The sequence below is a fragment of the Anaerophaga thermohalophila str. Valhall genome (genome assembly GCF_000250735.1).
Lineage (GTDB): Bacteria > Bacteroidota > Bacteroidia > Bacteroidales > Marinilabiliaceae > Anaerophaga > Anaerophaga thermohalophila_A.
Window position 1 is genome coordinate 1 of the sequence record NZ_AHZV01000211.1, and the last position, 57,671, is coordinate 57,671.

Here is a 57,671-nt window from a genome sequence, read left to right on the forward strand (position 1 = left end):
CTTTCTGAACAGGCACATGATAAGTGAGAAATTTTCTTGACTTTATAGACGCAACAGTCCGTTAAACTTTTACAATACGTTGCAAACCAATTGCTTGTGTTTAAAAGGTTGTGTTTGTTAAAATGCAGTATATCAAGATTATGTGAATCATCTTATATCTAAAATTCTAACGACCTGTTATAGACGGGCAGTGAGTAATGAATGAGATGATTTACTTTAACAAACTATTGAACGCACTCAAACATCAAAAAATGGAGTTTATGAGACTATCCAAAAGCAAAGAAGCATTTCAAAAAGCAGTGAATTTAATGCCTGGAGGCGTTAATTCGCCGGTTCGTGCTTTTAAAGGTATAGGTGGTAATCCGGTTTTTATTGAGAGGGGAAAAGGTTCCAGAATCTGGGACATCGATGGGAACGAGTACATTGATTTTGTGGCTTCCTGGGGCCCGTTGATGTTAGGACATGCCCGGGATGAGGTTGTTGAGGCCATCCGGGAAACCGCTGCAAGAGGAACCAGTTTTGGTGCTCCCACACTTCTGGAAAACGAGATGGCACAGCTTATTACAGAGATGGTACCCTCGGTTGAGAAAGTAAGAATGGTTAATTCAGGTACCGAGGCCACCATGAGCGCTTTACGCCTGGCGCGTGGCTATACCAAACGTGATAAGGTGATTAAATTTGCCGGCTGTTTTCATGGTCATGCCGACAGTTTCCTGATCCAGGCCGGTTCAGGAGCTATGACACTTGGATTGCCAGACAGTCCTGGTGTTACAAAAGCAGCCGCACGCGATACATTGGTCGCTTCTTTTAACAATCTGGAGTCGGTAGAAAAATTATTTGAGGAATATGAAAACCGGATTGCTGCGGTAATCGTGGAGCCGGTGCCGGGAAATATGGGAGTAATTCCTCCCCGCACCGGTTTTCTGCAGGGATTAAAGGAGCTTACATCTCACCACGGTGCATTGCTGATATTCGATGAGGTTATTACGGGCTTCCGTCTTTCTCCCGGTGGTGCCCAGGACTATCTGGGAGTAACTCCCGATTTGACGACAATGGGCAAAATTATTGGAGGCGGCCTGCCCGTGGGGGCTTTTGGCGGACGAGCAGAAATAATGGATTATCTTGCACCCGAAGGACCCGTCTATCAAGCCGGAACTCTCTCGGGAAACCCGCTGGCAATGGCCGCGGGAATTGCTGCTCTGAAGATTCTCAAAAACAATCCCGAAATCTATAAAGATATTGAAGCAAAGGCAGCACATCTTGAGAGAGGATTGAAGCGCAATCTTGAAAAGACTGGTGTTTCGGGAGTTGTCAACCGTGTGGGCGGAATGCTTACGCTTTTCTTTACCGGAGAGCATGAAGTTTTCAATTACGAACTGGCTGCTACCTCCGATACAAAGCGTTATGCTGCATATTTCGCGAACCTGCTTCAGAATGGTATTTATCTTGCTCCATCGCAGTTTGAGTGTACTTTTGTTTCAGATGCTCACACGATGGACGAAATTGACCGCTTGCTTGAAGTATCCGGGAAAGCTTTGGCCGCCCTGTAGAAGTCCTCTCTAACAATCTATTGAAATATAAAAGACAATGCACAACAGCCTCCTGATTGATAAGCTAAAAGGCAAACCGACTCCCAGGCCTCCTGTTTGGTTTATGCGGCAGGCCGGACGAATTCTGCCCGGTTACCGAAAACTTAAAGAAAAATACTCCTTCCACGAACTGATGAGCAATCCGGATCTGGCATCACAGGTTACCCTGATGCCGGTATACGATTTGGGTGTGGATGCCGCTATTTTGTTTTCGGATATCCTGGTAGTTCCGGTGGCACTGGGAATGGAAATGTCGTTTACAGGCAGCGGACCGGTATTCCAAAAATCGCTTGCGGAAGCAGAAAAACCATCGCAGGAATTAAAACCGGATGCTTCCAGGCTGGAATACATTTACCGGAATATTGATACGATCATTAACCAAAAGCCGGAGAATATTCCTCTTATCGGGTTTTGCGGCGCTCCCCTCACCACACTTTGTTATATGGTGCAGGGGACAGGCCGAAATCCCGATTTTCCCGAGGTGGTGAAATATCTTTATACAAACAAGCGGGATGCCCGTAAATTGATAGACGCCATTGCCGGGATGTCGGCTCATTATGCCCGGAATCAGATTCAACACGGAGTTGATGTTTTTCAGCTGTTCGATACACATGCAGGGTTAATCCCCGCAGACCTTTACATGGAACTATTCCTGCCCGCCATTAAGAAAATTTCGGAAACGGTGCGTAATACCGGGACACCATTTATTTTCTTCCCTAAAGGGTTGGGTACCGGAATTCAATATATCACCCCCGAATTGACCGATTTTGTTAGTGTCGACTGGCAAATGCCCCTCCGGCACGCACGAGGTTTACTGCCCAGGCAGATTGGAATTCAGGGAAATATCGATCCCCGTCTTTTATATGCCCCGCAAAAAGATATTGCAGAAAGTCTGGAAAAACTTATTCCGTTTTACCGAGAGCATCCCAACCTGATTATTAATCTTGGGCATGGCTTTTTGCCCGATATTCCTTACGAAAATGCCCGTTTTGTAACAGACTGGGTTAAACAGGTCAACTGGTCAGGATGATGCTTTCAGTTCACGAATCAGGTCATCCATGTTTACCGTGGCAAATGACGAAGCGTAATCGCTCATGGCATACGGAATAATAAGTTCTCCATTGTGAATATAGGTACCACAGGTATATACCACGTTGGGTACATAACCGGCCCTTTCATTTTCAGAAGGTATAAGTAAAGGCTCTTTCAAACGCCCTGTGACTTTTGTCGGGTCGTTCAGGTCGAGCAGACAGGCGCCAAGCGAATATTTCCTGACCGGCCCGACGCCGTGTGTTATCAAAAGCCATCCGTGCTCGGTCTCCAGTGGAGAACCCCCGTTGCCAATCTGCATCAGTTCCCATGGGTGAAGCGGCTCCTGGAGTATTTGAGCATGACTCCATTTGCTCAGGTCATCGGAAAACATGATGTAATTGTTGACTCCGTCGATGCGTCCTATCATGGCAAATTTTCCGTTTATCCTTCTGGGGAACAATGCCAGGTTTTTGTCTTTGGCGAATTTGCCATGGATCGGAAATATCCGAAAACGGTAAAAATCTTTTGTAACGATTAGTTTGGGCAAAATGGTGTATCCGTCGTATGCCGTGTAAGTTGCATAATACGACACAGAGCCGTCATCTTCAACAAACCTCACAAACCGGGCATCCTCAATCCCGTTTTTTTCAAATTTTGACAAAGGAAAAATAACCCGTTCGGAAAGATCGGTATCCAGCGAAAACCGAATCTCAGTATAGGAGCCGGCCAACCATAATATTTCCTGGAGCGCTTTTTGTGCTTCCAGGCTCAAATCCGACTCCTCTTCAATGTTTTGGGCGGCCTCCCTGACCTGATCGTAATTGAATTCATCGGGTAACTGACTGATCACCTTTTGATAGAGATGTTCCTCTATGCCCATTTCTTTGAGCTTGCTGGTGAAAAGTTTTTTCTGGTAATTGTGGCTCTTTACCGATTCGGCTTCATCAATCTGGCTGCCCTCATCCTGAACATGTATCTCGTTATTCTGGTCGATGATTGCTCTGCGAAAAACCAGTGATGAAATATGACCTTCACCGGTTCCCCGCAGACTGATGATGACACGGGTTTGTCCTTCTTCCAGGCCACTTTGGTCAGGGTCTTCTACAATAGACGGGTTGAACAAAGCTGCCGATTCGACGGCATATTCCATGGTGAAATAGGCTCCGATGAGGAGCTTTCGGTTTTCCGACAGAACGGTTTTCCCGTTAAGTCCGTCAACAAGATGCTTTACCTTGTTGTAATGCTTTTTGAAAAGGGTTGTAATGCTTCTATGTCGGCGGGTAAATTCGCGAAGTATCTGGCTCAGATTGGCAAGAACTTCCTGTTCCGGCATTTTCAGAAGGTTCAGAATAACTTTTTTTGCACGTTCGTCACCGTTGAAAAAGAAGCGGGCAATAACCCGGTTATTATCCGGGTATATGATGGTATTCTTGCGTTCAACTGATAGTTTCATTCGTATAAAATTTATTTATTAAGGTCGAATGGAACTCGCATGCAAGAACTTATATATGTTCTTGTTGGGGCAAACTTTGCCATGCTCGTTTCATCTCTCTTGTCTCCGATAATTTGATTCCTGAATACAGGGCAAATTTATTAAAATATTTCAGGGCCCGTTTCTATCATGGGTTTGTTTTCGGGGAATAATGTAAATCGGGTTAATTTTTTTGTGAAGTTAGTTTGACAAACTGACGTATATGATATTTTTAATTAACGCGGATTAAAAATTTAATTAATGCGGATTAAAATGAAATTTAATCCGCATTAAATTTCATTTTAATCCGCATTAACTTTAGATACTTAATCGTAATTTTTAAAAGCTTTCAAAGGTTTTTGTGAAAATGACCAGCGTGTATGACAAACATTCCTGTTTGATTACATTCCAAAGGCATAATAGTATTTGCCCGGATAATCTTCGTATACACCTTCCAGGAACACTCCGCCTTTGATTTTTTCCAGTTGGTTAACGAAACTTTCGACACTGCGTACACTGTTACCATTCACTTTGGTGATGATAAAACCTTCACGGACATCGGTGCTGCGCTTCAGTTTACCTTCTTTGAGCCTGGTAATTTTAACACCGCCTTCAATGCCAATTCTTCTTGCAGTTTCTTTATCTGCCTCTTCAAGTTCAACGCCAAGAATGGTAAGGACATCTCTTTCTTCTTTACGCAAAGGTTTGGTTTCTCCTTCGCGGTTTCGCAAAACCACATCAAAATCGAGCTCTTCTCCAAAACGATTGATTTTCAGTTTGACTTTATCGCCCGGATGGTGCCTTGCAATAATTTCCAGTAATTCTCCGGTTGATTTTACGGGGGTATCATCAACTTGTGTGATAACATCACCTTCTTTTACACCGGCATCACCGGCAGCACTGTTTTCGGAAATACTGTCGACATATACGCCACTGGTAACGTCGAGGTCTTTTTCCCGTGCCAGATTACCGTCTACCTCCCTGATCATCAGTCCGAGATAACCTCTTTGTACCGATCCGTATTTGAGCAGGTCGTCCACAACTTTGGATACGATGTTGGCCGGAACAGCAAAACCATAACCTGCATAAGCACCTGTGGGACTTGCAATGGCTGTGTTGATACCAACCAGTCCTCCTCTCAGATTGACCAAAGCGCCTCCGCTGTTACCAGGGTTAATGGCAGCATCGGTCTGAATGAATGATTCTATGGCATTCTGACTGTGCAGGATGTTTATGTTTCGACCTTTGGCGCTTATAATGCCTGCAGTTACAGTGGAGTTAAGGTTGAAGGGATTGCCCACAGCCAGTACCCACTCTCCAACTTCGACCTCGTCGGAATTGGCCAGTGGTAACGGGTCCAAATCGCCTGCCCTGACCTGTAGCAAGGCAATGTCTGTAGAAGGATCGGCACCAATTACTTTGGCTTTAAGTACCCTGTTGTCATGGAGTGTGACTTCTATGTCATCTGCATTGTCAATAACGTGATTATTGGTTACAATGTATCCGTCTTCGCTAATGATAACACCTGAACCCGTGCCAACCCGGGTTTGTGGTCCTCTTGGCCGTTGGGGAGAAGGAGATGGTGATTCAAAAGGCAATCCGAAAAACCGTTCAAAAATATCATCATTAAAAAAATGACGGAAAGGATCGGGAATGCTTCGGTATTGGTAATTTTGAACGTTTCGAATCTGCGTAGACTTGATATGGACCACAGATGGCATTACTTCTTTTGCTACATCCGTGAAATTCAGGGGAACAATATCGCCGTTTTTGTCGGTGGTGAATACTGCACTTACTGCGGGCGTGCCTGATACGTGTTCTATTTTTATTGGCTGTTTTTCATTGAATCCAAGGAGAAAAAAGCTTCCTGTTACTATGGCACCGCCAATAATTCCGGAAATTATGTATGATGCAATCCGTTTCATCATAATGCCCTCCTTCTTTTATGGTGAATAAACTATGAGCCCGGTCTGAAAAGCATCTTTGTTGCCAAACTCTGTGTTGTTTTAAATTTTTGTATCCTCATTAACAATGAGTTAACTCCGGTGCAAAAATTTAAAACGCCTTGATTTTGACAAAAATGTGCTTTTTATACCGCACTCATTTATTAACTGGATAAAAGCGACAGCGCCGGGGCGCAACGTCAGGCGTTGCAACCCCGGCGCCTCGTTTGAAGTTGACCTGTTTTTACAGAACAACCCATTTTACCTCAATTATGAAGCTTTTGCCGGCTCAGGAAAGAAAGCCGGTTATGAAATTTTTATGGTTTTTGCGGGTTTGGGTTTTACTTCATCTTTCTTGGGCAAAGTGATATAAAGAATACCGTCGGTGTATTTGGCTGAGATGTCATCCACCTTCACCATGTCTTCCGGAACGTTAAATACGCGCTGGAATGACTGATAGTTAAACTCACGACGGGTCACTTTGCCGTCTTTTTCATCTTTGCTCTCTTCTTTCTTTTCTGAGGAGATGGTCAACCTTCCGTTTTGATAATCTACTTTGAAATCTTTACGCTCCATTCCCGGAGCAGCTACCTCAACAGTAAACTCGTTGTCAGTTTCACGAACATTCACAGCAGGTAAGGTTGAATTGGTACCTGCAAAGTTTGACAATCCCCAATCCATCAGGTCGCTGTTAAAGAAGTCTTTGAAAAAGCCTGGGATGGACGGGAATAAATCACCTCCGGTATATTTTTGTAATGCCATAACTTAACCCTCCATTTTTTTGGTTAGACATCTGTTTTTTCTCTCGCTTTATCGTTTTTCACTTTTGTGCGTTTCAAATGGTATGCCATTGAATAATGTCTGATTTGCTAAAAAATATTAAAAAATAAAATATTGAAAAACAATTACTTTATGATGGGTTAATTCAATAAATAAGGGTGAAAAATGTCGATTTTTCACCCTTAATTAGTGCTATAAACTCGCAAAAGTTTTTACAAAATATGTGTCTGTTCAGAAAGTGTCATTTGCAAGGCTTACGAAGCCGCCAAAAACAGAGTCTACCTTAGTAAATGAGTATTTTGACGACGAGCGTAACGCAGCAAATGGTACTTTATGGACAAACACTAATTATCATGACATCTTGTCTTTGTTAACAAAGCTATCATGACATTTTTTCAGTAAAGACATTAACAATCAATTAAAATTTTGACAGTTTACTACCGTGTGTACCTGCTCGAAAAACAGATGCTTTATCCGCAGCGTTGCTTGTTAAGGTTGCAATAGTTGAATGAACGCTCGGGCATAAAACGGCAGGTCTGCCGGTGTACGGCTTGAAACCAGATTTTTATCCACCACAACGGCATCGTCTACCCAATCGGTTCCGGCGTTGATCATGTCATCTTTAATAGCGCCAACACTTGTGGCTCTGCGGTTTTTCAAAATATCCGCAGAAATGGTGACCCATCCGGCATGGCAAATTATTCCGATGGGCTTACCGGCTTCGTCTGTCTGTTTTACAAAGGCCAACACATCGGGGTATCGACGAAGTTTGTCGGGGGCATAACCACCGGGGATAATCACTCCGTCAAAATTGTCTTTATCCAGATCATTATAGCCAATGTCGGCTATGGCCGGGATGCCGTGTTTGCTTTTGTATTGAGCACCTGGTTTTTCACCGGCCAGCAACACTTCCGCTCCGGCTTCACGCAAACGAATTACCGGATACCAAAGTTCCAGGTCTTCGTAAAGATCGTGTACCAATGCTGCGATTTTTTTGTTTTTCAGTTCCATAGTTTCAGTTTTTCTGTTTTTTATTAAACGGTTAAAGATGTATCATTGTTTGATGAGATAGTAGGGTTAAAATTACTGTTAACTTTACGGACAATTTCGTAAATGAATATTTTGGCGGCAGGCGAAACACAGCAAATGGCACTTTATGAACAAACATTAAGTAGGTTATGGAGAAAACAATCATAAACTGGAGTGGCGGCAAGGACTCGGCTTTATGCCTGAAATACATTATAGATTCCGAAGAATATGATCCAATTTGCTTGCTCACAACAATAAGTAAACCTTATCAACGCATTTCGATGCATGGGGTGCGTACAGAGTTACTGGAAGCCCAGGCAGAAAGCATCGGACTACCTCTTGTGAAAGTGGAAATGCCCGAAAATCCTTCAATGGGGGATTATGAAAACCTGATGGTGCATAATCTTTCAGTATTGAAAAAAGAGGGTGCTACGGTTTCGGCTTTTGGGGATATTTTTCTTGAAGATGTGCGGCAGTATCGGGAACAAAACCTGAAAAAGATTTCTCTTAAACCGGCCTTTCCGCTTTGGGGGAAATCAACCAGCCGGCTGGTAAGAGAGTTTATAGATATGGGGTTTCGTACTATTGTTACCTGCGTGGATGAAAAGTATCTGGATAAGAGTTTTGCCGGACGCGTTATTGATCATGACTTTTTAAAGGACCTTCCCGCCGGTGTTGATCCTTGTGGAGAGAATGGTGAATTTCATACTTTTGTGTTTGATGCGCCTGTCTTTAAAAACCCGGTTGAACTAAAAAAGGGAGAAGTTGTATACCGGCAATACCCTGCTGTTGGAGAGGATGTTGACAATAAAGAAAGATTGTCTGCCGGATTTTGGTTTTGCGATCTGGTACCTTGTTAAAACCGGAGTCTTTTATTTCCATTAGATGGGGCTGTCTAAAAACTCTGTTATACCCCACTCATTATACTTTTGTAACAATCTTTGCCATGCACGTTTCTTCCAGTCAAAAACATTCCATAAATTGTTATATTATTCCCAACGTAAAACAGGTTTCTGTTTAATCTAAATGTTGTTTCCTCTGAAAAAAAACTTATACATATCGTTGTTCGCTTTTTTTATTCTGATGTGCCCTGACAATTTCTTTGCTCAGGAAAATGCAGAAATCCGGAACATCAGGTTTAGAGGGAATCATGCTTTCAGTGATGGTGAATTGCTGGATAAGATGACTTTTCAGGAATCATCCTGGACCGGCAAGACTTTTTTAAAAAAAGAACCTTCTTTTTACACTTCAGAAGCCTGGGAGATGAATAAAGCCCAGTTGAGGACTTTCTATCAGTCGCACGGTTACCTGCATGTTGTGATAGACTCCCCTGCTATTGAGATGCATCCGCGTAAATATAAAGTTGATCTTACTATTAAGGTAAATGAGGGTCGGCCTGTAGTTATTGAAGATATATCTTTTGAAACCATAACAGAAGGAACAACCGATTCATTGTTTGAGCAGCCGGAATGGGAAAAAACAAAACAAAGTCTCGCGGCCAAACCGGGCAAAAGGTTTCGTGATGAACAGGTAAAAAGTGATCAGGAGGTGATTGCTTCATGGTTTGCTTCTCACGGGTTTGCCTACGTAGGTGTAACACCGGATATTTCGTTATCTGCCGATACCCTTAGCGCATCCATTAATTGGTTAATTCGAAAGGGACCGCTATGCCGTTTCGGAGAAATTTCTATTGAGGGAGCGGAACGAACCCCTCTTAAGTCTGTTCGCAGTCAGCTCTCCATTCAGAAGGGAGATATATACAGTTCTGAGAGGCTTTCACAATCTCAAAAACAGGTTTATGAACTGGGACTTTTTCGTATTGCCTCTGTTCAGACCCGGTTGACCAATCAGAAAAATGATACCATTCCTGTCAGGATCAAAATAGAAGAAGCTCCACGCTTGTCAACACGGCTGGGATTTGGTTATGGGAAAGAAGACAAATTCCGAACCTTTGCAGATGTCGGATATCTGAATTTTCCGGGGCGAACCATGCGAACGAACCTTTATGCAAAACATTCGGGGCTGGAGCCGTACCGGTTCGAAACGACTATCACACAACCGGCTGTGTTCGGGCCTAATTCGTCATTGGAGTTAAACCCTGCGGTACGCCGGAGGAAAGAAGAAAGTTTTGAGTCGTTTCTCTGGGGAGGAAATTTGTCGCTTCATCAAAATTTCTCAGATTTTCTCGCCAGTTCCGTTTCATTATATTTTGAGCGGGTCGATATAGAAATTGCATCCGATTTTGAGCGCTCTCTGGCCGAACTCAATCAATCCGTTTATTCCAAAAACGGGATTTCGGCCGGATTGATCTATAATACTTCCAGTCCGCGTTTCGATCCTGTCGACGGCTGGTCTGTAGCTTGTAATGCAAGTGCAAACAGTTCTCTTTTCAACTCGCCGTATCCGTTTTTTAAATATTTATTCGAGTTAAAGCGTTATCAGCCGGTTACGAGCGGAGTGGTGCTTGCAATCAGACTGAAAGGAGGAAGCATTATGCCGATGGGGAAAGCCGGTATTACCCCGGTAGAAGAACGATACTTTGCCGGGGGAAGCCAGTCGGTTCGCGGATGGGCTCGTCAGATGCTTGGGCCTCTCGATGTTGAAAATATCCCGGTGGGAGGAAATTCCCTTGTGGAAGGGAGTATTGAGCCCAGAATTAAAGTATTGGATCCGGTTAGCCTTGTTGTATTTTTGGATTACGGAAATGTGTGGCGAGATGAGAATACATTCGGGATGAATGATTTACGTTTTGCAGCCGGCACGGGACTTCGTGTTTCAACACCAATCGGGCCGGTGGGAATTGATTTTGCCCGTCCCGTTTTCGACGAGGTCTCAAAATGGCAATTTCATTTGAATATAGGTCATGCTTTTTAGAAAAGCTGAATTTATACTAAAAAAGACCAGGTGAATAAACTTGTCAAATACATATTGTTTGTCTTTGCAGGCCTGATTGCCTTGCTAATCCTGCTTTTGTTGTTTACCCGGACAGCGATGTTCCGTCACATTGTGAAAGAACAGGTAGTGAAGATGGCCAACCGTGAGTTGGGCGGGAAGGTGGAGATAGACAGGCTCGAAGGTAATTTTTTCAGTCATCTTTCTGTTCAGGGATTTTTTTGCCGGTTTGGATCAGACAGATACTCTTCTGGCTTTTGACGAATTGTCGCTTCGATATTCCCTGTGGCCATTATTGAAAGGTCAGGTTTATGTTGATTCAATAATATTGCGCCGCCCTTTGGTCAACATCAGCCGGGATAGGGATTCCACATGGAATTTTCAAAAGTTATTTCCCATGCCGGCGGCAGATGATGACACTGCATCTTCAGAGCCTTTGTCATTGTCTTTCCATCTGGGGACTTTTAGAATAGATAACGGGCATTTTGTCATCGGTACAACTGACAGCATTGTTCCTGCATCCATAAATAACTTCAACCTGGAGTTGGCCGGGCATTATTCGGCCCGTTCTATGAAGATAGACCTTAAACACCTCGGCTTTCTGACACCGGCCGGAATTCCCGATCTGGAGCATTTGCAGTTTGTTGCGTCGATGGAGGATTCGGTTCTTGCACTGTCCGATTTTGCCCTGATAACACCACAAAACAGACTGAAAGCACAGGGAAATTATTCTGATACGGGAAAACCTGATGCAGCGGGTGATTTAGAAACAAGTCCGTTGGAGTTCTCAGAATTTTCCTGGATTTTACCCGATATCAGGATTGGTGTCAGTCCCGAAATCGAACTGAAAACCCGGCTCTATGGTGATAATATTGATATTGACCTGAAGGTGAGGCATCAGGAGCAGCAGGTCGCTCTGAAAGGAGGAATTACAGACTTCTCAAACTTGCTGAACGATAGCCTGATGCACCATTCTGCGCTTAATGTTGTTCTTTCGTTTCAATCGTTTGATCCCGGAAAATGGTTAATGTTGTCTGATTTTCCGCTTGTTTTAAACGGAAATATTCAAGTATCGGGGAATGGACTTGAGAACAGTGGTGACCCGTTAAAAATAGATGCCGACCTGACACGAAGCCGATGGGACAATCAATCTTTTCGTGAACTGAAACTTTCAGGCACTTTCCTTGGAGGAGCAGCAAAGGTGCAATCACGAATTGCTACAAACACAGGTTTTTCGGAAATCACCGGAGAAACTCATTTCGAAAAAAACGATGCACCTTTCAGGCTAACTATCCGGACAGACCGGTTTCCAGCCGGCCGTTTTCTTCCGGAGTGGGGCGATAGTACTTTTCTGAATATGAAATTTAGTTCCAAAGGAATCGGCAGCAATTTAAACTCGCTGAAGGCAAACTTCGATTTGGAGTTGGAAAGGTCGGTAATTGCCGGTATCCCGGTTGATTCGTTCATTACCATGGGACAGCTTACCAATGGCTCTGTGAAGCTTGATATGTTGCATTTCAGGAACCGGTCTGCCGAAGTAAATGCCAGCGGAGATTATTCCCGGGAAGGTTTGATATATTCTGAATTTGAAGCATTTCTGACCAACCTGGATGCCTTTGGCCATTATCTTGAAGTGCCGGCAACATGGCAACAACTAAATTTGTCGGGGAAAGCAGAAGGAAAGACGGACTCTTTGTTAACAGATATATCAATAAACGGGCAGTCTTTGAAATTTGATACAATAGCGGGTCTTGATAAAGTTTTTCTCCGGCTGGAAGGATTGCTTAAGCCTGATGAATATTCAGGCCGCGTGCAGACGACTATTCATGGAATTTCTGCTTCGAATGTGGATATTGATTCAATTTACCTGGCTGCTGATGTGATTCCCGGTGAATGGCAGATGGAAACTTCCGCGTGGCTGCCCGATTCACTGGGGTTAAAGGTACGGGCGGTCGGGAATTTTCAGATGCCATTTCAGGTATCTGTTCCGGTAATGGATATTTTTACCCCATTTGAATCTTTTTCCCTAGCTGGAGATAGCGCTCATTTATTCTTTGATTCTACCCGAATAGCGCTGTCAGATTTTTCTTTGACTTCCCCAAACCGAATTGACCCCTTGCTCTCTGCCGCAGGGGAGTATATTCCGGGAGATTCCATTGATGTGAGGGTTTCAGTGGCGGACTTTGATCTTTCATTGATCAGGAAGCTGGGGCTTGTTGAGGAACTCATAGCAGGCAGGGTATTAGCCGGGGTGAATGTTAAAGGTGCACTTTCTGATCCTGTTTTGGATATGGTTCTGGTGTCGGATAGTGTTGAAGCCGGACAGGCCCGATTCAAAAGACTGAAGGTAGATGTTTCATTTATTAAAGATACACTGAGGGCATACCTGATGGTAAAAAGTCCGGCAGGTGATTCACTGACTGCTGAAGGGGTATCCCCTGTCCTGATTGATTTTTCAGACAGTATAATGGTTTCAGGTATCAAAAAAATCAGGGGGAGAATTTATTCCCGACAGTTAAGACCATCTTCATTCTTTGTATTTGACGATCCGGACAATCAGTTTTTCAAAGCCTTGGTCGACATGGATGTTACTTTTGACGGGCCATTGTTCCAACCTTTTTTAAAGGGTTTTGTGAATGTTTCGAACGGAGAAATATTGTTGCCATCCTATGGCATTGCTTATAGCGGTTTAAAACTCAGAACAAGCGTCGACAGCAACCGTGTAATGGTCGATTCCCTGTTCGCAAGACAGGATAAAGGCACCTTTCTGGTTTCGGGAAGTGTAACATTTGATTCCGGTTTGATTTCAGGAAATGTTTCGCGGGTGGACATGTCGATGAAAGCAAAGGATTTTTTTGTTTCGCGTCATCCCAATCATGAGATTCAAATTAATGCCGATACCTGGTTCAGAATGGAGGAAGACAGCCCCGCATACGGAGGTAGCCTTGCCGTATTGCGTTCGAGCTTTTACCTGCCGGCCTTGCTGGATATGGGTGGTACTTCGGATGTGAATCAGCCCATGTTGGTAAACGCCCTCGAAGATGAAAAGAGAGATAGTGCCTTTAATATAGGTACGGATTCAATAAAGCAGGAAAAACCGGAAAGCGTGGAAAATCAAATGATGAAAAACCTTACGGGTAGAATAAACGTGAAAATTCCGCGTAATAGCTGGATTAAATCGAAAGATATGAACCTGGAGCTATACGGTGATTTTGATCTTCTAAAAAACAATGAGTACTTCGAAATCTTCGGGGAATTGGGTATCTCGAGAGGATATTATACCTTGTACGGACGAAAATTGATTGTCCGTGAAGGACAACTGACATTTCAGGGAGGAGAAGATATCAATCCCGCGATAAGTCTTAAAGCAGAATATATCTTCAGGGGAAAAGACAAACAAAAAAATGAACTGGTCATGATTGCCGGTGGCACGGCCTTTGAACCACAATTGTCGTTTACTTTAAACGGGAACAGTATAACCGAGCGGGATGCCATGGCCTATCTCGTCTTTAACCGGTCGTTTGACGAGCTGAGTTTCAGTAATCAGGAAGGTGTATCGGGTAACCTTCCATCCGCCATGTTGTCAGGTTTGGTTTCTTCACAGTTGACAAAGACCATTGGAAATACTTTTGATCTGGATATGGTAGAGATTCAGGCAGGAGATGATTGGGAAAGTGCTACCTTTATGGTTGGTAAATATATTACCAACAATCTTTTTGTGACTTATCAGAGAGGATTTGGTGAGAACGAAGAAGAATCTCTGATCCCCCGAAAGATAACCCTGGAATACGAATTGACTCGAAATTTGTCATTCAGGCTCACTCAGGGAGATGTTAAAGATTCTGGAATTGATGTAATTTTGAAATTTGAAAAAGATTAAATATGGAAGTCCCGGCACAAAACAAACAACGACAGGTCTACAGCCTTTTGACTGATAAGCGGGTGAAAGAGTCGCTTGACCTCCTGTCCGAACTTGTAAAGGAGACCCACAACAGCGATTTGATTGACGGACTTTACCAGCTGGAGATGACGTATAAAAGTCTGTTGAGATACACTGTTGAGGGATTTACCGATCCTGAACGACAGCAGGTTTACAATCATTTGCTGGCTGATATTTACACCCTGGCCGATCGTGTTGTTGATGCACTTCGTTTGCGCAGTGGTCAGGGATGGCTGTTTGATGCCCGACGCTATCTGAATAATCTTCCGGAAGAAGAACTTGATACAATTGTTACAAACTATCTTAAAGAGTCTGACCAATATATGGTCTCTTATACGGTCGATCCTTCCATTGCTTTGCCCTATCAGCTGGAGAAATCGCTCGATCGTCTGTTTGAGATGATTGCAGCATTGCCTGAATTTGCCAAAGGAAGAGAAAAGGATATCAGAAATATATTTTTCGGGGATGATTTTTTCTGGCCATGGCAGAGTGTCATGGTTAGCGCTTTGACGATTAATCTGCTTAACACTTTCAGAGAGGATAATCTTGCTCTGCTTTTTGATCTTTGTGAGCATCCTAATTTGCAGGTAAAGCTTAGGGCATTTACCGGCCTCATTTTTATTTTGTATAAGTACGATGCCCGACTTTCGCTCTATCCCGGTATTGATATTCGCATAAAGAAACTGAATGATCAGTTTTCACCCGAAATGATTCAGACCATATTGATTCAGATTATCCGCACCAGGGAAACGGAAAAGCTTACCAAAAAGATGAATGAAGAGATCATACCGGAAGTTGCCCGTATTCAGCCCAACCTGCGTCGAAAGCTTGATTTGGACAACCTCCTGGGAGAAGGTTTTTCGGAAGATAAAAACCCCGACTGGGAAGATATTTTTTCCGACTCACCTGAGCTGATGGACAAGCTGGAAGAGCTGAGCCGTATGCAAATGGAGGGTGCCGACCTGTTTATGTCTACTTTTAAAATGTTGAAGCATTTTCCTTTTTTCAATGATATTTACCATTGGTTCCTGCCGTTTTTCTATCCCAATCCCATTGTTCAGGATGCTTTGAAGAATGAGACCGGACCACTCAACAACAGCGATATTCTTAGCTCTATGGCAGAGTCGGGTGTGCTGTGCAATTCCGATAAATACTCGCTGATAATGAGTATTCCCCAAATGCCCGGGATGCAAAAAGAGATGATGGGGAAAATGTTTGGTGCTGAAATTCAGGCCATGAAAGAGGTACAGAAAAGCGATGAACTCGTTGATCCGGAAAAGAAAAAATTATATATTTCAAATCAGTATGTTCAGGATCTTTATCGTTTTTTCAAGCTGCATCCGCAAAAACAGTCTTTTGACGACCCTTTTGAATGGAATATCAATTTTCAGGATAAATGGTTTCTTTCATTCCTTGCTCCCGGGCACAATTTGTTGTTGAAGCTTGCTGAGTATCTGTTTGGCAAAGACTATTTCAAAGAGGCCGGGAAGGTTTATTTAAAGGAGGTGCAGAAAGAAGTGCCCGAAAAGCAAATTCTGCAGAAACTGGCTTATTGTTATCAGCAGGAAAACGATTACGAAAAAGCGTTGCACTATTACCAGCAAGCCGATCTTTATGGCGAATCCGAAGTATGGAACCTGAAAAAAATTGCCCTGTGTTACCGTTATTTGAAAAATCCGTCAAAAGCCCTCGAATACTATAAACTTGCGGAACAAAAGAAACCGGATGACCTTCATACACAGGTGAGCATAGGTCACTGCCTGCTCGAGCTTAAACGTTACGACGAAGCCCTGAAGTACTATTTTAAGGTGGAATATCTGGCTCCGGATAATCATAAGGTGTGGCGGCCGATTGCCTGGTGCTCATTTGTTGAGGGGAAACTGGAACAGGCAAAGAAGTACGGCCTGAAACCCATGGATGAGAATCCCACTCAGCATGATTATATGAATATGGGACATATTGTCTGGTGCCTGGGCGAACGTCAGGAAGCCCTTGAATGGTATCTGAAATCAATTCGGCACAAGAATTCTTCACTCAAAGAGTTTACTGATGCCTTTAATGAAGACAAAGAAATTTTGTTGAAACATGGTGTGGATGTTTCAGATGTACCCATCATGCTTGATCAGTTACGCTACTATCTTGAAGAGAATTAGGAATGTCCGGAAAGAAGCCACAGGTAGAATTATACAGTTACGGCATATACAGTTCATGGGATCGTTCCTCTCGTGAGTTGCCTAAACTAAAGGAAATTACAACAAATATACCGGTCATCCCCGATGTGGAATTTGGGTATGTTTTGAAAATAAAAGGGGCAAAAGGGAAAATTCTGGAATATCAAATTTTTCATCCCCCGTTCGAAGATGAGGATGGAAATGTTGCTCCACCGTTTACCGGTGAGGTCTTGATTAATTCAAACGACTGGGAATTTTACCTCGGAGATACTGTTTGGGAGCCATATAATAATAAAGCCGGTGAGTGGATCATCATCACCAGGCTTCAGAATAAGGAAATTGCTCGTAAAAAATTTGTGCTTTTCTTACCCTGAAAAATTATGAAAAGGTAATATTAAACAGAAATGCACCGAAGATAATCAGCACAATTACAATAGCTACTTCAATGATAGAATAAATCAATATCTTCCTCTTCAACTTCGCTATTGTATCATTCTCGCTCTCTCTCATTTTTTTTCTTTTCAAAAAATTCATATCTGCAAAGGAAAAGTTTTTTGTAGAAATTTCGAATAGCCAAAACGATAGTTGTGAATTTTTAACTATTTTTAAAAAGCTGCCTATAAGGATTTAAATCAGTGTTTTGCATATTTAAATTGAAAATATATGATAAGAAAGTGATAGAATAATATCAGGCATGTATGTGAAAAATATTTCGGATTGAAATTGACATGGTCAGACATTAAACCGGAAATGCATGATATCTCCGTCCTGAACTTCATATTCTTTACCCTCGATATGCATTTTACCTGCTTCTTTACACGCCTGCTCAGAACCTAATGCCACGTAATCTTCATATTTAATGACTTCTGCCCGGATGAATCCTTTTTCGAAGTCGGTATGGATAACTCCCGCAGCTTGCGGAGCCAGAGCGCCGGCAGGAAATGTCCAGGCCCTGACTTCTTTTTCCCCGGCGGTAAAGAATGTTTTGAGATTGAGCAGTTTGTAGGCTGATTTAATGAGCTTGGCAACACCGGATTCCTTCAGACCGATATCGTCGAGAAACATCTGTCGTTCTTCAAAAGTTTCCAGTTCAGCTATTTCTGCTTCGGTTTGAGCGGCAATTACCAGTACCTGGGCATCTTCTTCCTTTACAGCTTCTTGTACGGCTTCAACATATTTATTACCGGAAATAACAGATGCTTCATCCACATTACATACATAAAGAATCGGCTTGTTGGTCAGGAGGAAAAGGTCTTTAGCTACTTTTTCTTCCTGCCCGGTCAGTGGCACGACTCGCGCCGATTTCCCGCTTTCAAGAGCAGCTTTGTATTTTTGCAAAACCTCGAGAAGTTTTTTAGCCTCAGGGTCTTTAGATGTTTTAGCCACTTTTTCTGTCTTTCCGATCCGGGTTTCAATGGTTTCCAAATCTTTGAGCTGAAGCTCCATGTCGATAACATCTTTGTCGCGTACCGGGTCAATGGTTCCGTCGACATGGGTTACATTGTCATCTTCGAAGCATCGCAAAACATGAATAATGGCATCGGTCTCCCTGATGTTGGCCAGAAATTTATTTCCCAGTCCTTCACCTTTGCTGGCACCTTTGACAAGTCCGGCGATGTCGACAATCTCTATCGTAGTCGGTGTAACTTTTTTAGGTTTCACCAGCTTTTCCAGTTGTATCAGTCTTTCGTCAGGAACTGTTATTACCCCGACATTGGGCTCGATAGTGCAGAAAGGAAAATTTGCCGATTGCGCTTTTGCATTTGATAAACAATTGAAAAGGGTTGATTTTCCCACATTGGGTAGCCCCACTATACCGCATTGTAATGCCATAGATTCTCTGTCATTTTTTGTCCATAAAGTACCATTTCCTGCGCCTTCCATCGGTCACAAAGACATGCCGGTGATATGACGCTAAAGCTTCAGGCAGCAGGCAATCCGTGAAAATTCATTCCTGCCATGCTCGTTTTCAGTTTGCAAAGGTAGCTGTTTTTTTTGCAAAGAAATGAGGATAGAGCTTTGATTTATTTATCTTCGCAGTAATAAATCAAGGAAACCTGATATGCAGCCTGACGATAAGGAAATATTGCATCTGGCACAGGAAGCCGGTAAGCCCGACCAGGCCTTGGCTTTGTTGATGAAAAAGTATAAAGAAAGGCTTTACTGGCATATCAGAAAGATGGTGATTGTGCACGAAGATGCCGACGATTTGTTGCAAAATACGTTTATGAAAGCCTGGAAGAGTATTGGTAAATTTCGTGGTGACGCCTCTCTTTATACGTGGTTGTACAGGATTGCTACCAATGAAACGCTTAATTACATCAATAAGAAAAAGGAGGGTTTGCTGAATGAAGATTCGGATATGGAAATAATGTTAGGTAACAAGATTGAGACCGACCCCCTCTTTTCCGGCGATGAAATTCAAAAGCGATTACAAAAGTGTTTGCTTGCCCTTCCTGAAAAACAACGGCTGGTATTTAATATGAAATATTTTGAGGATATGACTTATGAGCAGATTTCCGAAATTCTCGGGACTTCTGTTGGTGCCTTAAAAGCCTCTTATTTTCATGCCGTTAGAAAAATTGAAGCTTTTATTAAGAATGAGGTTTTTTAAATCGAAAGCAGGTTAAACCTTTTTTAGTTTAAATGTTCTAAATAAAGAAGTTAATGGCGTGCAGGGCATGCTTGTGAAATCGAAGAACAAATTTTTAAGCGTTTTATGCTTCAGAGAATTTGATCTTCAAGGGTTTAAGGGTCAAAACAGAAGAATAATGAAGGAAAATTTATTTGGCAGGAAAGAGCGTCCGTTCAAAGTTCCGGATAATTACTTTGAGGATTTTGAACAACGCTTATTTGCTAAGATTGAAGCTGAGGCAAAGAGGGAGCGAAATAAAGATTCGTTAGCTCCGGTAATTTCGGTTATCAAACCCTGGTTGGCCATGGCTGCAGCTTTTCTGGTGATTGCTCTCGTTTATTATCAGGCACCAAAACTCTTTAACGGTTCTGATGAAACAGCTATACTAAACAATACGGATGAAGAGTTTATTAATTCTTTGGCCCTCATTATAGATGAAAATGATATCAATGAACTGATCATTGCAGAAGATTCCTCACTTGTGCTTCCACCTGATACTTTGTTTTGGGGAGAATTTACAGAAGAGGAACTGGCGGCTGTTACTTATTTTGAATAATTCTTTTATCAATAGTCAGTGAAAAAAATGTCTAAACGCAGACGCAATGACGCAAAGTTTTTATTATGAGAGAGTTGTGGTTTATATTAATGACTGTGTAAACAATGAATTATCTTAAATTCTATATCTAAAAAATCTAACGATCAAAAGTTTTATGTTTTGGTTTAAAAATCGATGCTATGAATAAAAAGAATATCATATTAGTGATGGTTTTTACCATTTCTCAGGTATTTTTCTTTTCAGGGAATGCCCAGGAAGAAGAATCCCGTCTTGAGCGACTTAAATCGCAAAAGGTTGCCTTTTTGACCGAGCGGATTGGCCTCTCAACAGAAGATGCCCAAAAATTTTGGCCGGTATATAATGAGATGGCAGAAAAAATGGATAAACTTTGGAAAGAGAAAAAAGAAAATATCAAAAGGCTTTATCATTCCGACGAACCTTTGAGTGAAGCCGAGAAAGAAGCTGCCATTGATCAACATATCAGTTATGAGTTGAAAAAGGCAAATCTTGAAAAGGAATATCACGAGAAATTTAAAAAGATACTGACCATTGATCAGGTGATTAAATTATATGGCGCTGAGCATGAATTCAAGAAAAAAATGCTTCATCTGATTAAGGGGGGCAAAAGTTCATCCTGCTCCGATTGTGATAATGATAATGAACCAGATAGAATGCCCTCTAAAACCTGAGGGCATTTTCTTTTCGGGTTTGCAAAAAACGAATGGTCTTTTCTATCTCCATGTACATAATTTTGTCTTCGTGAATGAAGGCTACTTCTTTTCTGTAATCCAGCAGAAGTTTTTCAAGAATTTCGGATGATTTTGCGGGACGCCTGAATTCAATTGCTTGTGCGGCATTAAAAAGTTCAATGGCCAAAACTCTCTCTACGTTTTGTACTATTTTCAGCGCTTTTGTAGCAGCATTGCCGCCCATGCTCACGTGATCCTCCTGCTCGTTGGATGATGGGATGCTGTCAACCGAAGCCGGTGTAGCCAACTGTTTGTTTAAACTCACAATTGAAGCGGCAGCATATTGCGGAATCATGAAACCTGAGTTTAGCCCGGGATTCGCAACCAAAAAGACCGGTAATCCCCGCTCACCCGATATCAGCCGGTAAATTCTTCTTTCGGAAATGCTTGCCAGTTCACTCACAGCGATTCCCAAAAAGTCGAGGGCAAGCGCAAGTGGTTCACCATGAAAATTACCCCCTGACAGTATGACTTCTTCATCAGGGAAAACAATAGGATTATCTGTTACCGAGTTGATCTCAGTGTGCACTACTTTGGCCACATAATCGATGGCGTCCTTAACCGCACCATGAACCTGCGGTATGCATCTGAAGGAATAGGGGTCCTGAACCTCTTTGTGCCGGGATGAAATTATTTCACTTCCATCCAGTAATTCCCTGATGTTTCTGGCTGTCTCCATTTGGCCGGCATGAGGTCTGACTGATTGAAGAATTTCCATGAAAGGGTCTATTCTTCCGTTAAACGCATCAATGCTAAGCGCTGCGATGAGGTCGGCCTGCTTTGATATTCTGAACGCTCTGATGAGTGTATATACTGCATACGCGCTCATAAACTGGGTGCCGTTAAGCAATGCCAGGCCCTCTTTGGCTTCGAGTTTTATCGGCTCCCATCCAAACTTGCGAAGCATTTCAGATGCATCGTTTTTTTCATCGTCTATCCAAACCTCTCCATGTCCCAGTAAAGGGAGGAAAAGGTGAGCCAGAGGAGCAAGATCGCCTGAGGCACCAAGTGAACCCTGTTCCAAAACTACCGGTACGATCCCATTGTTGAAAAAGTCGATCAACCGCTCAACGGTTTTTAGTTGAACGCCCGATTTCCCAAGACTCAACGCATGTATTTTTAAAAGAAGCATGAGCCGGACTACATCGCGGGGTACTTCAGGGCCGGCACCACAGGCATGACTCAGAAGAAGGTTTTCCTGCAGTTTGTTTAGATCGGTGCGTGATATTGACCGGTTATGAAGGGCTCCGAAGCCTGTGTTTATGCCATAGACGGGACCTTCTTCTTCAGCCAGTTTTTTGTCGAGCCATTTTTTACACTTTATTATAAGGTTAGATGATTCTTCGGATAAGGCAATCCGCTTCCCTTCGGTAAGTATGCTTTGTATGGTTTTAAAAGTGAGAGGGGCAGGCGAAATATGATGTATTTTTTCCATGAGATGACAAGTTTTGATTTTAGGAAACGAGCATGGCAAAGGTCAGACCACACTCATGTATGGTTTTGTAGCGTCAAAACCTGTCAACTCACGGGAACCTGATATCGCCTCCCGGTAAAACATTTGTGGTAACCCGGTTTTTAAGTATTCTGCCCATGTGAAAAGGCCCTTTTGTTATGAACCTTTTCAAGGTTAGCATTTTTAACGTATAAATGAAATGACTTCCATCATTTACTGCACTTATTGTTAAGGTTTATTTGAGAATTTGCTCGTAGACTTTTATGTAATCATTCACCATCTTTTCCTGGCTGAAATGTGTTTCGGCCCATTCTCTGCATTTTTTTCTGTCGAGCCGGTCCAGTTGCGGTATTTTTTCTACAGCCTCTTCTACATTTTTTACCAGAAAACCGGTGATACCGTCGTTGATTAATTCCGGCATTGATCCCCGATTAAAAGCAATAACGGGAGTACCGCAAAACATTGCTTCGGCAACGCTCAAACCAAAAGGTTCGTCAAAATTAACGGGATGCAGCAGGGCTTTAGCGTTGCGCAGCAAATTGTCCCGCTTTTCAGGACCGGAGCTGCCCACGAATATTATGTTGTCATCGTTTATGTAGGGAGCCACATTTCCATCAAAGTAGTCGCGATCCTGAATGATTCCCGAGATAATGAGCTTCATTTTAGCTTTTTTTGCAATCTCTATGGCTTCACGGGTCCCTTTGTCATGATGGATTCGCCCGAAATAGAGCAAATAATCGTCCGGATGCTCATTTAAAGTGAAGAGGTTTTTGTTGATTCCGTTGTACACGGTGGCAATATACTTTAGCTCAGGACTCCTGTCGGAGTTACTTATGGATACATAATAATTGATGCTGTTGTATCGTTTGTAAACGGGAATGATTTTTGGCGATGAAAAACCATGTATCGTGGTAACAACCGGCGTATTTATCAGTCCTGTGTAGGTTAGCGGCAGAAAGTCGAAATGATTGTGAATAATGTCGAATTCCCGTGCCTTCTCCATGGCATAACTGATATGAAGACATTCCGAAACCTTGGGGTCGGAGTCTTTATCTTCTTCATATCCCTGTTCGATTATCCCGTCCAGTTTCCCCTTTGTTTCGGAGTCGAGAGTGGCAAAAAGTGTGACATCGATACCTCTTGCCACCAGTCCCTCGGCAATATTGGAGGCTACCTGTTCCCAGGGACCGTAGTGTCTGGGAGGCGTTCTCCATGCTACAGGTGAAAGAATTGCTACTTTCATGGTGATACCTATTTTGTTGTTTTTTTACACAGATGTCTCAGATTTTCATAGATTTCCAGGCTTTCATCAGTATAAAATTAGTCTAAGTTATTGGTCTGATGGAACTCGCATGATTGGGTTTATACATGTTCTCTTGTGACAAACCTTGTCATGCTCGTTTCATTTAAATTGCAGACCGGCTGTTGTTGAGGCATAGATTCACCAAATCTTCGGTTTTTGCAGTTCCAACACACATAACACTGTCGGAAGCTCCCCAGTAAATCTTTAACGTACCGTCGTTTTCAGGGACGGCACCACAGGTGAACACCACATTATGAACATAACCGGTAAGTTCATAGGGTTCTTCTGGTTGCAATATCCAGTCGTCGCCCACACCGATGATCTTTGACGGATCATTCAAATCATGCAATGCAACCCCCAGACGATAAACGCTTCCGTCCATTGTCGGGTAGACCCCATGATAGATATTAAGCCATCCCTTGTCTGTCTTTATGGGTGGAGCCCCGGGGCCAATTTTCATCTCGTCCCAATGATATTGCACCGGACGCATAATAAGTTTCGAATCGCCCCAATAACGGAGGTCTGGTGAATAACTGATCCAGACAGACCACGGACTTATTTCGCTGTGCGGCCTGTCGAGCCTGGCATACAAACCGTTGAATTTGTCCGGAAAAATGACCACATTCCGGTAATCGGCTTCGGTAATGAGTGAAAAGCGTTCCACACTTTCCCAGTCACGCGTTTTTGCCAGGCCAACACGCACACCGTGACGTGAATATGCAGAGTAGGTGATGAGGTACTCTCCGTCGATAAAAGTTATGCGGGGGTCTTCAACCCCATACTCCTCATATTCAGCAAAAATTCCCTTTTTAGCCGGTTCCATAAACGGTTGTTCTTCAGCCTTCCAGTGGTAGCCGTCAATACTTCTGGCCAGACCAAGGATGCTTCGGCCGTTCATTTTATGCGAACGGAAAAGCATAATGTACTCACCCCTGTATGTTGTGATTCCGGCATTATGTACTGTGCTCACCGGATAAGGGATGTCTTCTTTGGTTAGTATGGGGTTATACTGATAACGTGTAACCAGCATGGCATAAAATTTTTTTAGAGATTTTCGAAAATATGTTCTTTTTCCTGGGCGGCCAGTACAGTGAGATGCGAAATCCAGTATGCCAGTGTGCTTTCAGCGCCCTGGTTGCGATTGACACCTTGTGACTCAAGTCCGTCACAACACCCAAGGGTTTCATGATCGAAAAGAGGTAAACGAAGGGAGTTTTCTCCCAGGAACCAAAGATAACTGGTAAACATTTTTTCAATATAACTTTTTTCCTTGGTTATCTGGAAAATCTGATAATAGAGCAACACCATTGCCATAACATCTATGGATTGCTGGTCGAATTCAGGGACTCTTCCCCCGCGTTGATACCATCCCTGGTTTCCTACCGGTGTCAGGTGTCCCGACCTGAAAACAATGCTTTCCAGGAAACGGGTTGTATTCATAGCTATGTCAAAATACTCCTCAATTCCGGTCACTTCAAAGGCAGCAAATAGAGCCAACGGTAATATGGCATTGTCGTAAGTCATCTGGTCTTCGAACCACTGCCAGTCATCTGAAGATATGGTGTGGTATGCAAGGGTTAGTTTTTCTACCAGTTTTTTCAGGGTTTTTACCATCCCTTCGTCGTTCTGGGAGTCTTTTAGATAATAACTTATGCCGATTATAGTATTAGCCGCCCCCCTTATGGATTCTACATTTTCGAAATGGGAGACAGAATTGAAAAATATTTCGCGACCAATTTGCTTAAAAGCATCATTGGGGGCAAATCGTATCAGGTACCCGAGGGCCCAGATGGTTCGTCCGAAAGAATCGTCGGAACCGTATTCATCCAGAAACTGACGGCTAAAGCTCAGGAAATTTCTGAAATTGCCGTTTTCCCGCTGCATGTAGTGTATGAAGCTCAGGTATATCGGCATCAGGTATAATGCGTCTTTATCTTTATTTTGCCGCCAGGCCATCAGTGCCATGATGAGTGCACGGGCATTGTCATCCATGCAATACCCTTCTTTCAGATTAGGAATCCCGTATTTTGCATGTTGAACAATCCCGGTGTCATCGGTAAGCCTTTTTATATGCGACAAATTGTAGGAAGGCATCAGCGAAACATCGATGGCCAGTTTTTCGGGTTCAGGTTCTTTATCCCAATTGTCAAATACGTACTCTGCCAGGTAGAGGTATTGTTTGCCGATTTTTGGCCAGCGTATCTTTTTCCCGTACTCGAACGCTTTCTCGCGCAAAGCCACCATTTTGTCATCATCGTCGAGCAGTTCTAAAAGTACACTTGATAACTCATCCGGATTTTTGAAGCCAAAAAGTCGTCCCCTGCCATTGTCTAATAGCTCCTGTGCGTGCCAGTAGGGTGTTGAAACTACTGCACAGCCTGCTCCTACGGCGTATGAAAGAGTTCCGCTGGTAATCTGCGCCTCACTCAGGTAGGGTGTGATGTAAATATCACTGGCAGTAAGGTATTCGAAAAGTTTAGCCTCGGTAACAAATTCATTGTTGAAGAAGACATTTTTTTCGAGACCAAGACTTTTAACCAATCTTTTTAAATAGTTTCTGTATTCGTCTCCCGAATGTTTAAAAACCGATGGATGTGTTGCCCCTAAAACAATATATAATAAGTTAGGATGGTTCTTTACGACCGGAGGCAATGCATTCAAAACAGTCTCAATACCTTTGTTCCGGCTTAACAGACCAAAGGTGAGCAATACTTTCCGGTTTTCCAGTCCGTGTTTTTCTTTGGCGGCTTTCCGTGATATTTTTTCGAATTCGGGAACTCCGTGCTCTATAAGTGTTATTTTTTCCTTTGGAATGTGGTAAATATCTTCAAGGAACTCTACTGCCCTGCGACTCATCACTACGATGCGGGCTGCTTTTTTGCCAATTTCCTGAACGATCGAACGCTGAGTATAGGAGGGATCCCTTAGTACCGTATGAAAAGTTACAATAAGTGGTACTTCGAGCCGATGAAGCAGCGGTAGAATATAGACGCCGTCATCACCGCCGAAAATTCCAAATTCATGTTCCAGGATGCAAACACCCGCATCGCTGTAATTAATTACTTTGGCTGCATTGATATAGTCCCTCTGATGGTTTTGCCGGATGACATGCTTTACTTCTTCCGGATATTCGTACTGACTGCCATCTTCGTTAATGGCCACCACCATTGCGGTGTCACTTATTTTTTTGTTTTCGGTATTTGCATGAATGGCTTTCACCAGGTTGTTGGTAAATGTTCCTATACCACATTGCCGCGGTGGATAAGTTCCGATAAATGCAATTTTCATGATATCATATTTTAGTTTTTACTATATGCACACCATTTTTGTTCATGTTCAAAAAACTTATGCTTCAGAATCAGTTCATAATAGTCCGTCCAGGTTTTATATATACCTTGCTGTCAGCTACAGCACTTAACCTATATCATCTTTTATCTAACTTAAATCATAAACTGTTCAAAATATTGTATTTATATACTTTGTTTGTTGGTTTTTTGAGTTTGTCAGTACCTGCAATATCCCAATAGTGGCAAAATAGTGTCTGTCCATAAAGTGTCATTTACTGTGTTACGCTCGTCCGAAAATTATCCATTTACGATGATTAAACTCCGTATTTTCGGATTTCGCAGGCCTTGTCAATGACACTTTCTGAACAGATACATGATAAGTAGGAATCTTTTCCTACTTTATAGACAGGCACTTCTATCTAAAAATTTCAAAAACTAATTGAGGAAAGAAAAATAATAAAGGAAATGCTGATAATTTATTAACAAATTACAGGCCATTCCCGGATTTCATCCAATGCAAAATGGCTTAAATACGGTATTGTGACATAAACGAAAAAGGCAAACTGACAAAATGTCTTATGCAAAAGAAGAAAGACCTAATCGGTTTTCAAGTGAAAGGATCATAACAAGTTGTACCACAATGAGAATATGAATAAATCTTACATGCGGGTTCTATCAGACCAATGACTTAAGTAAATTTTATAAACACTGAAATTACCTGCTTCTGTGAACCCGGAAAAAAGAAAGATATTTGGACAAAAAAAACCTCAACTTATAATTGAGGTTTCTGATTCAATGACTTTGGCATTTTTTGTGACCCAGCAGGGATTCGAACCCTGGACCCCATCCTTAAAAGGGACGTGCTCTACCAGCTGAGCTACTGAGTCATCCGTTTCTCTCAAACGCGGTGCAAAAATAGGGGGTTCTTTTTGAACTCGCAAGGATTATTTCGGAAAATTGTCGTTAAAAAATGTTTTATTGCTTTTAAACGCCCGGCTTTTAAATGATTAATGTACGATTTTTTTTGAGACTGAAATTTATGTTTGTAACTTTAAACTGATAGCATGATTTATGAATAAAGCAGGTTAGATTAAACAAAACTGATATCCATGCCTGGATGCACAATATCGATTCAAAGGCAACGAAACTCATTTGTTTGTTTCTTCAGTAACAATCTGAAGGAGGCAATGGTTTTAATTTTATTGGCAGCATTCACTTCATTATCATCAGCCCAAAACCGAAATGCTATGGAAGTAAAAGACAGAGTACCGGCAGTAGCAGGAATGTTTTACGAAGGAGATTCCGCTTCTCTGAAGGAGCACCTGAGTAAATTGTTCGATCAGGCCAAATTGCCCGTTTGTGATGGAGAAGTAGCAGCACTGATCGTGCCTCACGCAGGATACATTTATTCGGGCGGTGTAGCAGCTTCAGGATTTAACCAGATACCTGAAAATGCTGAGTATGAAAATTGTTTTTTTAATCGGTTCAAGTCATCGAATGGCTTTTAACGGCGCATCTGTATATACAAAAGGTGATTATTTAACGCCGCTGGGGAGAGTAGAGGTGAACAGAGAACTGGCTGAGAAACTCGTTGAAAGTTCTTCTGTTATTTCTGATTATACAGCGCCGCATATAGAAGAACATTCGCTGGAAGTCGAATTACCCTTTTTGCAATACCATCTCAAAAAACCGTTTAGGCTGATTCCTATTATTATGGGACCCCAGGATGCATCGGGCGCAAGAAAGACCGCTGAGGTACTTAAACCATATTTTAAACCGGATAATTTATTTGTAATCAGCACCGATTTTTCACATTATCCGGAATATGAAGATGCCAAAGAGGTTGATAAAAAAACGGCAGAAGCCATTCTTAAAAATGAACCGCGTTTGTTGCTGAAAACACTTGAGGAAAACAGAAAACTTGGAATTGAGGGATTGGCTACAAGTCTTTGCGGATGGACTTCGGTTTTGACACTATTGTACCTTACCGAAGATAACAACAACCTGGATTTTTGCCATATCGAATATAAAAATTCCGGTGATGCCCGTTATGGTGATGCGTCACGCGTTGTGGGCTATAATGCTATTGCAGTTTTCAGAAAGAAGGAAACAAAAAATGCGGATAACGGTTTTTCTTTAAATGAAGATGAAAAAGAGTGGTTGCTGAAGAGGGCACGTCAGACTTTAAATTTAGTGGTCAGGGGAGAAAGTCCCGGCGAACCTGAGGGTGAAATTTCGGGGACGTTGAAAATAGGTGCCGGTGCTTTTGTTTCTCTTTATAAAGATGGTAAGTTGAGGGGCTGCATTGGTAATTTTGGTTCCTCTGCTCCTTTATGGAAGGTGGTAGACCGGATGACGGCCTCAGCTGCTCTCAACGATTCCAGGTTTCTTCCGGTTACACCTGATGAGGTGGGTGAGATAACCATTGAAATTTCAGTACTTACACCTATGAAAAAAATTGATGATATAAGTGAGATTATCCCGGGAAAGCATGGAATTGTTGTGGAAAAAGATGGCCGCAGCGGCACATTTCTTCCCCAGGTGGCCCGGAAAACCGGATGGGGACTTGAAGAACTCCTGGGTCATTGTGCACGCGATAAGGCCGGCCTTGGATGGGAGGGCTGGAAAGATGCCGATATTTATGTTTATGAAGCGCTTGTTTTCAGAGAAAAGTAGGAATGAGTAATTCAGCCAGTAGTTTTTAGTCAGTAGTGAGCTGTTTTTGTCAAGATCGGGATGCAATGAATTTCTGAAATGAAGTTAACCGGGATACAATGAGTGTTTTAATTTTTTTTGCACTGCGATTGGCAAAAAAGACTTTCGGGAGTGTCCCCGGATAAATAATTTTCAGTACAATGTTGGACATTAATAAAAAGTTTTTCTCAAAGCCGCCTTCTTTCATGTTAAAAGGGCGGCTTGCTATTTTTGTCAGTGGCTTTACCATGCTTCTGGTGCAGGTTATTCTGCTTCGCGAACTGACGTCGTTATATGCTGTAAATGAGTTGATAGTTGGTGTCTTTCTGTCGTTTTGGATGTTGTTTACCGGTGCGGGTGCGTTTGTAGCCCGGTATTTCAGGGGATTTAGCTGGCAGTACTCAGGTTTGTTTCCTCTGCTTGCAGGTACATCGGCTTATGTGGCACTTTTGTTGCTCTATATTGCAAAAAACTGGCTTGTACCTGGCGGTATAGCTCCGGGCCTTTCTCAATGGCTGATTACCACAACCATTGTAACCTTTGTGTTTTGTTTTCCCTCGGGGATGATGTTTACCTGGTTTTCTGCGGCATTAAGCAATGTATCGCACGAGCGTCAGACAGAAGGTATCTACATCTCCGAACAATTGGGGAGTCTGATTTCCGGTGTTCTTTTTTACCTGGCAGCAGGTTTGTGGTTGAATGCTTTCTCAGCACTTTCTTTTCTGTTGTTTGTAAATTTTTTGGTGGCGGTTTTTCTTTTTTCTCCAGTCAGAACAACCTTTTCAAAAGTGCTCATCTTTGCAGGGATTGTGGTTTTGGTGATATTATACGCTCTTCCCCAGTATCGTTTTGCCCGTGAAAAAGTGCATGATAGCTCCGTTAGTAAGACTTATTTTTCACCTTATGGAACAATTGATGTTCTTGAAAAGGATGGTAAAAGAGATTTCTTTGGTAATGGAAGGTTCTTTTCTGATAAATTGTTGCCAGGTGAGCGCGAAGAGCTTTTGCACCCGGCTTTATTGTTGCATCCTCGTCCCAGGCGACTTTTGCTCATTAATGTAGGCCCCGGTCTTTTGTCCGAAGCTTTAAAGTATGATTCTTTACAGATTGAATTTCTTTCACCCGACAAAGCAAGGATTGACCTGGAAAAGCAAATATTATCTGATGATAATGAAGACTCCGAAAGGATTCATTTCATACACGATGACCCGTTAAATTATCTGAACAGTAAAAATCAGACAAGAGGTTATGATGTTATTCTGATTGGAGGAGGTGTTCCTGAAGATTTGGCTTCTACCAGATTCTATACCATCGATTTTTTCGATATGGTGAAAAGAAATATGAGCAAGGGCGGGTTGATGGCAACAGGAGGCCTCTCTTATGAACCTTACTGGTCGGATTCCATGAAGGGTATCCTGAGAATAATGAATAGTACAGTCAGCGAAGTTTTTCCGTTTATCAGGATTTGGGCAGGTGAGAAAGTCTTTTTTATTGCGTCGGATAAAGAGCTGACCACCGGATGGTGGTCGTATCACAGAGAAGCTGTTGCACAAAACAGTTTTTTGAATGAGGACTATTTCCCGGAATCAATATTAAAAGGGCAAGTTGAAGATGTAAAGTCTGTCATTGCTGAGGATGCCCCGGTAAATACACGTATAAAGCCGGTTTTGTTTCGGATGGCTATTATGGAAATGGGGAATTTCTGGGATGTCAGGATTGAGTGGTTTGCAGTAGTTCTGGGAATTTTGTTGATAATCGGACTAATAATTTTCAGGAGAAGTGCCAGGGGGGTTTTTTTGGCCGGCATTGTTCTTGGAGGAATGCAAGTTGTTATTTTGCTACTTTGGCAGTTGGTTATGGGCGATTTGTACCGGGCCACAGGTGTCCTGTTTTCTTTGTTTATGGCAGGGCTTGCGCTGGGCGCTGTGTTGGGCAACAGGAATGTACTCTTTTTTCGTGCCCGTTATTTTCCGGTTATGTTGATAATGATGGCCGTTTTAAGCATAGCAGCAGTTCCGGTAATTGACAGTATGGCCAACCGGATGGTTTTTCCTGTTGTGGTTTTAATCATTTTGTTTGGAATGGCTATGTTGGGAGGAGGTATTTTTGTTGCAGGCCTCTCTCTGCATGAAGGAAGTGTTCAGAGCGGGGCGGCCATTACTTATGTTGCCGATGTTACCGGTGGTGCGTTGGGGTCTTTTATAACTGCTATATTTTTTGTACCTTATACCGGTCTCGTAAATACAGGATACCTTTTTGGAATGGCATTACTGATTGGAGGGTTATTGCTGATCAGAAATTATTAGTGTCTGTTACGTGGTATGGAGGAGCTATGCGAACAAAGAAAATTTCGAAACGTGAATTTTTAAAAATGGGAGGGATGGCATTAGCCGCCTGGCCATTTACTTTATCCGGAACCGAAAGAGGAATCGTTGGTGGCAAAGATTCATTTGAGGGTGTCCCGGCTCGATTTGCAATTAATACACCACGGGGCATTCGTTGTCAGCTGTGTCCCAATAAGTGCACCATAAAAGAAGGGGAGCGTGGCGACTGCCGTACCCGCATCAACCGAAGCGGAGAACTCATAACACTGGCTTACGGGAATCCGTGTGCAGTTCACATCGACCCCATTGAAAAGAAACCCCTGAATCATTTCATTCCCGGAACTACCAGTTTCAGTATTGCAACAGGGGGATGTAATCTGGCGTGTCTTAATTGTCAAAACTGGCAAATTTCGCAAAAGGCACCCGATGAGGTTGAGACGGTAGATATGATGCCCGGAAGCGTTGTTTCGGCCGCCAAAGCACAGGGATGTTCGTCCATTGCTTATACTTATACCGAACCGATAGTTTTTTATGAATATACCGACGATACAGCGAAGATAGCACATGAGAAAGGGCTTCGTAATGTGATTGTTTCGGCGGGGTATATAGAGGAAAGACCTTTGCGCGAATGGTGTCAGAATATCGATGCAGCTAATATCGATTTAAAGAGTTTTAGCGATGAAATATATCAGCGACTTAATGCAGGCACACTTCAGCCTGTTCTGAATACCCTGAAGGTATTGAAAGAGGAAGGTGTATGGGTTGAAATTACGAATCTGATAGTACCGCAGTGGACCGATGATCCTGAAATGATAAAAAAGATGTGCGGGTGGCTTGTGGATAAAGGGTTTGAAGATAATCCGCTTCATTTTAGCCGGTTCACTCCTATGTATAAACTGAATCGCTTACCGTCCACCCCGCTGGAAATATTGGAAAAAGCGCATAAAATTGCAAGAGAGGCAGGTATGAAGTATGTTTATATAGGCAATGTTCCAGGACACGAAGCCCAGGATACCTATTGCCCTGCATGCAGAAAGAAAATTATTGACCGGTCGGGATTCAGAATCAGAGAAAATCACATTGTCGATGGTCGTTGTGAGTTTTGCGGAGAGCCCATTGCCGGAGTTTGGAAATAAGAACCTTTATGGTTATTAAAATATGTATTTGAATGCGTCGGCCGGTTTTCCTATTTTTGCGGTGAAGTTTGATGCGTATGGAAGAATATTTGAAACCAAACCGCCGGGCAGAGTACGGGCTCGATTTGGATAAAGTTTTTGTGGGAAAGGAAATTGTAAGCCGCTATAATATTACTGTCGACGAATCGGTATTGAGTATGTGGAGCGGATTTATGCCCACATCGTCCTATCCTGAGAGTAGCCGCGAATATGCCGGGAGACTTGGGTTTCCACAAATTTTTCTTCCGTATGGTTTTTTGCTCAACCTGACTTTGAGCCTGGGGGTTGAAAATTTCGCCCATTCCAGTGTGCTGAAACTGGAATTACGGGATGCACTCTATTTGAATGCTGCTTTTCCCGGCGATACATTTTCATGTATTATCAGAATTAAAGATATCCGGACTGCCCGCAGACCCGGACACACAGTAATAGAATCCTCTCATCTTCTGTTTAATCAAAAAGGTGAGCCGGTTTTTTCACTGGTGCGGGTGTCGCTCTTCCCGGAGATACATCCAAGAAAGACCATTCTTCCAGAGCATGACGATTCTCATCAGAACAACCTTTTCAAGGAAAAAATACTTGCAAGAGCACGAAGTATTAACATGGAGAATGTTGTTTTGAACTTCTCTTCCGGGGATTTGATACTTCACCCCTATGTGCGTCCAATCGGGAAAAGTGAAAACCTTTTCTGGTCAACCTATCTTAAGAACACTCATCCTACACACTATAATTATCAACGCTACCAGCCCGGCGAAATAATCGTATCCGGGGGGATCGTCGTGGCTATGGTTACGGGGATTGCTGCCCGTGAATTTCGGCAGATACTGATGCAACAAATACATAATGCTTTCCATGTACACCCCGTTTATGCCGAAGACAGGGTTGGGGCTTTTAGTTATGTTTACGAAGTGAGGCAATTGATGCCGGGATTTGAAGAAGTGTTTATCCGGACTTTTGGCATACGTAATCTGGATACTGAACCGGAACTTTCGGATGTGGCTTTCCCAAAATCTTTGTTCGATGCAAAGGTGGAAAGACCTTCCGAAGTAAGAGAGATTATAAATGAAAAATGTCCGTCACTGCGTGATAAAGTAGGGTGTATGATCAACTGGAGTGTTCTTCGTAAAGTGGACGGCTGAAAGAAAAGAAACTCACCCACGGTAATCAGGGCTCGGTGCATTCATCAAATTCTTTCTTTGCGATTTTAGCGTCCTTAAATTTTGCTTTCCTGGCGTGGAATAAAAAACAGACAAAACTCAAAACGCCTCAAAATAATATTTATCCATTCTGACTGATTTGATGAAAATCACACTAATACTTCCTTTCATATACATTTTTAATTCATTAGTGTAAAAAAATAATCCATTCGTCAAAAATATTTTTGATTTTTTTGAAACTTTAAAATGGGCATAACGTTAAACGGAACAAAGACGTTCGTCAAATAATTTAGTTATTTCGTCAAATAAATTATTCCGTTCGTCAAAACCAAGTACCGATAAACAGAATTAAGAACACCCTTATACAAGGGAAAAACAATGCCCTATGAAAAAGTTTTACACCACCCTTTTAGCAATTGTGTTTTCCGCATTAATGATAAATATTAACGGGCAACACCAGGAGAATGAATCTACCGGAGTCTCTACTGCCGGGAGTTCATTGAAGTCTACCACAGTCTATGATTTAATTCGTCTGAAAATTGAGAATCCTTATGTTTATGATGCTACTGTAATTTATTATCATGAAAGTTTTTCAGATGGTCGTGGGCCCGAAGATTCTGAAAAAATGTTCAACTCGTCTGAGAATATACCTGAGATATTTACACGAATCGGAAATACGGCAATGGCCATCAATGGCTTTTCCGAACTTGACGGGCAAAGCTATGTCTCCGTACCTGTCAGTGTCAGGAACAGGGTTTGGGACGACTGCGAAATTTCTGCCGATCTATCCGATTTCAGGGAAGACTATGATGTTGTACTTGAAGATAAAATGAAGGGCAGATATACGAATCTGAGAACTTCAACATATACATATACTCCTTTGGTATTAGGAATTGAGGACGAGCGGTTTGTTTTACATTTGTCAAAAAGCTCACGCGTTCCTACCGCTATGTTTGATGGATTAGAAGACACTGAAGAGAAGATACATTTTTATAGCGATTATGAAACGTTGAAAGTGAGTATTGAAAATGAAGTGTTAGCCGGTCCTGGCCGGCAAGGCAGAATTGACGTTTATTCCCTTAACGGCCGGAAACTGACCAGTCGTATTGCCAATGAGGGAGTAAACCAAATTGAATTAGCAGGCGGCCAAATATACATCGTAAGTGTTGCCGTAGGTAACCAGATAACTACGAAGAAGGTGGCTGTTCGCTAATTGCTTCATAGGGTTACTTGGGTTGTCCCCTTTTTCGGTAGTACCGGGAAAGGGGACTTTTTTATCGTTTGGTGGCAAAAAATTGTTTTACCAATTGCGTGCATTCCGATTCCAAAACTCCGCCAATTATTTCTGTTCTTGGATGAAGTGGCAATGGGTTCAGTCTTCTGTAACCCCTTTTTTCGTCCGCGGCACCATATACAATTTTCCCGATTTGTGCCCAGTTAAGAGCGCCGGCACACATTGTACAAGGTTCAAGTGTTACATACAAAGTGCAATTGTTGAGGTATTTACTCCCGAGTTGTTCGGATGCTGCGGTAATGGCAAGCATTTCTGCGTGCGCCGTAACATCATTTAGAGTTTCTGTCATGTTGTGTGCTTTGGTAATGATGGCCCCTTCGCTAACGATCACTGCCCCCACAGGTACTTCGTCTTTGTCAAAGGCTTCCCGGGCTTGTTGAAGAGCTTGTTTCATGAAATATTGGTCGGTAAAATCAATTTTTCCCATAATTTGATACCTTTTTTAAAAGCTTTACAGCAGTTTCTGTTTTTCTTTATATTTTCGCAAAGATATTGTAAAATCAGTTTTTCATGCAGAACCGGGAGTGAATTTGGCTCCCTCAAACCGTATAATGATGTACAGAACACATACTTGTGGAGAATTAAGATTATCTGATGCAGGCAAAACCGTGACCTTGAGCGGATGGGTTCAGCGATTGAGGAATCTTGGGGGAATGACTTTTATCGATCTTCGCGACCGTTATGGCATTACCCAATTGGTGGTTAATAATGAAGATAATAATGCTTTAAGCCGCCAGGTGAAGGAACTGGGTCGGGAGTATGTGGTGCAGGTAACAGGTAAAGTAGCTGAGCGAAGTAGCAAGAATACCAAAATTCCCACCGGCGAAATTGAAATCCTCCTCGATTCCTGCAAGGTTCTCAATTCTGCCGATCTTCCTCCGTTTACCATTGAAGATGAAACCGACGGTGGTGAGGAACTCCGGATGAAATACAGATACCTTGACCTTCGGCGTAATCCCGCCCGTAAAGCTCTTGAGTTAAGACATAAAATGGCTCTGGAGGTAAGAAAATACCTGAGTGATCAGAACTTTATTGAGATCGAAACACCGATACTTATGAAGTCAACCCCCGAGGGGGCACGCGACTTTGTTGTTCCTTCGCGGCTAAACCCCGGGCAGTTTTATGCTTTACCCCAGTCACCTCAGGTCTTTAAACAGCTTTTAATGGTTGCCGGGTACGATCGTTATTTTCAGATTGTCAAATGTTTCCGGGATGAAGATTTCCGGGCCGACCGTCAGCCGGAATTTACACAGATCGACTGTGAAATGTCGTTTGTCGATCAGGAAGATGTTTTAAAAACGTTTGAAGGACTTACGAAGCATCTTTTTAAATCTGTAAGGAATATTGACATAACTGGTGATTTTCCGAGGATGTCCTATGCCGATGCCATGAAATATTATGGCACCGATAAACCGGACATTCGTTTTGAAATGCGCTTTGTTGATATTACCGAAGTTGCCTCAGGTAAAGGGTTTAGGGTTTTTGATGATGCTGAATACACAGGAGCCATTTGTGCAGGGAACTGTGCCAAATACAGCAGAAAAGAACTTGACCAGTTGACCGACTTTGTTAAGCGTCCACAGATTGGTGCCAAAGGACTTGTTTATGTGAAATATAATGAGGACGGTACTTTTAAGACCTCTGTTGACAAGTTTTTTGGGGAAGATGATTTCAAACAATGGTGCGAAATGTGTAACGCCAAGCCGGGCGATTTACTGCTGATCCTTGCCGGCAATAAAAATAAAACACTGACAGCACTTGGTGAGTTAAGACTGGAAATGGGCAATCGTCTCGGTTTACGCGATAAGAATAAGTTTGCACCGCTCTGGGTAGTGGATTTCCCTCTACTTGAATGGGATGAGGAAACACAACGTTATTATGCCATGCACCATCCCTTTACTTCGCCCAAAGAGGAGGATATTGAATTGCTGGATTCTGATCCCGGTGCGGTGAGAGCGAATGCTTATGACCTTGTTATTAACGGAGTTGAAATAGGGGGAGGGTCGATACGTATTCACAACGATGTATTACAGCAGAAAATGTTTAAGGTACTAGGCTTTACAGAAGAAGAGGCTGAAAGCCAGTTTGGTTTCCTGATGAATGCTTTTAAATATGGTGCACCTCCACATGGAGGGGTGGCTTTTGGTTTCGACCGTTGGGTTTCTTTGTTTGCCGGAATGGACTCCATCAGGGAGGTAATTGCCTTTCCAAAAAACAATGCAGGCAGGGATATAATGAATGATGCACCCTCGCCTATTAGCAAGGAACAGCTGGATGAGCTGATGATCGAGTTAAAAGGGGAAGCAAAAAAGAGAGTTTTGTAAATCTCTTCAATGGGATTTATTCCAGAACAGATTTCCCCAACAAATCCCGCTTATTAGCAACCGGGTTGGCATACATCTCGAACAGTGTTTTTCTGAGGAAGTCTCTGTCTCCTTCCCCTCCTTCAATACGGTCGAGATGTTCTTCAATATAATCGAGGAATACCTGTTTTTCTTCGGATGAGTATTTATTGCTGTATTCGTTGTTTTCGTTGAGCATATCCCAGGCTACCCAGTTGCCGGGCCAGAGTTTGTAATTTTCATGTACATGTTTATCTATCAGCCGGGCCAGATATTCAAATTTTTCATTCTTGTTTTGTACATCTTTAATCTGGTCGAATTCATTTCCAATGGGCTGCCCGAAAGAAAAATGAACACGCCCTTTCCTGCCACTAAGGCCGGCACCCATGTGTTTCAGGTCGTCCTCGGAGGTTTTGACATAATCGGGATTGTCGCGTTTGTGTTGAAACTCGAGCGCCTTGAGATAGTCGCAGGGGTCGTATTCATAAGAAATAGAGACCGGCACAATTTTGAGTTCTTTGAAGTTTTCGGCCACCGATTCATTTTTTCCGCTGATATTCAGCATTTTTAGCAAGCTTAGCTGGGTTCTGTCGTTTCCGTCTTTCGAGCGGCCTTCGCGTTGAGCGATCCAAATACTGTTTCCAACCTTTGTAAGTGTATGTCTTATATATTCAGAAAGCAGGGTTGAATTTTCGAGCATTTGGCGAACCGGAAGATTTCGCTTTACGATGAAAGTACGGTTGAGTTTTACCAGATCGGTTATCCAGGGATAAATCAAGAGATTATCTCCGATAGCAATTTCGGTAGTGTCAAAGCCATTCTCGAAAAGAATGACATTCAGTATGGCGGGATCAAGAACGATATCCCGATGATTGGAGATATAAAGATAGGCTTCATCCGGATTAAGATGATCCAGACCTTCGGAGGTTACTCCCCTGGTTGTGTTTTTGATGATTTCTTTGACATAGGGAGATATTACCTCCTGTTGAAATTGCCTGATGCTCTTGATTTGCATCATTTTGTCAAGGAATTTCTGAGCAGGCAATTCCGGATAAAGAAAACCGATGAGTTCAATGAATGAGGTCTCCTTTTTTAGTCGTTCAAATACCTGTTGAATTTCATGGTCCTGGTAGGGCCGTATCGATTCAAAATCCAGTTCTTTGGTCATTTTTGACTTTTTGGTTTATAGACAAAATTACTTAAACATGCCGGTTTTCGAAATTATAAGGTCTTTATATTTTTGATTATGGCGCTCTTCAGCTTTCTTCGTTGCAAAGAATATCCCAGTATTCCATGGCTTTGCGGGTGTGCGGAATTACAATTGTTCCGCCGACAATATTGGCGACGGAAAATATTTCCATCATTTCCGGTGTTGAAATTCCCTGTTCATAGCATTTTTCCAAATGATATTTTATGCAATCGTCGCATCTCAGCACCATTGATGCAACCAACCCGAGCATCTCTTTTGTCTTTTCCGGCAGCGCACCTTCTTTGTAGGTGTTGGTGTCCAGATTGAATAACCGTTTCAACACAAGGTTATCGTGAGAAAGAATTCGTTCATTCATTCGGGAACGAAAGTCCCTGAATTTTTTTATCTGTTCGTTCATGGAGTTTATTTGTTTCCGGTTGGGATGCCTTTCAGAGTGGCTTGTGTAACTTCTGTAATTTTCACATTCACGATGTCGCCTGTTTTATAACCGCTTCTAGGGAAAACCACTACTTTATTCTGCGAAGTTCTGCCAACGAACTCGTCCTTCGACTTTTTGGAAATACTTTCTGTCAGTACTTCAAATGTTTTGCCGATATCTTTTTGGTTGCTCCGGAGCGATAGTTGGTTCTGTAATTCAATAATTTCACTGAGCCGGCGACTTTTAACTTCTTCCGGTACATTGTCGGGCAACTTTTTTTGGGCATAGGTTCCCGGACGTTCGGAGTATTTAAACATATAAGCCATGTCGAAGCCCGCCCATGTCATAAGCTCCAGGGTTTGCCGGTGATCCTCTTCGGTTTCGGAATGGAAGCCGCAAAATACATCGGTTGTTATTCCACAGCCGGGGAGAATGTTTTTTATGGCTTCAACCCTTGATTTATACCATTCGGCAGTATATTTTCTGTTCATCAGATTCAATATCCTGCTCGATCCCGATTGCAGCGGTAAATGTATGTGTTTGCATAGATTCTGATGACGGGCCATTACCTTCAGGGTGTCATCACTCATATCCTTTGGATGCGATGTGGTGAAGCGAATTCTGGTTTCAGGGAATTCCTTGGCCAGAAAATCCAGTAATTCCGGGAAATTCATAGTTGAGTTCTTCTCCTTGTAAAGGAAAGAATTTACGTTTTGTCCCAGAAGTGTGATTTCTTTATATCCTTTTTCTAAAAGGCCTTCAATTTCTTTTTTTATGCTGAGGGGGTCGCGGCTTCTTTCTCTTCCTCTTGTATAGGGAACCACGCAGTAGGTGCAAAAATTATTGCATCCGCGCATAATGCTAACAAAAGCTGAAATTTTGTCGGGACCCAGTCTTTTGGGAATGATGTCGCGGTATGTTTCAGTTCTGGAAAGTTCAACATTTATGGCTTTTTGTCCCTTCTCGGCCATGCTTACAAGGTTGGGCAAGTCAAGATAAGCATCGGGGCCTGCCACCAGATCGGCTCCTTCTTCAAAAAGACTGTCTTTGACACGCTCTGCCATGCAGCCAATAATGCCCAATATGAGCCCGGGTTTTTTCTTTTTGAGTGCTTTTAATTCCTTAATACGCCCCAGTACTCTTTGCTCAGCGTTTTCACGAATAGAGCATGTATTGATAAATATGGCATCTGCCTGTGCGTATTCGGTTGTTGTTTCATAGCCGTCCATTTGCATCACGGAAGCCACTACTTCACTATCGGCAAAATTCATCTGGCAGCCGTAAGTTTCTATGTATAATTTTTTTTCGTCCTTACCATACGACAGAACGGCCTCCATTGTATCAACGTTATGCTGTTTGCTGTTTTCCATTGCAAAATTTATGAGGGTGCAAATTTAATGTTTATGCATGGTTTCCCCAAGTAATTGTAAAGTAGATGAATTACGCTTTTAAGTCGTAAGATGAATAATATCAGTTGCTTGTGTGGATTTTCCGTTTTTCGTACCTTTGCATTCCGTTTTAGCCGGTTTTGTGAAATACAGCCTGAAATAAAAGGTTTACAGGTGCTTTTTCAATAATATTTTGCCGGATTAAAGAAAAAAATCTGAAAATATAGCGATCTATTGATCTAAAGCTCGGGCGATCTGTAGTGAAATGTGGAACGAACTATTAATCAATAAAAAACAAATTACTATATGGCTGGACACAGTAAATGGGCAAATATAAAACATCGCAAAGGGGCCCAGGATGCAAAAAGAGCAAAAATGTTTACCCGGATAACCAAGGAAATTCAGGTTGCAGTAAAAGAAGGTGGCCCCGATCCCGAAACCAATCCAAGGCTCCGGTTGGCGGTGCAAAATGCACGATCGGTCAATATGCCTAAAGACAACATTAACAGGGCTATTGCTAAGGCTGCTGAAGTTGGAGGCGAAAGTTTTCAGGAAATCACTTTCGAAGGTTACGGCCCGGGAGGCGTTGCTGTTTTTTTGGAGTGCATGACCGATAATAATAACAGGACGGTGGGTGCTGTTCGTTCCATCTTTAACAAGAGGGGGGGGAGTCTTGGAACAAATGGATCACTGAGTTTCCTTTTTGATCGCAAGGGGGTTTTTCAGATTGTAAAAAGGGACGATATGGACCTTGAGGAACTGGAACTTGAACTTATCGATGCAGGGGCTCAGGAGATAGAGATGGACGACGAGCTGATTGTAGTTACAACTGAAATGGAGGATTTTGGAGCCGTTCAGAAGAAACTGGACGAACTGGGCGTTCAGGTTGAAAATGCAAGCCTTCAGAGAATTCCTAACAGCTATAAAGAATTGGATCTGGAGACGGCAAAAAAGTTCCTTCGCATGATAGATGAATTTGAAGATAATGAAGATGTTCAGAATGTTTATCACAATCTTGAAATGACCGATGAACTTGCAAAAACACTTGAGTCAGAGTGAGAATTTTCGGGTCTTATGCAACTACTTTATAGTATATTACGTATATTAGGTCGTTGTAATTAGTCCGTCCGTAAAGTACAATTTGCTGCGGTACGCTTGCCGCTAAAAACGCAGCTTACTCATCCTACATGAGTGATTTTCGGACGAGCGTAACACAGCAAAAGGTACTTTACGGACAGACACTAATTAAATTTTATACGAATGAAAAGAATACTTGTACCCATTGATTTTTCAGAGAACTCTGTGTTTGCTCTCCAGGTGGCTGTTGAACTTTCCAATCAGCTTCATTCAGCATTGAGGATTATTCATGTTCAGACCGGTCAGAAATACGCACCCGAATTTTTAGGAGATAATCCCGAGTCCCGGTTAATGGGTCAGGCAGGACAGTGGCTTGAGCATCTGATTGAGAGATTTTCAGGGGATTACAGGGTTTACAATGGTGAGTTCGACTATAAAATACGTGAAGGAAATGTTGTCCGGGAAATTAACAATCAGGCCAGATACGATGATGCTTCATTAATTGTAGTGGGAACTCATGGTGTTTCAGGGGTTGAAGACAAATGGCTTGGAAGTAATGCCTATCGTTTGGTTTCGCATGCACCCTGCCCTGTTCTTACCATCAGGAAAGAGATGAAATGGGAATCACCACATAAAATCTTATTGCCGCTTGACGATAATAAACTGACGCGTAAGATTGTGCCGATTGTTACGGGATTTGCCAAACTTCTGAAAGCTGGTATAGAGATTATTGCTCTTCAGAAAAAATCAAAGTGGCTGATTCCCGGCCGAAGCGATATATATGCAAAACAGGCTGAAAGATACATAAAAAGCAACACCGATTTGGATGTCAACATTGTGCCGTTTCGTTGGGGAGGGCAGGCCAAAAACATCCTCGAACTAGCGCACAATAAATCTGCTACAGTGATAGCCATTCATCTTAATAAGTCCATTCATCCTTTTGAGAGTTTCTTCAGGCCTTTTGCAAATGAGCTTCTCAATATTTCAGATATCCCGGTACTGGTTGTTCCTGTAAAGGAATAAAAATTGTACCTTTGCGATCAAAAGAAAATCAGCATGAAGCGTTATTCATTAGCAGCTGTCTTTTTGATTGTGATTGTTTTTGAAGGGATAGCCCAGTTGCCCGGCGGAAATTTGTCTTCCGAAACGGATATTTTTGACCGGTTAGAAAAGACCGAGGATGGTAAAGGCATTATCACCATTGAACAGTCGGAACGAATGGAAGGTCTGGTTGCGACCCATATCGCGATGAACAGGAGGACTGCCGGAGTGGAAGGTTTCAGGGTTCAGTTATTCAGCGGAGTTGGAAGCAAAGCACGCCAGGAGGCTCTTGATGTAAAAGCCAAAGTTTTATCGGAATTTCCCGATGAGCGCATTTTTATAGAATACAGCGCTCCCTTTTGGCGTGTTCGAGTGGGGAGTTTCAGGCACAAACATGAAGCTTTACCTTTGCTTGAAAAACTCAGGAAATTATTTCCTGCCTGTTATGTGGTAAAGACCAATGATATTCCTTTAAGAGCTTTTAAATAAACGCAGGCCCGTTTGTGCTCCAACGGGCTTTTTTGTTGATTGGTCTTTTCGATAAATTGCAATAAATTTGCATCTTCTTTTCTGAAATAAATATGAGCGACCAGGTAAAACACGAGTGTGGCATTGTGCTGATCCGGCTTTTGAAACCGCTGAATTATTACCAGAAGAAATATGGTTCATGGAGATACGGTTTGAATAAGTTGTATCTTCTTATGGAGAAACAGCACAATCGTGGTCAGGACGGGGCAGGGGTTGTAAGTTTGAAATTTAACCAGCCACCCGGGAAGAAGTATCTTTCCCGTCAGCGCTCCAACGAGGGCAATCCTATTCAGGAAGTCTTTTCTGCCATCCACAGTAATTTCGATGCGGTATATGAACATCATCCGGAATTATTAAATGATCCGGTTTGGGCAAAGGAGAATCTTCCTTTTGCAGGGGAACTGTATCTGGGGCATCTTCGATATGGTACTTTCGGTAACAACAGTATTGATTATGTCCATCCCGTAATGCGCGAAAACAACTGGCGTTCAAGGAACCTTGTGCTGGCCGGAAATTTTAATCTTACCAATGTTGATGAGATATTTAAGACGCTCATTGAACTTGGTCAGCATCCCAAAGATTATACCGATACGGAGTCGATGCTCGAAAATATGGGGCACTTTCTTGATGAGGAAAACCAGTTGCTGTTCAGGCAGTTCAAAAACGAGGGTTTTTCGAATAAAGAAATATCCGCCCTGATAGAACGCGACCTCGATATAAGAAAGGTGCTGGAAAGGTCGAGCCGGCGCTGGGATGGGGGATATGTTATAGCCGGCTTGCTCGGACACGGCGATGCTTTTGTAACCCGCGATCCATGGGGTATCCGGCCGGCATCCTATTATGCCGATGATGAGCTGGTTGTTGTTGCTTCAGAGAGACCTGTTATCCAAACGGCTTTAAACATTCGTTCGGTTGAGGTCAAAGAATTACAACCCGGTCATGCGTTGATTATCAAAAAAGACGGCCGCATCAGTGAAGAAATGGTGGCTGTCCCACAAACAAGAAAATCGTGCTCCTTCGAGAGGATATATTTTTCGCGCGGAAGCGATCGTGATATTTATAAGGAACGGAAAGAACTGGGACGATTGCTATCTCCGATTATTCTTGATAAAATAGAATGGGACCTTGAAAATACGGTCTTTTCATATATCCCGAATACTGCCGAAACGGCATTTTACGGGATGATGGAAGGCATACGCGAACATCTGGACAAGGTAAAAGCCAATCGGATTCTTGCTTTGAAACAGGAAGACCTGACCAAAGATAAGGTGACGGAAATTCTTGCTCTTGAACCCCGTATTGAGAAAGTGGCCATTAAAGATGTAAAAATGCGCACATTCATTGCAGACGACAACAGTCGCGATGACCTGGTGGCGCACGTTTATGATGTTACATACGGAATTGTTAAAAACAGGGTGGATACTCTGGTCATCATTGACGATTCTATTGTGAGAGGCACTACATTAAAACGGAGCATTCTCAAAATTTTAGACAGGCTGCATCCGAAAAAAATTATTATTATTTCCTCTGCTCCGCAAATCCGTTATCCCGATTGTTATGGAATCGATATGGCAAGGTTAAAGGATTTTTGCGCTTTTTCAGCTGCTATTGAGCTTTTAAAAGATTCGGGCCGTGGTCATGTCATCGATGAGGTTTACAGGCAGTGTAAGGAACAGCAATATCTGCCAAAGGAAGAAATTGTGAATTACGTTAAGGAAATTTACAGACCTTTTACCGATGAACAGATATCTTCAAAAATAGCAGAAATGCTAAAGCCGGAAGATATTGATGCAGAAGTGGAGATTGTTTATCAGACAGTTGAAAATCTTCATAAAGCCTGCCCCAATGATCAGGGCGATTGGTATTTTACTGGAAATTATCCTACTCCCGGGGGTAATAAAGTGGTGAATACTTCCTTCATCAATTTCATTGAAGGGATTAACGGAAGGGCCTATTGATTAGTGTCTGTCCATAAAGTGCCATTTACTGTGTTACGCTCGTCCGAAAATTACTCATTTACGATGAGTAAACTCTGTATTTTCGGACTTCGCAAGCCTTGTAAATGACACTTTCTGAACAGACACATGACCAGAAACGACTTTTGCGTAATTTATAGACGGCCACTAATTCTCTTCAAGTATGGTAAAAGCCGTGTTAAGCCATGTAAAAACATCGGTAGGATGATGGTGGCGGTAGGTATTGCTTCTTTTGTGTCCCAGCCTGACAACTATGGCATTATGCTTTGGAATAACAAAAATATATTGCCCTAATATACCTCTTGCATAAGGTATTTTCATGTTGTTGTATTCAACAATCCACCATGACAGGCCATAATAATCTACCATTTTTGCATCTTTGTCAGTCAGGTAGCTTACAGGCTGAATCATTTCTTTGATATAGTTTGCCGAAACAATCTTTGTATCCCGAAATTCGCCTTCATTTAAAACAAGATTTCCAATACGGGCAAAATCGCGGGCATTACTGTTAAAGCAGCAATAGGCTTTCTCAATTCCCTCTTTTTTGTCGAGCGACCATAATGCAGGAACTTCAGCTCCAAGCGGTTGCCACAATTTTTTTGATGCATACTCTGAAATGCTCATCCCTGTTACTCTATGCAGAAGACGCTCAATAATTTGTGTGTCTCCACTTCTGTATTTGAAGACTATCCCCGGGTGATTGATAATCTCTACCTTACGGATGGTTTTGTTTAGATTTCGCCCGTAATAAGCCTGTGTGGTTATGGAGAAGGGGGAAGAATAACTTTCATCCCAGCTCGATCCGGAGCTCATTGTCAGTAAGTGTCTGATGGTTAGCTCGTGGCTATGCGGCCCGGTGAGCCAGGGAAGATGGGGTTTTACTTTTTCATCAAGACTTTTAATGTAACCATCGTCAATGGCGCATCCAACCATAAGTGAAACGATACTTTTGGCCATTGAAAACGAGTTTGAAATTGTAGTTTCGGTATGATCATTCCAGTATTTTTCAAAAAGTAACGAGTCGTTTTGAATAACAAGGAAAGAAACTGTATTGTATTTTTCCAGAGAATCGGTCAATGTTGGCGGTACATCAATGTTGTTATATCTTTCGGAAACAGCCCAGTTTGCAGGCATTCCTGTTTTTACCTCCCGGTTGTCGAATATCTTGTAGTCATCAATATCAGGGGTGAAATAAATCAGGCCTTTTTGCAGGTAGTCAGGAAGGAGTGTATAGGTGGCTGTGATTGCCACGATGAAGATAATTATACTTCTGAATGTTCTGTTTTTTCTGTTTCCTGTTTTTCTCATTGCTTCAATGTTTGTGTTACAGGATCCCCCGGATTCCATTCGCTCACGATAATATTTTCAGGAAAAGCAACAGGCTTATAGATGGATTTTGAAGCCAGTGCCCTCATGCTTTCCTGGATACCTTCTGTAATGCTGGGATGCGGATAGAATATTCTTAACACCTCGCTTACGCTGTTTCCCTGGTTTATGAGATGAGCAATGGCTACGATAAAAGCTGAAGCCTGTGGCCCGGCGGCTCTCATACCAAGTATACGTTGTTTATCGTCGTTGCTGACCAGAATTTTTACAAATCCGTTGGTGTTTCGCATTGCTATAGCCCTGTTAACGAGGTGGTTGGAGTAGTATACCGCTTTGTATCCGATGCCTTTTTTCTGAAGTGTTTTTTCGTTGGCTCCGACAGCAGCTACCTCAGGTTTGAAGAACATCAGCGTTGACATGTTGGAATAGTCGGGTTTGTAACAAATATTTCCCATGATGTCTTCCACCGCCAGCCTTCCTTCAAATTCGGCCACACTGTATAGCTGAGCGTGGCCTGTAATGTCACCAACGGCATAAATGTTTGATAGTTCTCTTGAATTAATCACTTTACCTGTTTCGGTTGTGGAAATAATTCCCCGTTTATCAGGCCTGATGCCCAGGTTTTCAAGCCCAAGATCATCGGTATTCGGAATTCTGCCGATAGCTATAAAGGCCACATCAACCTCGATTACCTTGCTGTGTCCGGCATCGTAGTCCAATACCACTTCCAGGTGCCGCGGATATTCCCTGATACATCTCATTTGAGCGGTGTGGTGAATAATGACACCATTATCTTCAAGGCTTTGGGCAACAAATCGGCTCAGATCATCGTCTTCGTATGGGAGCACTCTGTTGGCTCTGTCGAGCAAATGTACCTGTGTTTGCTTGAAGTTGGAAAATATGGTCGCGAATTCGCAGCCAATAATGCCTGAACCGATAATAAGCAGGCGTCCGGGGAATTCGGAAAGTGATAAGATATCATTGGAGGTGATGATACGTTTCCCGTCGGTTTTGAGTCCGGGGTATTCTCTAGGCCTTGAGCCTGTAGCAATGATGAAATGGGTTCCTTTTATTATCAGGCGATTGCTTTTTTCTTCAACCTCGATTGTGGTTGCGTTAATGAAACGGGCATGACCTGTTATTAAACTGAGATTTCCCTTTTCGGATTTGTTGGTAAAGGTCTCTATCTGACTCCGCATTTGATATTGCTTTTCCCTTGCAGCTTCAAGTACCGTGTTTCGAACCTGTCCGAAGTCAACCGAAAGAGCGCTGGCCCGGTAACCACGATCAATGCGGGCAGCAACAGCATAATCCATCGATAATTCATACATTGTCTTCGATGTCAGAACACCATTTATGATACCTGTGCCACCCAGGTGTTTCTTTTCGATAAGGGCAACATTTAGTCCGAAGTCTAATGCTCTGTTGGCAGCAGCAAACCCTCCCGGGCCACTGCCAATTACCACCAGATCGAAATGATATGGTTTCTGCCCGGCCATCATTTATTCATGTGGTTCGTTTGGTTTGTAACTGTGTACGTGTCTGCTTATTTTTGCCTGGTAAAGCTCTTTGATGGTAATAATGATACCCGTTTCTTCAACATCCCCGAAACGCTCGTTCACAGCAGTCCCGAATGTTCGCATGGAAGGGGAAAGATTCATGTATGCATTGATGAGAGGGGGAATGTTTTCTCCAAGTTCTCTGACAGTTTTACTTAATATTCTGTAGTCATCGGCAAAAGAATCACCGGAAAAAATCTCCTTCACTTCACTCTCGGTAAGTGAGCTTTTTACCGGATTATATGGATAAACGAGGTTGTCGGGGTCGTTAAAATACTTGTCCATAAATGCCCTGATGAGGCTTCTGACTTTAGGATTGGAGTGTGTGTACATGGTTACTTTACCGAAGAAAAACTCCATTTGGGGATGATTGATGATCAGTGAGCCCAACCCGTCCCATAAATTGTCAAGCGCATACAGACTCTTCGAGCCCATTTTGCTCGACTGATACTGAGGTTGAACAAACGAACGCCCCAACTCTATTGTTTTCGGCAAATATTCCCGGATGAATTTTTCGGAAAAGTGAAACATTCTGGCCGTGGCCAAATGGACTTTGCCTTCGGCGTCCGGTTTAACTGTATCACACATTATATAACGGTATCCCCCAAGAATTTCACGCGCTTTGGGGTCCCAAACAATAAGCTGATGATAAGGATCACTTCCGGTGTCGTAATCATCAACATCACAATCTTTTCCGGTTCCTCCACCGGCTGAACGAAAAGATTCTTCACGTAACCGGCCGACTTCCCTCATTAAAGCAGGTGCTTCGTTGGCGGTAAAATCATAAATTTTGTTCTCGCCTTTGTTGGTATACCGCACAAAAAGGTCTTGCGTAAGTTCTGCTTCCAGCTCTTCTCTTGGTACGGGTGGAATAATTGGCTTGTTTTCCATCTATCTTTTTTTGTTGCGATTCGCAAAATAAAATATGAACAAGACAAACTTTCTTTAAAGATAAATAAACCCTAAAACCGGGGTGTAAGCCTGTCAATTTAGAACCGGGCGGCAAGGTTTTTACAAAATTAATGGTTTTTTGCCAGTTCGTAGCTCATATCTTTTATTTTCCGGGCCCATGTTTCCAAATCCCCGGTTTCTTTAATGGTCTTCCACGAAATAGGCTCTCCAAAACGAATGGTCAGATTTTCATTGAATTGCTTGAACATTTCATCTGGTAAATACAGCATCTCAATGTTTGATTTTATACCCAGTAATTTTCTTAAATTGGCGAGCCTGTAAAAGAAATTGGTGTTGCGGCCGGTAATATGTACCGGAATTATGTCACGTTGATGCTGAATTGCTTTTCGAACAAAGTTCTTTTTCCATTCCAGATCGCGGATGATTCCTTTTTGTTTACGACTGACCAATCCGGCAGGAAACATTAGTATCTGTGCATTCGATTTGTAGGCTTCTTCTATCAGTCTCGCAGCATCTTTCGAATGTCCTCCGTGTTTGTTGACAGGTACGAAGATGTTATCAAGTGGTTTCAGATTCAGAAGAATATCATTTACGGGAAATTTCAAATCGGCGAATTTTTCACTAACCGCAACCAGCAGAGCAATACCATCAAGCCCTCCAAGCGGGTGATTACTGGCAAAGATAAATCGTCCCTCCGATGGAAGCTTGTCCAGACCAATGGTTGTATATTTTGCCCCAAACAAATCATCCAGTATGGCACGACCAAATTTTGCCCCTTTTAAATGACCTTTTTCCGACAAAAACTTATTGATCTCATCCTGATGAACAATCCGTTTCAGATAATTGATCACGAATTTGGGAATGATTTTGAGAAGAGCAGGATTTTTACTGGCAAAAACCTGTTCAACATCAATTAAGAGTTTATTTCCCTGATTGTTTGGTGTACTGTTTGTTTCCACTTCTATAACGATTAAAAGTAACAGAAAATCAGCCCGGGTTATTAATGTTGTTCCTGATCTTTGCGATCGGAGAATTCAATTTGTCATGGACAATACTCCGTTTCACTTTTTAATAGACTGCAAAACAATTGCTTGCAAGAACTTGGGTAATTATAGGTTTTGTCTTCTAAAATGCACTATTTCAATACTGTATGGATGATTTTGTCTGCCTCCTGAAAGGCAGAAATCTTACATCTAAAAACCTAACGTTCAAACCTTCTTTTGAAAGGGCAATATTACAAAAAATGCGGGTTTTTTCTGCTTTGATTCAGGCAGACTGATTTATCAAAGTCGTGGAATCACCCACGAGCGGATTGTTGCAGCCTCAGATGAGGTTGTTTTTTTGTTTAAAGCGATGCCGGTGTTTAAAATTTGTGATGCGACTTCGACAAGTGCGACGTGAACAAGATATTTAAATAGTGTCTGTCCATAAACTACCATTTGCTGTGTTACGCTTGCCGCCAAAATACTCATTTACGAAAAGTAAACTCCGTTTTTGGCGGCTTCGCAAGCCTTGCAAATGGAACTTTCTGAACAGACACATGATAAGTAGGAATCTTTTCCTACTTTATAGACACGCACTAAATAACCAAAAATTGTGAATTTTTGATGAGAGTAATGAGTTTTTCGTCAAAAAGTGTAAAAAAGTGGCTCAAAGTGGTTGATTGTGGTTTAAAAAAATTGTAGTTTTACGCAAATATTACCCAAACTGTAATGTTCACATTCATTGGCGATTTCGAGTGCAAGACGGATGCCAAAGGGCGCATCGTTTTTCCTTCAGCTTTTAAAAAGGTGTTGGGGGAGGGCGATCTGCGTATGATTGTACGTAAGGATTTATTTGAACCATGTCTTGTTCTTTATCCTTTTTCAGTTTGGGAAGAAGAGCTGGCACGCATCCGAACGGGATTGAATCCTTACAATCGCGAGCACAATCGATTTCTCAGGCATTTTTTTAGGGGTTCTGCCGAAATTTCTCTTGATGGTAACGGCCGTTTTCTTATTCCAAAACGTCTTCTGGAACAGGCAGGTATTGAACGTGAGGTTGTCCTGCTTGGCGTTGACAGGTGTGTAGAAATTTGGGATAAAGGGAGTTATATGGATGGCAGCCTTTCCCATAAAGAACTTGGTAATCTGGCCGAAAAAATATTGGGAGATAGTCACCCGGGAGAGGATAATTGATGGTAATTTTGCATTAAATTTAAAGCAATGATGTCAGATCAATACCATACACCGGTTTTGCCGGAAGTCGCAGTCGACGGGTTAAACATTGATCCGTCAGGGGTATATATTGACCTGACATTTGGTGGAGGCGGACACAGCCGCTCAATACTGGAACGTTTGGGCAGCAAAGGGCGATTGATTGCTTTTGATCAGGATGCTGATGCCTGGGAGAATGCGTTGGAAGATAAACGTTTTACCCTTGTAAAGCATAATTTCCGGTATCTGGAGAACTTCATTGATTACCTCGGAATTTCAAGTATTGACGGGGTATTGGCCGATTTAGGAGTTTCTTCGCATCATTTTGATGCACCTGAGCGAGGATTTTCTTTTCGGTTTGACGGCCCGCTGGATATGCGGATGTCGCCTGGGATAAAGCACTCGGCGGCCGATGTTTTGAATAACTATCCGGCCGGGAGGCTATTTACTGTTTTTAAGATGTACGGAGAAATAGCAAAGCCAGGCCGATTGGTAAGTTCTGTATTACAATTCCGTGAGGTCTCGCCATTTGAAAATACATTGCAGTTGAAGGAAGTTGCTGAACAATCAGCCCCCCGGAAGGAGCGTAGCAAATACCTTGCACGCGTTTTTCAGGCACTGCGGATAGAGGTCAATAGTGAAATGACCGCCCTGCAGGATTTACTGATGCAACTTCCTGATCTGTTAAAACCAGGAGGAAGGATGGTTTTTATTTCTTATCACTCTCTGGAAGACCGGATGGTTAAGAATTTTATTCGTTCGGGCCGTTATGACACGTCTCAGGCTGAAACAGATATTTACGGAAACCGGAAGGTTCCGTTCCGGGCTGTGACAAGAAAAGCAGTTATGCCGACCGAAAGTGAAGTGTTAAGAAATCCGCGTGCGCGAAGTGCTAAACTCAGAATTGCTGAAAGACTATGAAGTGGTGGTTTAAATCAAAACAGAAAACCAGGGAAAATGAATTCCTTTCAGGGAAGGAGGAATTTAATGAATTAAAAGGTATTTCGTTTAAAGAATTCCTTCATGGACGGTTTCTGGCCGGCAAAGGCCTTGGTCAGCATTGGGGATTTATGACTTTTATTGTTTTCCTTGCCGTGTTATATATCGGGAATCGTTACCAGATGGAACATTTGCTGGACCGGCAAGCCGATTTGATGTATGAGCTTAAGGAACTTAAATATGAGGCAATTACTACTTCGTCAGAACTGATGAATATGAGCAAACAGAGTGAAGTAATGGAGAGAGTACATGAGGCAGGAATTGAACTGGAGGTATTAAAAACACCACCAAGAATTCTGAAAGTTAAAAAGATTGAATGAAGTGTGCATGGCAAGGTTTTTACTATCAATAGTCAGTTAAAATAAAGCCTAACCCACAGATGCAATGACGCAAAGGTTTTATTATGAGAGAGTTGTAATTTGTGCCATTAATTGTGTAAACATTTAATTACCAGACATCTGTAGAAGTTTAACGGAGTATTGTACTATAGAAGATGTTTAAAATCAGTCATGTCTTTCTGGCATTTGGCATCTAAAAAAATCTAACCACTGTATTGGATATGACAATCAAAACAAAAAATATTATTAAGGCTGGGCATTATTTATCTGATGTTTGGGGGCCTTGTGCTTTTTATTTTGTTTGAATTGGTTAAACTTAAAATTTTTGAGGCTTCAAAATGGGAAGAAAAAGCAAAAACCTTAGAAAGCAGTAGTATTGTTATTGAAGCCAACCGGGGAAATATTCTTGATGAAAACGGGAAAAAAATATCTCTTTCGGTTCCCAGCTATCGTATTTACATGGATTTACGGGCTCATGGCTTGACCAGTGCGGTGTTCAACGCTAAAATTGACAGTTTGGCTATTTGCTTATCGCAATTTTTTGGAGACCGTTCCGCTTCCTATTATAGAAATGATTTGATACGTGCTCGAAGGAACGGAGAGAGATATCACCTGGTTCATCCGCGTAAAATATCATATATTGAGCTTCAGGAAGTCAGGGAATTTCCCATCTTCAGGAGGGGAAGAAATTCAGGAGGGTTTATTCCCCAGCAGTATGATGAACGTCGCCTTCCCTTTGGTTCCCTGGCAGCCCGGACTATTGGCAAACTATATGGGGATAGGTCAAAAGGCGGTATGGTGGGTCTCGAAAGGGCCTATGATAATGTTCTGAAAGGAACCAATGGTGTCAGTACCTGGAAGCGAATTGCCGGCAGCTGGATTCCTGAAGAAGAAATTCCGCCTCATGACGGGAAAAATTTGATTACTACATTGAATATTGAACTTCAGGATGTTGCCGAACAATCTTTGCTGCACCAGCTTCAACTTCATGACGCTCATCATGGCGTTGCCATTCTGATGGAGGTAGAAACAGGGGCTGTTAAGGCAATGGTAAATCTTCACCGAAGTGAGCCTGATGTGTATATCGAAGACCATTTTAACTATGCTGTTGGTGAGGCTGTTGAACCGGGTTCTACATTTAAGCTTGCATCCATTATTGCTGCACTGGAAGATGGAGAAGTGAGGCTTACCGATTCCATTGATACGGGAAACGGAGCCTATCGTTACTACGATCGTATTATGCGTGACAGCCATCATGGGGGATTTGGCAAGATTACTGTTCGCGAGGCTTTTGAAAAATCTTCCAATATAGGAATTTCTAAAATTATTTTTGAGAACTACCGGGATAATCCCAGACGATTTGTTGACAGGCTCTATTCTATGGGATTAAATAAGCCGCTGGGTTTAGAAATTAAAGGGGAAGGAAAGCCGGTAATAAAGTATCCCGGAGATACTTCCTGGTCGGGCGTCACCTTGCCCTGGATGTCGATTGGCTACGAGGTGAAGATGACCCCATTGCAGATACTCTCCTTTTACAATGCAGTGGCCAATAATGGAAAGTTGGTAAAACCAATGTTTGTCAAAGGTATTAGTCAGCACGGAAAAATTTTGAGAGAGTTTGAATCTGAGGTAGTGAATCCTTCCATCTGTTCGGTTGCCACACTCGAAAAGGTACAGGATTTGTTAAAAGGCGTTGTTGAACGGGGTACGGCCACCAATATAAGAAATGATGTTTATCAGATTGCCGGAAAAACAGGAACGGCACAGATAGCCAGGGGGATAAGTGGCTATCAAAGTGAGGAAGGCGTGCAATACATTGCCTCGTTTGTGGGATATTTCCCTGCCGACAGACCGATGTATTCCTGTATTGTTGCGGTTAATAGTCCCTCGAATGATGTTTATTACGGGAATGTGGTTGCAGGTAGCGTGTTTCGCGAAATTGCCGACAGGGTTTATGCCTTGAGTTACGAAAAACTGCCACCCGACGAAATCAAACCGAAGATAACCGAAGGTGTCTTTCCATGGTCGAAAGGAGGCCCAGAGGATGAGCTGTCTGTTATTTTCGATGAACTGGGTTTTCCGGTTCAGTCCCGTAAATTGAATACGGAATGGGTTTCCACACTGGCCATGGAGCATGCAGTAAAGTTTCGTCCCAAACCATTGCCCGGGTCGCTTGTGCCTCAGGTCAAAGGAATGGGAGCCAAAGATGCTGTCGCCGTATTGGAGAATCGGGGATTGAAGGTAGCCATCAGTGGTGTGGGAAGGGTTGCCAGACAATCTATAGAGCCTGGAACCCCTGTGAAAAAAGGACAAACGATTGTTATATATCTTGAATAACCATAGCATGCGAAAAAAACTATCGGATTGCATACAGGGACTTGATTGGGTTGAAAAGACCGGAGATACCGATCCTTACGTGGATAATATTACTTTCGACTCCCGTGAGGTGGAACCACACTCGCTTTTTGTAGCCTTGCGAGGGACAAAAGTGGATGGTCATGTGTTCATCCCGGATGCTGTTTCGGCCGGGGCACTTGCTGTTGTTTGTGAGGAGTTGCCTGAAGGAAATCATCCGAATATTGTATTCATTAAAGTGAACGACAGCCACCGTGCTCTATCCATAATTGCAAAAAATTACTACGATTCGCCGTCATCAAAGCTGGAACTGGTGGGTGTTACAGGAACAAACGGTAAAACTACTATTGCTACTCTTTTGTATCATACAGCTAAGATTTTAGGATATAAAGCAGGCCTCTGTTCAACGCTGGCCAATTACGTTGATGAAGGAAAACTGGAGACCAACCTTACCACGCCTGACATAGTAACACTCAACAGACTGATGCATCAAATGGTGGAAGCCGGTTGCAAATATTGCTTTATGGAAGTCAGCTCACATGCTGTTCATCAGGGAAGAATTGACGGGCTGGAATTTAAGGGCGGCATCTTTTCCAATATTACACATGATCATCTCGATTACCATAAGACATTTGATGAGTACATCAGGGTGAAAAAGAAATTTTTTGATGATCTTCCGGAATCGGCTTTTGCCCTCACTAATATTGATGATAAACACGGGCGGGTGATGTTGCAAAACACCGCTGCCGGCAAAAAGACCTATTCATTGCGTGAGATGGCATCATACCGGGCTCGTATTGTTGAAGGAGCATTTGAAGGAATGCAGCTGTCAATTGACGGTGAAGAGTTCTGGACACCTTTCGTCGGACGATTCAATGCCTCTAATCTGTTGGCGGTATATGGTGCCGGCCGGGAACTGGGATGGAGTAAAAAAGACCTTTTGATTGCTATGAGCCGTTTGAAACCGGTAGGAGGTCGATTCGAGGCTATCAGATCGGCCGATGGAATTACCGGAGTTGTAGATTATGCACACACGCCGGATGCCCTGAGAAATGTTCTCGAGGCCATTAATAAAATCAGAAGGCCCGGGCAGGTATTAATTACAGTAGTTGGGGCAGGGGGAAACAGAGATACACTGAAACGTCCCGTAATGGCTGCCGAGGCGGTTAAAAACAGTTCCAAAGTAATATTAACTTCTGATAACCCCAGAGATGAAGACCCACAGAGTATCATTGATCAGATGATGGAAGGGGTCTCTTTTGCCGAGCGCATTAAAGTTTTATCAATTCTCGACCGGAAAGAGGCCATTCGCACAGCTTGTTCTATTGCCCGTCCGGGAGATATTGTGTTAGTGGCCGGCAAAGGGCATGAAACTTATCAGGAAGTAAAAGGTAAAAGATCGCATTTTGATGATCGTGAAATTATCAGGGAGTTTTTTGAACAACAACAATAAGTATGCTTTTTTCACTGTTTAAATATCTTGAATCCATCGATTTTCCGGGCGCGGGCATGTTTCAATACATTTCTTTCAGGTCGGGGATGGCTGTTATTTTTGCGCTTTTAATAGGTACCATCTTCGGCAAATTCATCATCCGGGTTTTGCAACGCCAGCAGATTGGTGAAATTGTTCGTGACCTGGGACTTGAAGGACAGTACCAGAAAAAGGGAACACCTACGATGGGTGGACTTATTATTATTGCCTCTATTTTGGTGCCGGTGTTGTTGTTTGGAAAACTTGACAACGTTTATGTTTTGCTGATGATTACCACCACAGTATGGTTAGGACTGATTGGTTTTATCGATGATTATATTAAAGTTTTCAAAAAAAATAAGAAGGGGCTTGCAGGTGGCTTTAAAGTTGTCGGGCAGATTGTTCTCGGACTGGTTGTTGGACTAACATTGTTTTTCAGTGATGATGTTGTGGTGCGGATGGAGTCTCCGGCAGATGCCGAAATAAGGCAGATTGAGGCCGAAGCAAGACCAACCGATGCAACAAAAGAAACACAGTATATCAAAGCACCAATAACCAATGTTCCTTTTTTTAAGGATAACCGCTTTAATTATAATTCTTTACTTTGGTTCCTGGGTGATAAGGCAGAGCAATGGGGTTGGATCATTTTTGTTCTGGCCGTTATTTTTATTACTACTGCTGTTTCCAACGGGGCTAATATTACCGACGGACTGGATGGCCTTGCAACCGGCACTTCTGCTATTATAGGAGCAACTCTCGGAATATTGGCTTATGTATCCAGTAATACTATTTATGCCGATTATCTGAACATTATGTATGTTCCTTATTCGGAAGAGCTTGTTGTGTATATGAGTGCGTTCATAGGCGCAACGGTTGGGTTTTTGTGGTATAACTCCTTTCCTGCACAAATATTCATGGGCGATACCGGTAGCCTCACTATTGGAGGCATTATCGCGGTGTTTGCTATTCTTATTCGAATGGAATTGCTTATTCCTATTCTGTGCGGAATATTTCTGGTTGAGAATATTTCGGTGATGATGCAGGTGAGTTATTTTAAATATA

Annotated in this window: 45 protein-coding genes and 1 tRNA gene (1 of these 46 running past the window's edge); 28 read left to right on the forward strand and 18 right to left on the reverse strand. The window is 42.5% G+C overall.

What is annotated here, in order from left to right:
- Positions 1-260 precede the first annotated feature (260 nt).
- Both hemL and hemE read left to right on the forward strand, forming a co-directional pair.
- The gene (hemL, locus tag OQ5_RS0111255; RefSeq protein WP_026055247.1) at positions 261-1,550 is read left to right on the forward strand and encodes a glutamate-1-semialdehyde 2,1-aminomutase; all 1,290 of its coding nucleotides are present in this window, start codon (positions 261-263) and stop codon (positions 1,548-1,550) included.
- A 37-nt stretch (positions 1,551-1,587) separates the two neighbouring features.
- Positions 1,588-2,619 carry a uroporphyrinogen decarboxylase gene (gene hemE / locus OQ5_RS0111260; RefSeq protein ID WP_016777592.1) on the forward strand — a complete coding sequence of 344 codons (1,032 nt, stop codon included), beginning with the start codon at positions 1,588-1,590 and terminating at the stop codon, positions 2,617-2,619.
- Here the strand turns inward: hemE and OQ5_RS0111265 are convergent.
- From OQ5_RS0111265 to OQ5_RS0111280, 4 genes are all read right to left on the reverse strand, one after another.
- Positions 2,611-4,074, reverse strand: coding sequence for a glycoside hydrolase family 130 protein (locus OQ5_RS0111265; RefSeq protein ID WP_016777593.1), 1,464 nt, complete (start codon positions 4,072-4,074; stop codon positions 2,611-2,613). The genes hemE and OQ5_RS0111265 overlap by 9 nt on opposite strands.
- A gap of 419 nt (positions 4,075-4,493) precedes the next feature.
- Positions 4,494-6,020 carry a Do family serine endopeptidase gene (locus tag OQ5_RS0111270; RefSeq protein ID WP_016777594.1) on the reverse strand — a complete coding sequence of 509 codons (1,527 nt, stop codon included), beginning with the start codon at positions 6,018-6,020 and terminating at the stop codon, positions 4,494-4,496.
- A gap of 321 nt (positions 6,021-6,341) precedes the next feature.
- Positions 6,342-6,797: an Hsp20/alpha crystallin family protein gene (locus OQ5_RS0111275; RefSeq protein ID WP_016777595.1), complete on the reverse strand. Its 456-nt coding sequence runs from the start codon at positions 6,795-6,797 to the stop codon at positions 6,342-6,344.
- Between the two features lie 507 nt (positions 6,798-7,304).
- Entirely contained in the window at positions 7,305-7,826 is a 522-nt protein-coding gene (locus tag OQ5_RS0111280; protein ID WP_016777596.1) for a type 1 glutamine amidotransferase domain-containing protein, read from the reverse strand.
- Positions 7,827-7,993: 167 nt separating this feature from the next.
- On the opposite strand from OQ5_RS0111280, the gene OQ5_RS0111285 reads away from it, so the two are divergent.
- From OQ5_RS0111285 to OQ5_RS0111305, 6 genes are all read left to right on the forward strand, one after another.
- Positions 7,994-8,704: a diphthine--ammonia ligase gene (locus OQ5_RS0111285; RefSeq protein ID WP_016777597.1), complete on the forward strand. Its 711-nt coding sequence runs from the start codon at positions 7,994-7,996 to the stop codon at positions 8,702-8,704.
- Positions 8,705-8,906: 202 nt separating this feature from the next.
- A complete protein-coding gene (gene bamA, locus OQ5_RS0111290; protein ID WP_100221922.1) occupies positions 8,907-10,718 on the forward strand; it encodes an outer membrane protein assembly factor BamA in 1,812 nt (603 codons plus the stop codon).
- A 30-nt stretch (positions 10,719-10,748) separates the two neighbouring features.
- A complete protein-coding gene (locus OQ5_RS24635; RefSeq protein WP_016777599.1) occupies positions 10,749-10,997 on the forward strand; it encodes a hypothetical protein in 249 nt (82 codons plus the stop codon).
- Entirely contained in the window at positions 10,966-14,616 is a 3,651-nt protein-coding gene (locus OQ5_RS20925) for a translocation/assembly module TamB domain-containing protein (protein ID WP_255297505.1), read from the forward strand. Before OQ5_RS24635 ends, OQ5_RS20925 begins: the two co-directional genes overlap by 32 nt.
- Positions 14,617-14,618: 2 nt before the next feature.
- Positions 14,619-16,829: a tetratricopeptide repeat protein gene (locus OQ5_RS0111300; RefSeq protein ID WP_016777601.1), complete on the forward strand. Its 2,211-nt coding sequence runs from the start codon at positions 14,619-14,621 to the stop codon at positions 16,827-16,829.
- Between the two features lie 2 nt (positions 16,830-16,831).
- The gene (locus tag OQ5_RS0111305) at positions 16,832-17,221 is read left to right on the forward strand and encodes a DUF3859 domain-containing protein (protein WP_016777602.1); all 390 of its coding nucleotides are present in this window, start codon (positions 16,832-16,834) and stop codon (positions 17,219-17,221) included.
- 358 nt (positions 17,222-17,579) lie between these two features.
- Here OQ5_RS0111305 and ychF read toward each other — a convergent pair whose 3' ends face one another.
- Entirely contained in the window at positions 17,580-18,680 is a 1,101-nt protein-coding gene (ychF, locus tag OQ5_RS0111315) for a redox-regulated ATPase YchF (protein WP_026055250.1), read from the reverse strand.
- A 229-nt stretch (positions 18,681-18,909) separates the two neighbouring features.
- On the opposite strand from ychF, the gene OQ5_RS0111320 reads away from it, so the two are divergent.
- From OQ5_RS0111320 to OQ5_RS0111330, 3 genes are all read left to right on the forward strand, one after another.
- Positions 18,910-19,461 (forward strand): RNA polymerase sigma factor, encoded by a 552-nt coding sequence (locus tag OQ5_RS0111320; RefSeq protein WP_016777604.1) that lies wholly within the window; start codon positions 18,910-18,912, stop codon positions 19,459-19,461.
- Between the two features lie 157 nt (positions 19,462-19,618).
- Positions 19,619-20,038, forward strand: a complete 420-nt coding sequence (locus OQ5_RS0111325) for a hypothetical protein (RefSeq protein WP_016777605.1) — start codon at positions 19,619-19,621, stop codon at positions 20,036-20,038.
- 179 nt (positions 20,039-20,217) lie between these two features.
- Positions 20,218-20,727 carry a hypothetical protein gene (locus tag OQ5_RS0111330; protein ID WP_016777606.1) on the forward strand — a complete coding sequence of 170 codons (510 nt, stop codon included), beginning with the start codon at positions 20,218-20,220 and terminating at the stop codon, positions 20,725-20,727.
- Here OQ5_RS0111330 and hutH read toward each other — a convergent pair.
- The 5 genes from hutH to OQ5_RS0111360 all read right to left on the reverse strand — a co-directional run bounded on the left by hutH (position 20,717) and on the right by OQ5_RS0111360 (position 27,717).
- On the reverse strand, positions 20,717-22,222 hold the full coding sequence (hutH, locus tag OQ5_RS0111335) for a histidine ammonia-lyase (RefSeq protein ID WP_016777607.1): 1,506 nt from the start codon (positions 22,220-22,222) through the stop codon (positions 20,717-20,719). The genes OQ5_RS0111330 and hutH overlap by 11 nt on opposite strands.
- Positions 22,223-22,475: 253 nt before the next feature.
- Positions 22,476-23,483 carry a glycosyltransferase family 4 protein gene (locus OQ5_RS0111345; RefSeq protein ID WP_016777609.1) on the reverse strand — a complete coding sequence of 336 codons (1,008 nt, stop codon included), beginning with the start codon at positions 23,481-23,483 and terminating at the stop codon, positions 22,476-22,478.
- Positions 23,484-23,646: 163 nt separating this feature from the next.
- Positions 23,647-24,573: a glycoside hydrolase family 130 protein gene (locus tag OQ5_RS0111350; RefSeq protein WP_016777610.1), complete on the reverse strand. Its 927-nt coding sequence runs from the start codon at positions 24,571-24,573 to the stop codon at positions 23,647-23,649.
- Positions 24,574-24,587: 14 nt separating this feature from the next.
- Positions 24,588-26,831, reverse strand: coding sequence for a glycosyltransferase family 4 protein (locus OQ5_RS0111355; protein ID WP_016777611.1), 2,244 nt, complete (start codon positions 26,829-26,831; stop codon positions 24,588-24,590).
- An 813-nt stretch (positions 26,832-27,644) separates the two neighbouring features.
- Positions 27,645-27,717, reverse strand: a tRNA-Lys gene (locus OQ5_RS0111360).
- A gap of 360 nt (positions 27,718-28,077) precedes the next feature.
- Here OQ5_RS0111360 and amrB (OQ5_RS24640) point away from each other — a divergent pair.
- From amrB (OQ5_RS24640) to OQ5_RS0111390, 6 genes are all read left to right on the forward strand, one after another.
- The gene (gene amrB, locus OQ5_RS24640) at positions 28,078-28,338 is read left to right on the forward strand and encodes an AmmeMemoRadiSam system protein B (RefSeq protein WP_255297507.1); all 261 of its coding nucleotides are present in this window, start codon (positions 28,078-28,080) and stop codon (positions 28,336-28,338) included.
- A complete protein-coding gene (amrB, locus tag OQ5_RS20930; RefSeq protein ID WP_255297508.1) occupies positions 28,292-29,506 on the forward strand; it encodes an AmmeMemoRadiSam system protein B in 1,215 nt (404 codons plus the stop codon). Before amrB (OQ5_RS24640) ends, amrB (OQ5_RS20930) begins: the two co-directional genes overlap by 47 nt.
- A 179-nt stretch (positions 29,507-29,685) precedes the next feature.
- A complete protein-coding gene (locus tag OQ5_RS0111375) occupies positions 29,686-31,830 on the forward strand; it encodes a spermine synthase (protein WP_026055251.1) in 2,145 nt (714 codons plus the stop codon).
- A 26-nt stretch (positions 31,831-31,856) separates the two neighbouring features.
- Positions 31,857-32,984, forward strand: a complete 1,128-nt coding sequence (amrS, locus tag OQ5_RS0111380) for an AmmeMemoRadiSam system radical SAM enzyme (RefSeq protein ID WP_016777615.1) — start codon at positions 31,857-31,859, stop codon at positions 32,982-32,984.
- 77 nt (positions 32,985-33,061) lie between these two features.
- Positions 33,062-34,162, forward strand: coding sequence for a hypothetical protein (locus OQ5_RS0111385; protein WP_016777616.1), 1,101 nt, complete (start codon positions 33,062-33,064; stop codon positions 34,160-34,162).
- 403 nt (positions 34,163-34,565) lie between these two features.
- Complete coding sequence (locus tag OQ5_RS0111390) at positions 34,566-35,393, forward strand: T9SS type A sorting domain-containing protein (RefSeq protein WP_016777617.1); 828 nt, start codon at positions 34,566-34,568, stop codon at positions 35,391-35,393.
- Between the two features lie 61 nt (positions 35,394-35,454).
- Here the strand turns inward: OQ5_RS0111390 and OQ5_RS0111395 are convergent, their stop codons facing one another.
- Positions 35,455-35,901: a nucleoside deaminase gene (locus OQ5_RS0111395; RefSeq protein ID WP_016777618.1), complete on the reverse strand. Its 447-nt coding sequence runs from the start codon at positions 35,899-35,901 to the stop codon at positions 35,455-35,457.
- Between the two features lie 124 nt (positions 35,902-36,025).
- On the opposite strand from OQ5_RS0111395, the gene aspS reads away from it, so the two are divergent.
- Entirely contained in the window at positions 36,026-37,798 is a 1,773-nt protein-coding gene (gene aspS, locus OQ5_RS0111400; protein ID WP_255297509.1) for an aspartate--tRNA ligase, read from the forward strand.
- A 16-nt stretch (positions 37,799-37,814) separates the two neighbouring features.
- Here the strand turns inward: aspS and OQ5_RS0111405 are convergent, their stop codons facing one another.
- From OQ5_RS0111405 to miaB, 3 genes are all read right to left on the reverse strand, one after another.
- On the reverse strand, positions 37,815-38,984 hold the full coding sequence (locus OQ5_RS0111405) for a 1-acyl-sn-glycerol-3-phosphate acyltransferase (protein WP_016777620.1): 1,170 nt from the start codon (positions 38,982-38,984) through the stop codon (positions 37,815-37,817).
- Between the two features lie 88 nt (positions 38,985-39,072).
- Complete coding sequence (locus OQ5_RS0111410) at positions 39,073-39,423, reverse strand: carboxymuconolactone decarboxylase family protein (protein ID WP_016777621.1); 351 nt, start codon at positions 39,421-39,423, stop codon at positions 39,073-39,075.
- A gap of 5 nt (positions 39,424-39,428) precedes the next feature.
- The gene (miaB, locus tag OQ5_RS0111415; RefSeq protein ID WP_016777622.1) at positions 39,429-40,814 is read right to left on the reverse strand and encodes a tRNA (N6-isopentenyl adenosine(37)-C2)-methylthiotransferase MiaB; all 1,386 of its coding nucleotides are present in this window, start codon (positions 40,812-40,814) and stop codon (positions 39,429-39,431) included.
- A 324-nt stretch (positions 40,815-41,138) separates the two neighbouring features.
- Between miaB and OQ5_RS0111420 the strand changes: the two genes are divergently transcribed.
- From OQ5_RS0111420 to OQ5_RS0111435, 4 genes are all read left to right on the forward strand, one after another.
- Complete coding sequence (locus tag OQ5_RS0111420; protein WP_016777623.1) at positions 41,139-41,891, forward strand: YebC/PmpR family DNA-binding transcriptional regulator; 753 nt, start codon at positions 41,139-41,141, stop codon at positions 41,889-41,891.
- A gap of 201 nt (positions 41,892-42,092) precedes the next feature.
- Positions 42,093-42,932, forward strand: coding sequence for a universal stress protein (locus OQ5_RS0111425; protein ID WP_016777624.1), 840 nt, complete (start codon positions 42,093-42,095; stop codon positions 42,930-42,932).
- Between the two features lie 33 nt (positions 42,933-42,965).
- The gene (locus OQ5_RS0111430; protein ID WP_016777625.1) at positions 42,966-43,439 is read left to right on the forward strand and encodes an SPOR domain-containing protein; all 474 of its coding nucleotides are present in this window, start codon (positions 42,966-42,968) and stop codon (positions 43,437-43,439) included.
- A gap of 92 nt (positions 43,440-43,531) precedes the next feature.
- Complete coding sequence (locus tag OQ5_RS0111435) at positions 43,532-45,436, forward strand: amidophosphoribosyltransferase (RefSeq protein WP_016777626.1); 1,905 nt, start codon at positions 43,532-43,534, stop codon at positions 45,434-45,436.
- 165 nt (positions 45,437-45,601) lie between these two features.
- Here OQ5_RS0111435 and OQ5_RS0111440 read toward each other — a convergent pair whose 3' ends face one another.
- From OQ5_RS0111440 to OQ5_RS0111455, 4 genes are all read right to left on the reverse strand, one after another.
- Positions 45,602-46,762, reverse strand: a complete 1,161-nt coding sequence (locus OQ5_RS0111440) for a serine hydrolase domain-containing protein (RefSeq protein WP_016777627.1) — start codon at positions 46,760-46,762, stop codon at positions 45,602-45,604.
- Positions 46,759-48,282 carry a dihydrolipoyl dehydrogenase family protein gene (locus OQ5_RS0111445; RefSeq protein ID WP_016777628.1) on the reverse strand — a complete coding sequence of 508 codons (1,524 nt, stop codon included), beginning with the start codon at positions 48,280-48,282 and terminating at the stop codon, positions 46,759-46,761. The genes OQ5_RS0111440 and OQ5_RS0111445 overlap by 4 nt, the downstream gene beginning before the upstream one ends.
- Entirely contained in the window at positions 48,283-49,230 is a 948-nt protein-coding gene (locus OQ5_RS0111450; protein ID WP_016777629.1) for a GNAT family N-acetyltransferase, read from the reverse strand.
- A 128-nt stretch (positions 49,231-49,358) separates the two neighbouring features.
- Entirely contained in the window at positions 49,359-50,210 is an 852-nt protein-coding gene (locus tag OQ5_RS0111455; protein ID WP_016777630.1) for a 1-acyl-sn-glycerol-3-phosphate acyltransferase, read from the reverse strand.
- A gap of 753 nt (positions 50,211-50,963) precedes the next feature.
- On the opposite strand from OQ5_RS0111455, the gene OQ5_RS0111470 reads away from it, so the two are divergent.
- From OQ5_RS0111470 to mraY, 6 genes are all read left to right on the forward strand, one after another.
- Entirely contained in the window at positions 50,964-51,428 is a 465-nt protein-coding gene (locus OQ5_RS0111470; protein WP_016777633.1) for a division/cell wall cluster transcriptional repressor MraZ, read from the forward strand.
- Between the two features lie 27 nt (positions 51,429-51,455).
- Positions 51,456-52,367 carry a 16S rRNA (cytosine(1402)-N(4))-methyltransferase RsmH gene (gene rsmH / locus OQ5_RS0111475; protein WP_100221920.1) on the forward strand — a complete coding sequence of 304 codons (912 nt, stop codon included), beginning with the start codon at positions 51,456-51,458 and terminating at the stop codon, positions 52,365-52,367.
- The gene (locus OQ5_RS0111480) at positions 52,364-52,765 is read left to right on the forward strand and encodes an FtsL-like putative cell division protein (protein ID WP_016777635.1); all 402 of its coding nucleotides are present in this window, start codon (positions 52,364-52,366) and stop codon (positions 52,763-52,765) included. Before rsmH ends, OQ5_RS0111480 begins: the two co-directional genes overlap by 4 nt.
- 324 nt (positions 52,766-53,089) lie before the next feature.
- On the forward strand, positions 53,090-55,120 hold the full coding sequence (locus OQ5_RS0111485; protein ID WP_255297510.1) for a penicillin-binding protein: 2,031 nt from the start codon (positions 53,090-53,092) through the stop codon (positions 55,118-55,120).
- Positions 55,121-55,127: 7 nt separating this feature from the next.
- Entirely contained in the window at positions 55,128-56,591 is a 1,464-nt protein-coding gene (locus OQ5_RS0111490) for a UDP-N-acetylmuramoyl-L-alanyl-D-glutamate--2,6-diaminopimelate ligase (protein ID WP_016777637.1), read from the forward strand.
- 2 nt (positions 56,592-56,593) lie between these two features.
- Positions 56,594-57,671: the 5' portion of a phospho-N-acetylmuramoyl-pentapeptide-transferase gene (gene mraY, locus OQ5_RS0111495; protein ID WP_016777638.1), read on the forward strand. It continues 161 nt past the right edge of the window; 1,078 of the gene's 1,239 nt are visible here — the first part of the coding sequence; the start codon lies at positions 56,594-56,596; its stop codon lies off the right edge, out of view.

What these genes read in the sequence shown, in the direction of transcription:
- hemL (WP_026055247.1), top strand. Translation starts at nt 261, where the DNA reads ATGAGACTATCCAAAAGCAAAGAAGCATTTCAAAAAGCAGTGAATTTA.
- hemE (WP_016777592.1), top strand. Translation starts at nt 1,588, where the DNA reads ATGCACAACAGCCTCCTGATTGATAAGCTAAAAGGCAAACCGACTCCC.
- OQ5_RS0111265 (WP_016777593.1), bottom strand. Translation starts at nt 4,074, where the DNA reads ATGAAACTATCAGTTGAACGCAAGAATACCATCATATACCCGGATAAT.
- OQ5_RS0111270 (WP_016777594.1), bottom strand. Translation starts at nt 6,020, where the DNA reads ATGATGAAACGGATTGCATCATACATAATTTCCGGAATTATTGGCGGT.
- OQ5_RS0111275 (WP_016777595.1), bottom strand. Translation starts at nt 6,797, where the DNA reads ATGGCATTACAAAAATATACCGGAGGTGATTTATTCCCGTCCATCCCA.
- OQ5_RS0111280 (WP_016777596.1), bottom strand. Translation starts at nt 7,826, where the DNA reads ATGGAACTGAAAAACAAAAAAATCGCAGCATTGGTACACGATCTTTAC.
- OQ5_RS0111285 (WP_016777597.1), top strand. Translation starts at nt 7,994, where the DNA reads ATGGAGAAAACAATCATAAACTGGAGTGGCGGCAAGGACTCGGCTTTA.
- OQ5_RS0111300 (WP_016777601.1), top strand. Translation starts at nt 14,619, where the DNA reads ATGGAAGTCCCGGCACAAAACAAACAACGACAGGTCTACAGCCTTTTG.
- OQ5_RS0111305 (WP_016777602.1), top strand. Translation starts at nt 16,832, where the DNA reads ATGTCCGGAAAGAAGCCACAGGTAGAATTATACAGTTACGGCATATAC.
- ychF (WP_026055250.1), bottom strand. Translation starts at nt 18,680, where the DNA reads ATGGCATTACAATGCGGTATAGTGGGGCTACCCAATGTGGGAAAATCA.
- OQ5_RS0111320 (WP_016777604.1), top strand. Translation starts at nt 18,910, where the DNA reads ATGCAGCCTGACGATAAGGAAATATTGCATCTGGCACAGGAAGCCGGT.
- OQ5_RS0111325 (WP_016777605.1), top strand. Translation starts at nt 19,619, where the DNA reads ATGAAGGAAAATTTATTTGGCAGGAAAGAGCGTCCGTTCAAAGTTCCG.
- OQ5_RS0111330 (WP_016777606.1), top strand. Translation starts at nt 20,218, where the DNA reads ATGAATAAAAAGAATATCATATTAGTGATGGTTTTTACCATTTCTCAG.
- hutH (WP_016777607.1), bottom strand. Translation starts at nt 22,222, where the DNA reads ATGGAAAAAATACATCATATTTCGCCTGCCCCTCTCACTTTTAAAACC.
- OQ5_RS0111345 (WP_016777609.1), bottom strand. Translation starts at nt 23,483, where the DNA reads ATGAAAGTAGCAATTCTTTCACCTGTAGCATGGAGAACGCCTCCCAGA.
- OQ5_RS0111350 (WP_016777610.1), bottom strand. Translation starts at nt 24,573, where the DNA reads ATGCTGGTTACACGTTATCAGTATAACCCCATACTAACCAAAGAAGAC.
- OQ5_RS0111355 (WP_016777611.1), bottom strand. Translation starts at nt 26,831, where the DNA reads ATGAAAATTGCATTTATCGGAACTTATCCACCGCGGCAATGTGGTATA.
- amrB (WP_255297507.1), top strand. Translation starts at nt 28,078, where the DNA reads ATGGAAGTAAAAGACAGAGTACCGGCAGTAGCAGGAATGTTTTACGAA.
- amrB (WP_255297508.1), top strand. Translation starts at nt 28,292, where the DNA reads ATGAAAATTGTTTTTTTAATCGGTTCAAGTCATCGAATGGCTTTTAAC.
- OQ5_RS0111375 (WP_026055251.1), top strand. Translation starts at nt 29,686, where the DNA reads ATGTTGGACATTAATAAAAAGTTTTTCTCAAAGCCGCCTTCTTTCATG.
- amrS (WP_016777615.1), top strand. Translation starts at nt 31,857, where the DNA reads ATGCGAACAAAGAAAATTTCGAAACGTGAATTTTTAAAAATGGGAGGG.
- OQ5_RS0111385 (WP_016777616.1), top strand. Translation starts at nt 33,062, where the DNA reads ATGGAAGAATATTTGAAACCAAACCGCCGGGCAGAGTACGGGCTCGAT.
- OQ5_RS0111390 (WP_016777617.1), top strand. Translation starts at nt 34,566, where the DNA reads ATGAAAAAGTTTTACACCACCCTTTTAGCAATTGTGTTTTCCGCATTA.
- OQ5_RS0111395 (WP_016777618.1), bottom strand. Translation starts at nt 35,901, where the DNA reads ATGGGAAAAATTGATTTTACCGACCAATATTTCATGAAACAAGCTCTT.
- aspS (WP_255297509.1), top strand. Translation starts at nt 36,026, where the DNA reads ATGATGTACAGAACACATACTTGTGGAGAATTAAGATTATCTGATGCA.
- OQ5_RS0111405 (WP_016777620.1), bottom strand. Translation starts at nt 38,984, where the DNA reads ATGACCAAAGAACTGGATTTTGAATCGATACGGCCCTACCAGGACCAT.
- OQ5_RS0111410 (WP_016777621.1), bottom strand. Translation starts at nt 39,423, where the DNA reads ATGAACGAACAGATAAAAAAATTCAGGGACTTTCGTTCCCGAATGAAT.
- miaB (WP_016777622.1), bottom strand. Translation starts at nt 40,814, where the DNA reads ATGGAAAACAGCAAACAGCATAACGTTGATACAATGGAGGCCGTTCTG.
- OQ5_RS0111420 (WP_016777623.1), top strand. Translation starts at nt 41,139, where the DNA reads ATGGCTGGACACAGTAAATGGGCAAATATAAAACATCGCAAAGGGGCC.
- OQ5_RS0111425 (WP_016777624.1), top strand. Translation starts at nt 42,093, where the DNA reads ATGAAAAGAATACTTGTACCCATTGATTTTTCAGAGAACTCTGTGTTT.
- OQ5_RS0111430 (WP_016777625.1), top strand. Translation starts at nt 42,966, where the DNA reads ATGAAGCGTTATTCATTAGCAGCTGTCTTTTTGATTGTGATTGTTTTT.
- OQ5_RS0111435 (WP_016777626.1), top strand. Translation starts at nt 43,532, where the DNA reads ATGAGCGACCAGGTAAAACACGAGTGTGGCATTGTGCTGATCCGGCTT.
- OQ5_RS0111440 (WP_016777627.1), bottom strand. Translation starts at nt 46,762, where the DNA reads ATGAGAAAAACAGGAAACAGAAAAAACAGAACATTCAGAAGTATAATT.
- OQ5_RS0111445 (WP_016777628.1), bottom strand. Translation starts at nt 48,282, where the DNA reads ATGATGGCCGGGCAGAAACCATATCATTTCGATCTGGTGGTAATTGGC.
- OQ5_RS0111450 (WP_016777629.1), bottom strand. Translation starts at nt 49,230, where the DNA reads ATGGAAAACAAGCCAATTATTCCACCCGTACCAAGAGAAGAGCTGGAA.
- OQ5_RS0111470 (WP_016777633.1), top strand. Translation starts at nt 50,964, where the DNA reads ATGTTCACATTCATTGGCGATTTCGAGTGCAAGACGGATGCCAAAGGG.
- rsmH (WP_100221920.1), top strand. Translation starts at nt 51,456, where the DNA reads ATGATGTCAGATCAATACCATACACCGGTTTTGCCGGAAGTCGCAGTC.
- OQ5_RS0111480 (WP_016777635.1), top strand. Translation starts at nt 52,364, where the DNA reads ATGAAGTGGTGGTTTAAATCAAAACAGAAAACCAGGGAAAATGAATTC.
- OQ5_RS0111490 (WP_016777637.1), top strand. Translation starts at nt 55,128, where the DNA reads ATGCGAAAAAAACTATCGGATTGCATACAGGGACTTGATTGGGTTGAA.